General features: G+C 73.6%; 58 protein-coding genes (1 of these 58 running past the window's edge). 30 read left to right on the forward strand and 28 right to left on the reverse strand.

Going from position 1 to position 56161, the window contains the following annotated elements:
* From C8D89_RS20375 to C8D89_RS20385, 3 genes are all read right to left on the reverse strand, one after another.
* On the reverse strand, positions 1–1154 hold the 5' end (the start) of the coding sequence (locus C8D89_RS20375) for an ATP-binding protein (RefSeq protein WP_116710017.1). It extends 2035 nt beyond the left edge of the window; 1154 of the gene's 3189 nt are visible here — the first part of the coding sequence; it begins with the start codon at positions 1152–1154; its stop codon lies beyond the left edge, outside the window.
* A gap of 107 nt (positions 1155–1261) precedes the next feature.
* Positions 1262–1759: a GNAT family N-acetyltransferase gene (locus tag C8D89_RS20380; protein WP_116709950.1), complete on the reverse strand. Its 498-nt coding sequence runs from the start codon at positions 1757–1759 to the stop codon at positions 1262–1264.
* A gap of 8 nt (positions 1760–1767) precedes the next feature.
* Positions 1768–2940: a uroporphyrinogen decarboxylase/cobalamine-independent methonine synthase family protein gene (locus C8D89_RS20385; RefSeq protein ID WP_116709951.1), complete on the reverse strand. Its 1173-nt coding sequence runs from the start codon at positions 2938–2940 to the stop codon at positions 1768–1770.
* A gap of 227 nt (positions 2941–3167) precedes the next feature.
* Between C8D89_RS20385 and C8D89_RS20390 the strand changes: the two genes are divergently transcribed.
* Together C8D89_RS20390 and C8D89_RS20395 are read left to right on the forward strand one after the other, a co-directional pair.
* Positions 3168–3347, forward strand: coding sequence for a hypothetical protein (locus tag C8D89_RS20390; protein ID WP_116709952.1), 180 nt, complete (start codon positions 3168–3170; stop codon positions 3345–3347).
* Between the two features lie 115 nt (positions 3348–3462).
* Complete coding sequence (locus C8D89_RS20395) at positions 3463–4473, forward strand: universal stress protein (protein ID WP_116709953.1); 1011 nt, start codon at positions 3463–3465, stop codon at positions 4471–4473.
* On the opposite strand, the gene C8D89_RS20400 is transcribed toward C8D89_RS20395, so the two are convergent.
* The gene (locus C8D89_RS20400; protein WP_116709954.1) at positions 4409–5401 is read right to left on the reverse strand and encodes an Acg family FMN-binding oxidoreductase; all 993 of its coding nucleotides are present in this window, start codon (positions 5399–5401) and stop codon (positions 4409–4411) included. The genes C8D89_RS20395 and C8D89_RS20400 overlap by 65 nt on opposite strands.
* 570 nt (positions 5402–5971) lie before the next feature.
* Here C8D89_RS20400 and C8D89_RS20405 point away from each other — a divergent pair.
* From C8D89_RS20405 to C8D89_RS20415, 3 genes are all read left to right on the forward strand, one after another.
* Complete coding sequence (locus C8D89_RS20405; RefSeq protein WP_165825830.1) at positions 5972–6844, forward strand: universal stress protein; 873 nt, start codon at positions 5972–5974, stop codon at positions 6842–6844.
* Positions 6841–7449, forward strand: coding sequence for a CBS domain-containing protein (locus C8D89_RS20410; protein ID WP_116709956.1), 609 nt, complete (start codon positions 6841–6843; stop codon positions 7447–7449). The genes C8D89_RS20405 and C8D89_RS20410 overlap by 4 nt, the downstream gene beginning before the upstream one ends.
* Before the next feature lie 76 nt (positions 7450–7525).
* A complete protein-coding gene (locus C8D89_RS20415) occupies positions 7526–8500 on the forward strand; it encodes an NADP-dependent oxidoreductase (RefSeq protein ID WP_116709957.1) in 975 nt (324 codons plus the stop codon).
* A 103-nt stretch (positions 8501–8603) separates the two neighbouring features.
* Here the strand turns inward: C8D89_RS20415 and C8D89_RS20420 are convergent, their stop codons facing one another.
* Positions 8604–9899, reverse strand: a complete 1296-nt coding sequence (locus C8D89_RS20420) for a cytochrome P450 (RefSeq protein ID WP_116709958.1) — start codon at positions 9897–9899, stop codon at positions 8604–8606.
* 134 nt (positions 9900–10033) lie between these two features.
* Here C8D89_RS20420 and C8D89_RS20425 point away from each other — a divergent pair, with 134 nt between their 5' ends.
* The 5 genes from C8D89_RS20425 (at position 10034) to C8D89_RS20445 (ending at position 13569) form a co-directional block, all read left to right on the forward strand.
* A complete protein-coding gene (locus tag C8D89_RS20425) occupies positions 10034–10618 on the forward strand; it encodes a TetR family transcriptional regulator (protein WP_116709959.1) in 585 nt (194 codons plus the stop codon).
* Between the two features lie 100 nt (positions 10619–10718).
* Complete coding sequence (locus C8D89_RS20430) at positions 10719–11540, forward strand: DUF4397 domain-containing protein (protein WP_116709960.1); 822 nt, start codon at positions 10719–10721, stop codon at positions 11538–11540.
* Between the two features lie 41 nt (positions 11541–11581).
* The gene (locus C8D89_RS20435) at positions 11582–12172 is read left to right on the forward strand and encodes a class F sortase (RefSeq protein WP_207787335.1); all 591 of its coding nucleotides are present in this window, start codon (positions 11582–11584) and stop codon (positions 12170–12172) included.
* 70 nt (positions 12173–12242) lie between these two features.
* Positions 12243–12884 carry a sigma-70 family RNA polymerase sigma factor gene (locus C8D89_RS20440; RefSeq protein WP_207787336.1) on the forward strand — a complete coding sequence of 214 codons (642 nt, stop codon included), beginning with the start codon at positions 12243–12245 and terminating at the stop codon, positions 12882–12884.
* Positions 12865–13569 (forward strand): anti-sigma factor, encoded by a 705-nt coding sequence (locus C8D89_RS20445; protein ID WP_165825831.1) that lies wholly within the window; start codon positions 12865–12867, stop codon positions 13567–13569. The genes C8D89_RS20440 and C8D89_RS20445 overlap by 20 nt, the downstream gene beginning before the upstream one ends.
* A 21-nt stretch (positions 13570–13590) precedes the next feature.
* Here C8D89_RS20445 and C8D89_RS20450 read toward each other — a convergent pair whose 3' ends face one another.
* On the reverse strand, positions 13591–14142 hold the full coding sequence (locus tag C8D89_RS20450; protein WP_165825832.1) for a universal stress protein: 552 nt from the start codon (positions 14140–14142) through the stop codon (positions 13591–13593).
* 191 nt (positions 14143–14333) lie between these two features.
* Between C8D89_RS20450 and C8D89_RS20455 the strand changes: the two genes are divergently transcribed.
* Positions 14334–15038, forward strand: coding sequence for a type 1 glutamine amidotransferase (locus C8D89_RS20455; RefSeq protein ID WP_116709964.1), 705 nt, complete (start codon positions 14334–14336; stop codon positions 15036–15038).
* Positions 15035–15697: a helix-turn-helix domain-containing protein gene (locus C8D89_RS20460; RefSeq protein ID WP_243418269.1), complete on the forward strand. Its 663-nt coding sequence runs from the start codon at positions 15035–15037 to the stop codon at positions 15695–15697. Before C8D89_RS20455 ends, C8D89_RS20460 begins: the two co-directional genes overlap by 4 nt.
* 3 nt (positions 15698–15700) lie before the next feature.
* Here C8D89_RS20460 and C8D89_RS20465 read toward each other — a convergent pair whose 3' ends face one another.
* From C8D89_RS20465 to C8D89_RS20500, 8 genes are all read right to left on the reverse strand, one after another.
* Complete coding sequence (locus C8D89_RS20465) at positions 15701–16612, reverse strand: bifunctional 5,10-methylenetetrahydrofolate dehydrogenase/5,10-methenyltetrahydrofolate cyclohydrolase (protein WP_116709965.1); 912 nt, start codon at positions 16610–16612, stop codon at positions 15701–15703.
* A gap of 21 nt (positions 16613–16633) precedes the next feature.
* Complete coding sequence (locus C8D89_RS20470) at positions 16634–17086, reverse strand: hypothetical protein (RefSeq protein ID WP_116709966.1); 453 nt, start codon at positions 17084–17086, stop codon at positions 16634–16636.
* Positions 17079–18494, reverse strand: coding sequence for an FMN-binding glutamate synthase family protein (locus C8D89_RS20475; RefSeq protein ID WP_116709967.1), 1416 nt, complete (start codon positions 18492–18494; stop codon positions 17079–17081). Before C8D89_RS20475 ends, C8D89_RS20470 begins: the two co-directional genes overlap by 8 nt.
* 71 nt (positions 18495–18565) lie before the next feature.
* Entirely contained in the window at positions 18566–19345 is a 780-nt protein-coding gene (locus tag C8D89_RS20480) for a GltB/FmdC/FwdC-like GXGXG domain-containing protein (RefSeq protein WP_116710020.1), read from the reverse strand.
* Positions 19342–20271: a class II glutamine amidotransferase gene (locus C8D89_RS20485; protein ID WP_116709968.1), complete on the reverse strand. Its 930-nt coding sequence runs from the start codon at positions 20269–20271 to the stop codon at positions 19342–19344. Before C8D89_RS20485 ends, C8D89_RS20480 begins: the two co-directional genes overlap by 4 nt.
* A 40-nt stretch (positions 20272–20311) precedes the next feature.
* Positions 20312–21709, reverse strand: a complete 1398-nt coding sequence (locus C8D89_RS20490; protein WP_116709969.1) for a glutamine synthetase family protein — start codon at positions 21707–21709, stop codon at positions 20312–20314.
* A gap of 218 nt (positions 21710–21927) precedes the next feature.
* Complete coding sequence (locus C8D89_RS20495) at positions 21928–22308, reverse strand: hypothetical protein (RefSeq protein WP_116709970.1); 381 nt, start codon at positions 22306–22308, stop codon at positions 21928–21930.
* Between the two features lie 9 nt (positions 22309–22317).
* Positions 22318–23778 carry an ammonium transporter gene (locus tag C8D89_RS20500; RefSeq protein ID WP_116709971.1) on the reverse strand — a complete coding sequence of 487 codons (1461 nt, stop codon included), beginning with the start codon at positions 23776–23778 and terminating at the stop codon, positions 22318–22320.
* 372 nt (positions 23779–24150) lie between these two features.
* Between C8D89_RS20500 and C8D89_RS20505 the strand changes: the two genes are divergently transcribed.
* The 5 genes from C8D89_RS20505 to C8D89_RS20525 all read left to right on the forward strand — a co-directional run bounded on the left by C8D89_RS20505 (position 24151) and on the right by C8D89_RS20525 (position 31276).
* Positions 24151–25674 (forward strand): ammonium transporter, encoded by a 1524-nt coding sequence (locus C8D89_RS20505; protein ID WP_116709972.1) that lies wholly within the window; start codon positions 24151–24153, stop codon positions 25672–25674.
* A gap of 60 nt (positions 25675–25734) precedes the next feature.
* Positions 25735–28119, forward strand: coding sequence for a trimethylamine N-oxide demethylase (locus tag C8D89_RS20510; protein ID WP_116709973.1), 2385 nt, complete (start codon positions 25735–25737; stop codon positions 28117–28119).
* A 37-nt stretch (positions 28120–28156) separates the two neighbouring features.
* Positions 28157–29509: a flavin-containing monooxygenase gene (locus C8D89_RS20515; protein ID WP_116709974.1), complete on the forward strand. Its 1353-nt coding sequence runs from the start codon at positions 28157–28159 to the stop codon at positions 29507–29509.
* Positions 29509–29928 carry a GFA family protein gene (locus C8D89_RS20520; RefSeq protein WP_116709975.1) on the forward strand — a complete coding sequence of 140 codons (420 nt, stop codon included), beginning with the start codon at positions 29509–29511 and terminating at the stop codon, positions 29926–29928. Before C8D89_RS20515 ends, C8D89_RS20520 begins: the two co-directional genes overlap by 1 nt.
* 115 nt (positions 29929–30043) lie before the next feature.
* Complete coding sequence (locus C8D89_RS20525) at positions 30044–31276, forward strand: pyridoxal-phosphate-dependent aminotransferase family protein (RefSeq protein ID WP_116709976.1); 1233 nt, start codon at positions 30044–30046, stop codon at positions 31274–31276.
* A gap of 40 nt (positions 31277–31316) precedes the next feature.
* Here C8D89_RS20525 and C8D89_RS20530 read toward each other — a convergent pair whose 3' ends face one another.
* Positions 31317–32024, reverse strand: coding sequence for an IclR family transcriptional regulator (locus C8D89_RS20530; protein WP_165825833.1), 708 nt, complete (start codon positions 32022–32024; stop codon positions 31317–31319).
* Positions 32025–32188: 164 nt separating this feature from the next.
* Here C8D89_RS20530 and C8D89_RS20535 point away from each other — a divergent pair, with 164 nt between their 5' ends.
* From C8D89_RS20535 to C8D89_RS20545, 3 genes are all read left to right on the forward strand, one after another.
* A complete protein-coding gene (locus C8D89_RS20535; RefSeq protein WP_116709978.1) occupies positions 32189–33523 on the forward strand; it encodes an NAD(P)/FAD-dependent oxidoreductase in 1335 nt (444 codons plus the stop codon).
* A 26-nt stretch (positions 33524–33549) separates the two neighbouring features.
* Entirely contained in the window at positions 33550–34431 is an 882-nt protein-coding gene (gene purU, locus C8D89_RS20540; protein ID WP_116709979.1) for a formyltetrahydrofolate deformylase, read from the forward strand.
* 65 nt (positions 34432–34496) lie between these two features.
* A complete protein-coding gene (locus C8D89_RS20545; protein ID WP_116709980.1) occupies positions 34497–34739 on the forward strand; it encodes a hypothetical protein in 243 nt (80 codons plus the stop codon).
* Positions 34740–34761: 22 nt separating this feature from the next.
* Here the strand turns inward: C8D89_RS20545 and ygiD are convergent, their stop codons facing one another.
* Positions 34762–35628: a 4,5-DOPA-extradiol-dioxygenase gene (gene ygiD / locus C8D89_RS20550; RefSeq protein ID WP_207787337.1), complete on the reverse strand. Its 867-nt coding sequence runs from the start codon at positions 35626–35628 to the stop codon at positions 34762–34764.
* Positions 35629–36014: 386 nt separating this feature from the next.
* Between ygiD and C8D89_RS20555 the strand changes: the two genes are divergently transcribed.
* Complete coding sequence (locus C8D89_RS20555) at positions 36015–36611, forward strand: TMEM165/GDT1 family protein (RefSeq protein WP_116710022.1); 597 nt, start codon at positions 36015–36017, stop codon at positions 36609–36611.
* A gap of 3 nt (positions 36612–36614) precedes the next feature.
* Here the strand turns inward: C8D89_RS20555 and C8D89_RS20560 are convergent, their stop codons facing one another.
* The 4 genes from C8D89_RS20560 to C8D89_RS20575 form a co-directional block, all read right to left on the reverse strand.
* On the reverse strand, positions 36615–37025 hold the full coding sequence (locus C8D89_RS20560) for an ATP-binding protein (RefSeq protein WP_116709981.1): 411 nt from the start codon (positions 37023–37025) through the stop codon (positions 36615–36617).
* Positions 37026–37161: 136 nt separating this feature from the next.
* A complete protein-coding gene (locus C8D89_RS20565) occupies positions 37162–38406 on the reverse strand; it encodes an MFS transporter (RefSeq protein WP_165825834.1) in 1245 nt (414 codons plus the stop codon).
* Positions 38407–38500: 94 nt separating this feature from the next.
* Positions 38501–39421, reverse strand: coding sequence for a slipin family protein (locus C8D89_RS20570; RefSeq protein ID WP_116709983.1), 921 nt, complete (start codon positions 39419–39421; stop codon positions 38501–38503).
* 101 nt (positions 39422–39522) lie between these two features.
* Complete coding sequence (locus C8D89_RS20575) at positions 39523–40410, reverse strand: universal stress protein (RefSeq protein WP_116709984.1); 888 nt, start codon at positions 40408–40410, stop codon at positions 39523–39525.
* Positions 40411–40503: 93 nt separating this feature from the next.
* Here C8D89_RS20575 and C8D89_RS20580 point away from each other — a divergent pair, with 93 nt between their 5' ends.
* A complete protein-coding gene (locus C8D89_RS20580; protein WP_243418270.1) occupies positions 40504–40971 on the forward strand; it encodes a MarR family winged helix-turn-helix transcriptional regulator in 468 nt (155 codons plus the stop codon).
* A 63-nt stretch (positions 40972–41034) separates the two neighbouring features.
* Positions 41035–42957, forward strand: coding sequence for a primary-amine oxidase (locus tag C8D89_RS20585; protein ID WP_116710024.1), 1923 nt, complete (start codon positions 41035–41037; stop codon positions 42955–42957).
* A 1-nt stretch (position 42958) separates the two neighbouring features.
* On the opposite strand, the gene C8D89_RS20590 is transcribed toward C8D89_RS20585, so the two are convergent.
* On the reverse strand, positions 42959–43951 hold the full coding sequence (locus tag C8D89_RS20590) for a hypothetical protein (RefSeq protein ID WP_133251989.1): 993 nt from the start codon (positions 43949–43951) through the stop codon (positions 42959–42961).
* Positions 43952–44081: 130 nt separating this feature from the next.
* Here C8D89_RS20590 and C8D89_RS20595 point away from each other — a divergent pair, with 130 nt between their 5' ends.
* Together C8D89_RS20595 and C8D89_RS20600 are read left to right on the forward strand one after the other, a co-directional pair.
* Positions 44082–45485: a dipeptidase gene (locus C8D89_RS20595; RefSeq protein WP_116709986.1), complete on the forward strand. Its 1404-nt coding sequence runs from the start codon at positions 44082–44084 to the stop codon at positions 45483–45485.
* Positions 45486–45517: 32 nt separating this feature from the next.
* A complete protein-coding gene (locus C8D89_RS20600; RefSeq protein ID WP_243418271.1) occupies positions 45518–46393 on the forward strand; it encodes a formylglycine-generating enzyme family protein in 876 nt (291 codons plus the stop codon).
* Here the strand turns inward: C8D89_RS20600 and C8D89_RS20605 are convergent.
* Complete coding sequence (locus C8D89_RS20605; protein ID WP_116709987.1) at positions 46377–48737, reverse strand: arylsulfatase; 2361 nt, start codon at positions 48735–48737, stop codon at positions 46377–46379. The genes C8D89_RS20600 and C8D89_RS20605 overlap by 17 nt on opposite strands.
* Positions 48738–48846: 109 nt before the next feature.
* Between C8D89_RS20605 and C8D89_RS20610 the strand changes: the two genes are divergently transcribed.
* Genes C8D89_RS20610 through C8D89_RS20620 form a run of 3 tightly spaced genes read left to right on the forward strand, consistent with a single transcriptional unit; the run spans position 48847 to position 51834 of the window.
* Positions 48847–49803, forward strand: coding sequence for a LysR family transcriptional regulator (locus tag C8D89_RS20610; RefSeq protein ID WP_165825835.1), 957 nt, complete (start codon positions 48847–48849; stop codon positions 49801–49803).
* Positions 49800–51176: a TrkH family potassium uptake protein gene (locus tag C8D89_RS20615; RefSeq protein WP_341477329.1), complete on the forward strand. Its 1377-nt coding sequence runs from the start codon at positions 49800–49802 to the stop codon at positions 51174–51176. Before C8D89_RS20610 ends, C8D89_RS20615 begins: the two co-directional genes overlap by 4 nt.
* Positions 51169–51834, forward strand: coding sequence for a potassium channel family protein (locus C8D89_RS20620; RefSeq protein WP_116709990.1), 666 nt, complete (start codon positions 51169–51171; stop codon positions 51832–51834). The genes C8D89_RS20615 and C8D89_RS20620 overlap by 8 nt, the downstream gene beginning before the upstream one ends.
* Before the next feature lie 13 nt (positions 51835–51847).
* Here the strand turns inward: C8D89_RS20620 and C8D89_RS20625 are convergent, their stop codons facing one another.
* From C8D89_RS20625 to cmtR, 6 genes are all read right to left on the reverse strand, one after another.
* Positions 51848–52069, reverse strand: a complete 222-nt coding sequence (locus C8D89_RS20625; RefSeq protein WP_116709991.1) for an ANTAR domain-containing protein — start codon at positions 52067–52069, stop codon at positions 51848–51850.
* A 69-nt stretch (positions 52070–52138) separates the two neighbouring features.
* Complete coding sequence (locus C8D89_RS20630; RefSeq protein ID WP_116709992.1) at positions 52139–52885, reverse strand: GAF and ANTAR domain-containing protein; 747 nt, start codon at positions 52883–52885, stop codon at positions 52139–52141.
* A 282-nt stretch (positions 52886–53167) separates the two neighbouring features.
* A complete protein-coding gene (locus C8D89_RS20635) occupies positions 53168–53404 on the reverse strand; it encodes a hypothetical protein (protein WP_116709993.1) in 237 nt (78 codons plus the stop codon).
* Between the two features lie 59 nt (positions 53405–53463).
* Positions 53464–53838, reverse strand: coding sequence for a cupin domain-containing protein (locus C8D89_RS20640; RefSeq protein ID WP_116709994.1), 375 nt, complete (start codon positions 53836–53838; stop codon positions 53464–53466).
* Between the two features lie 21 nt (positions 53839–53859).
* Complete coding sequence (locus C8D89_RS20645) at positions 53860–54546, reverse strand: cation efflux transmembrane domain-containing protein (protein WP_116709995.1); 687 nt, start codon at positions 54544–54546, stop codon at positions 53860–53862.
* Entirely contained in the window at positions 54543–54869 is a 327-nt protein-coding gene (cmtR, locus tag C8D89_RS20650) for a Cd(II)/Pb(II)-sensing metalloregulatory transcriptional regulator CmtR (protein ID WP_116709996.1), read from the reverse strand. Before cmtR ends, C8D89_RS20645 begins: the two co-directional genes overlap by 4 nt.
* 91 nt (positions 54870–54960) lie before the next feature.
* Between cmtR and C8D89_RS20655 the strand changes: the two genes are divergently transcribed.
* Both C8D89_RS20655 and C8D89_RS20660 read left to right on the forward strand, forming a co-directional pair.
* Positions 54961–55749, forward strand: coding sequence for an SGNH/GDSL hydrolase family protein (locus tag C8D89_RS20655; RefSeq protein WP_116709997.1), 789 nt, complete (start codon positions 54961–54963; stop codon positions 55747–55749).
* Between the two features lie 51 nt (positions 55750–55800).
* Positions 55801–56070 (forward strand): hypothetical protein, encoded by a 270-nt coding sequence (locus C8D89_RS20660; RefSeq protein ID WP_116709998.1) that lies wholly within the window; start codon positions 55801–55803, stop codon positions 56068–56070.
* Positions 56071–56161 lie beyond the last annotated feature (91 nt).

Genomic DNA, 56161 nt, shown 5'->3' on the forward strand with positions numbered 1-56161 from the left:
TCGGAGGGCGACGCGACCGGGGCGCGGCGCGGGGCCACCTCCGGCACGAGGTCGGCCAGCGCGGCGCGGTCCCGCTCCGCCAGCAGCTCGCCGGCCCCGGGCGCCAGCCGCAGCACGACCCCACGTACCAGCTCGGCGAGCGGCTGCAGGTAGAGCGACCGCTCGGCCCCGGAGCACCGGACCACCTCGACCAGGCCGCCGCTACGCCGGGCCTCGATCCGCAGCGCGGTGCTCAGGGCGCTCTTGCCGATGCCCGCCTCGCCGGTGACGAGCACCAGGCCGCCGCGTCCGCGGACCGCGGCCGACCACGCCCGCGACAGCACGGCGAGTTCCACCTCGCGGCCGATGAGCGGACCCGGCTCGGCGGGGCCCGGGGCCACGGCCGCCTCGGAGCGGGCGCTCGCTCCCGGCTCCTGGCGCAGCGCGGAAAGGAAGACCTCGCGGGTGGCGGGGGAGGGGTCACTGCCGAGCTCGTCGGCCAGATGCCGTCGCAGCCGGTCGTAGGCGGCCAGGGCGGCGGCGTGCGCGCCGCGGCGCTGCTGCGCCTGCATGAGTGCCCGGCACGCGGGCTCGTCGAGGGGGTCCTCGGCCAGGGTCCGGGACGCCTCGTCGATCGCCGTGTCGAGGTCCCCGAGCTCGAGTGCGGCGGTGCGGCGGCAGGCCCGGGCTCGGGAGAGACCACCCGCCACCCCCTCGCGGACCTCGTCGACCCAGGTGGCCTCGGGCTGCCCGGCCAGCGGCACATCGGCGGCGAGCAGCCCCTCGGCGACCTCGGCACTCATCGCGGCGAGCGCGTGGGCGCCCTGCGCGAGCTCGCGCTCTGCGGTACCCACGAGGTCGAGCGCCTCGGTCACGTCGACCACGGTGTCCGCGTCGCGCACCAGCCGGTAGGCCCGCGGATCGCCCTCGATCCGCCGACGCCCGAGCGAGCGTCGCAGGCGGCTGACGAGGGCGGCGAGGTTGCGGGCGGGGTCGGCGGGGCGCTGGTGCTCCCACAGCAGCTCGGTGAGTGCGGCCGTCGGGAGGAATCGGCCGTGGTGTGCGGCGAGGATGCACAGGAGACGTTCGGCCTGGCCTCCGGGCACCGGCTCGTCGAGCGCACCCTCCACCGCGAAGCGGCCGACGAGCCGCAGACGGAGGAACGCCGTGGTCACCCCGGTGATCATACGACGACGTGGATGACCTGCGTCATGGTCGCGGAGCACGGCGACGGCCCACTTCGAGGCCGTGTGTGCCACCTCCGTGGTTCGACCTGTGCCCGTCACGGGTCTCCGGTGCCGACCGACGGGGCGGCGTCCCCCGCCAGCTCCTTCTCGCCGAAGAACACGGCGATGTGGTTACCGTTGTAGGGCGGGATCACGCGGTAGCCGGTGTCGGCGAAGAGTGCTCGGCTGTGCCGCTGGGCCGACCCGGCGTCGAGCCGCACACGGGCGTAGCCGAGGTCGCGCGCCGCGGCCTCGAGCGCCGCGAGCAGGGCGCGGCCGACGCCCCGCGACCGGGCGTGCGGGACGACGTACATGCGCTTGATCTCGCAGACGTCGTCGGCCAGCGGGCGCAGCCCGCCGATGGCGACGGCGTGGCCGTCGTCGTAGCCGACGAGGAAGCAGCCCCGTGGTGGGGCCATCTCCCCGGGGGTCGTGACCGACCCCGGCCGGGCGGCCCGCCCGGGGTACTGGGTGTCGAGGAGCGCGTTCAGCTCCGCGAGCAGCTCCCGGCCCGGTGAGGCGTCCGAGCGCCCGGGCCGGAACGCGAGGACCACGCCGGCCCTCAGGAGACCCCGAGCCGTTCGGCGGCCGTCCGCGTGCCGGCGACGCGGTTGGTGATCTTCTCGAACGCCACGTCCCGGGCGAAGTCCGGGGAGCCGTGGTTGGGCTTCTCGTCGATGGAGAACGGCGAGAAGCCGCAGTCGTCGGTGGAGCCCAGCTGCTGGCGGTCGATGAAGTCGGCAGCGCGGACGAGACGGTCGGCGACCTCCGCCGCGCTCTCCACCCGTGGATTCAGCGGGTTGATCACGCCGAGGTACGCCATCTGCACCACGCCGTCGGCGTCAGTGCGCAGGCTCTTGCCGATCGAGGCGTACACCGGGTCCTTCTCCCGCTCGCTGGCGAGCTGGATGAGGAAGTAACCGGCGTTGATCTTGAACATCTCCGGCAGCAGGTTGTTGTACGGGACGTCGGCGGAGTGCACCGAGTCGCGGTCGCCGCCGGGGCACGTGTGGATCCCGATCTTCGTGCGCTCCTCCGCGGAGAAGCGCGCCATCACCCCGTTGAGCAGCTCGATGAAGTGCGGGAGCAGGCCGGCGCCGGTCCACGGGTTGCGCGGGTCCTCCCGGGTGGCGAGACGACCCTCGGTGAAGTCCACCGACACGCGCGCCGCCCCGACGTCGAACGCCATCCGGATGTCCTTCTCGCACTCGTCGATCAGCTTCGCCTCGAAGTCCTCGCGGCTGTAGCCCTCCACCGGGTCCCGCAGCGGGTAGAGCAGCGCGAGCATCGACGGCGAGATGACGGCCTGCTTCATCGGCCTGGTCGTCCTACCGATCGACTTCCTCAGTGAGTCGGCCGCGTAGTTGACGTACTCGAACGGGCCCTTCACCAGCTTGGGCAGCTGGCGGCCGTGGCCGTCGGCGAAGATCGCGAAGAACTGCCCGCCCGGGGCGAGCGTCGGCGCGAGCCCGGTGCCGGCCAGGGTGTCGGTGATCGGGTAGGTCGCGAACGACGACCACCGCTGCTCGCCGTCGGAGATGATCGGGGCGCCGGTGGCCTCGTACCGGTCGATGGTGTCCTGCACCGCGGCGTCCTGCTCGGCCTCGAGGGCCGCCTTGTCGATCCTGCCCTCGTCGTAGGCCGCGTAGGCGTCCTGCAGCTTCTGCGGCCTCGGCATCGAGCCCACCGGCTCGGTCGGGATGCCGGTGGCGGTGCGGGGGTCGTAGTCGGCCATGGCGCGCTCCAGTCCGTCGTCGGTGGGGAGCGGAGCTCGACGCTATGGAGTGATCTGGATCACGTCAACCACGCTCCGTTGCCGTCGCGTGGCGCTGCGCCGTCCGGCCGAGGCGGTATCCACCGGACGCCGAGCCCGCCTCGGGACCTTCGCCCCTGCACAGCGGGGGTCGCGAAGCCTCACCGTGGGCGACACCCCGAACGCGCACGGTGCCGGAGGAGGAGTCCGTGGACGAGGACGTGTCGTCGGGCGACGGCGGCCCCGCCGCGTCGCCCCTGCGTGCCCGGCCCGACCTGCCCGTGTCCCGGCCGTTCCCACGGCCGTCCGAGCGCAGCCGCTACCAGCCCCTGCGCGGGCTGGAGGAGCTCCTCGACGACGTCCTGGGTGCGCCCGCGCCGCCGCGCTGACCGGGCGCACACGTCCCTCCTGGTCGGGACGGACGGCCCTGCCGGATGCGGACCCGCCTCGCGAGGCTCACGGCGGGCACGGCGGCGGCCGTGACCGGTGATCCCGGGAGGTCCCATGTCCGCGACGCACGAGACGCCGGGTCCGAGAGCCGACCGTCGCGTGGTGGTCGGCCTCGCCGACGACGACGCGTCGTGGGCGGCCCTGTGCTGGGCGCTGACCCGCGCGGCCCGCGGGGACGGCGCGGTCCACGCGGTCCGGGCGGTCCGCGGCGGCGATCGCGACGGGATCACGTCGGCGTGCTCGGGCGGGAGCGACCGTGCCGTGGCCGAGGTCGAGGCGACGGCCCTGCGACGGCTCGCCGGGCAGGTCGCAGGAGGCGTCGGGGGTCCCACCCCGCCGGTGTCCCTGTCGTGGTGCCGCGGACGGCCCGCGGACGTGCTGAGCGCGGTGGCCCGTGACGCGGACGCCGTCGTGGTGGGGCGTCCCGGGCGCCGTGACCGGACGGTGCGGGCACTGGTCGACCGTGCACCGTGCCCGGTCGCGATCGTGCCCCCGGGGTTCGGTGCCAGGCCGCGGCCCCGGCACGTGGTGGTGGGCGTCGACGCGACGAGCGACCCGACGGCCGCGGGCGTGGCACCGGCCCTCGAGGAGGCGCTGTGCCACGCCCGGATCGGGGACCGCGTCACGGTGGTGGCGGCCATCGATCCGGCACCCGCCGTGGCCCACTGGCCCCGCGGCCTCGAACCCTCGCCGACGGCCGACGAGCAGGCGCACGCGGCTCGGGAGGCGACGCGGGCGGTGGTGGGCCCCGCCGTCGAGCAGGCCCGCCACACGGGTGCTGCCGACCCCGGCGTGGCGGTCGCGGTCATCGGCCGCCCCGAGGCCGTGGACCGTGCCGTCCTCGGTGCTGCCCGCGACCTCGAGGCCGACGAGGTGGTCGTCCCGCGCACCGCTCACTGGTCGGCGGCCCGGCTGCTGCGCCTCGCCCGCGTGGCTCCCTGCGCGCTGACGGTCGTGCCGGACCGGCGCGCCGACCGTTCCGCGTCGATCCGGGAGACGATCAGTCCACCTCGGACAGCACCTGCTCGAGGGATCGCCGGGGTGTCGCGGGCAGCGGCTCGCTGAACGGCTCGGGCCACCCGAGGCGCAGCGCGACGACCGGGGGACGGTGGGCCCCGACGACGTTGCGGAGGCGCGCGCGGGTCTCGGGCACCTCGAGGACCTGGGTGATCGGCGTGGTGCCGAGGCCCTGGACGGTCGCCTCGAGCAGGACCGCGCTGAGCGCCTCCCCGGCCCGCAGCACGGACACCGGGTGCTCGTCGACCGCGGTGAGGATGGCCAGGGCCGATTCGTCCCGGTGGTCGGCGGTGCCGCGGGGCTGGCGCAGGGTGCCGCTCGGGAACCACCGCAGCACGAGGTCGCGGTAGGAGGGCGGTGGCCCCTCGAGGCGGGCGCCCGCGGGGATCCCGTCGCCCGCCCCCGCGTAGCGGTGGGTCCACCGCTGGAGCTCGGCGGCGTAGCCCACGTTCTCGCGCTGCCGCTCGGCCGCCTCCCGCATCGCCTCGGCCACCATGGCGCGGTCGCCGCCGAACGCCAGGTGCAGCACCCCGTCGAAGGGACGCGCCGCGTCGTCGAGCGCCTCGAGGACGTCGGTGGGTACGGACCGCGCGGAGAACCGGCGGCGGTCGGTGCGGCGGTGCTCGATGGCCGCCGCGTGCCGCCGCGTGCGGGGGTCGACCTCGCGCGTCGACGGGTGGATCCGGACACGCGCGAGGGGTCGTCCTCCGCGCTCGTCGGGCTGGTGGCGGACGTCGGCGTCCCAGCCACGGACGGCGAGCGCGACCCGCAGGTGGTGCAGGGCGCAGCCGCACCCCAGCAGCACCCCGTGCCCGCGCTCGTCGGTGAAGGGCAGGCGGCGGCCGGGATCGACGTGCAGGTCGAGGTGGTCGGGTCCCAGGACCCACCGCCACGGCTGGGCGTTGTGCTCCGAGGGCGCCCGCAACGCCCGGGCCACCGCCTCGCGCAGCGCCCGCCGCTCGGTCACCGTCTCCATCGCGGCTCCTCTCCGTGCTCCAGCACAGCCGTGCCCCGGCGGCGGGTCGAGGGCCGGAGGTCACCGACCGGGAGGGACCCCTGCCCGTGGCGGACCCGCTGTCCGCGGCCCACGCTCCTGCTCACGGGTGTGCGGCGCCGACCGGCACACCGGCCCGCCGAGGGCGCCGGGCCACTCCGGCGCCCAGGGCGTCCTGCCCCCGTGACCCCGGTCCTCGGCGACCTGGCCCTGTCGCTGGCCCTGTCGCTGGCCCTGTCGCTGGCCCTGTCGCTGGCCCTGTCGCTGGCCCTGTCGCTGGCCCTGTCGCTGGCCTGTCGCTGGTCCTGCTCGCGGGGCTGCGCCGCGTCGTGGACCGGCGGCGTCTGCGGGCGTGGGACGCGGCGTGGCGCCGCGCCACCGGCCCCGACCCGGAGACCCGGTCGTGAGTGCACTGCGGGTCCCGACCGTCGTCCCGGGCCATGCAGTCCGTTGGTCCCTGTCCGCGGCGGGGCGAACCGGCGAGCGTGGTGGCGACAGGAGGAGGTGGACCATGTCCGGTGTCCCCGTCGACGTTGCCGTCGAGGGATCGTCGTGAAGGGCGGACCGGTCGTCATCGGGGTCTCGATCGAGGGCCACGACGAGGGCGCGGTGCGCTGGGCCGCCGCCGAGGCACGCGCGCTGGGGGTGCACCTGCGCCTCGTGCACGGGGTCGTCGTGCCCCGCGGGGGCTTCCCGGGGCAGTCGATGATCGGCGTCGACCCGCGCCAGGGACTGCTCGCCCTCGGCCGCCGCGAGCTGCAGGCCATGCGTGAGGAGGCGCTCCGGACCGTCCCCGACCTCCCGGTCGAGGACGAGGTCGTCGAGAGCGAGCCCGTCGCGCTGCTGCGGGCGCACGCGCCCACGTCCTCACTGATCGTCGTCGGCAGCGACGGCTTCGGCTCCTTCGGCGAGCGCGTCCTGCGCGGGATCGCCCGCGGCCTCGCCGGCCACGTCGGCGTCCCCGTGGTCGTCGTGCCCCGGCATTGCGATGCGGAGGTCCGGGACCGTGCCGGCGGGCGGGCCCCGGTGGTGGTCGGCGACGACGGCACCGCCGGCGCCCGCGGGGCGGTGCGCTTCGCGGCCCGGCGCGCCGCCGACCGGCGTGCCCCCCTGGTCATCGTCCGGGCCGGCCCGGATGCGCGCCTGCTGCCCGAGGAGGCGCCCTCGCTCGGCACGGACCGCCCGCCCGCCGTGCACGTCGTCGTCGCCGAGGAGCGGGCCGACCGCGTCCTCGCCGACCAGGCCCGCGACGCCGAGCTCGTGGTGCTCGGGGTGGGGGAGCACGGCGTCCTGCACGCGCGTCACCGCACCCGGCCCGACCTCGTCCGGAAGGCGACGTGCCCCGTGGTGATCGCGCCGCCGGACCTGCCCGTCGAGGCCCCGACCGAGCGCGCCCGCGCCGGCGCGGCGGGGCAGGGCGCATGATGAGGGTCGGGGACCTGACGGCGCCGGCCACCACCGTCGGGCCGGACACCCCGGTCCGCGAGGCGGTCGCGCGGATGACCGCGGAGGGTCTGACCCTCCTGCCGGTGCTCTCCGGGGGCGCCCTGGTCGGCGTGCTCCACGAGGCCGACCTGCTGGGCGGACGGGTCCGGCACGCCCCCGGCGGGCACGGGAACCCGACGCGGCCGCAAACGGTCGGTGAGGTGATGGCCCGCCCGTACGGCACGGTCTCGCCCTGGACCGACCTCGCCGAGGCCGTCGTGCTCATGGCCGACCGGGGCCTGCACAGCCTGCCCGTGGTGCGCGAGGGCGTGTTCGCAGGGGTCGTCACCCGCCGGGAGGTCGCGTCCGTGCTGGGCCGCAGCGACCCGCACCTCCGCGCGGCCGTCGCCCTGCGCCTCGACGGCTACGCCGGACGGCACAAGTGGGAGGTGCACGCCCACCGGGGCGAGGTCGTCCTGTGCGACGAGGAGGACGACCCGCTCGAGCAGCACATCGCCACCGTCCTCGCCGCCGGGATCCCCGGCACCGTGCACGTGGCGACGTACCGCCGCGACGTCTGCCCCGAGCACACCGCGGCCGCCTGACCGCGCGGGGAGCGCCCACCGGCCATGCTGTGCGGGCCCGGCGTCGCCCGGGAGCGGGTCTCGACGACGAGCCGGGGTGGTCGCGGTGCGGGTGGGATGCGTCGCGGAGTTCGGCGACGCGTCGGTGATGCGGGTCGAGCGGCGGGCGGCCCCGGGCCGGCCGCGCGGGACGGACCTGCTCGTCGCGGTCGAGGCGAGCAGCATCAACGGCACCGACCTCGGGCTGCGGCGCGGTGACCTGCCGCCCGTCACGTGGGGGCGGAAGCCGTTCGTGCCGGGCTTCGACCTCGCCGGCCGGGTGCTCGCGGTCGGACCCGCCGTCACCGCGTTCTCGCCCGGCGACCGGGTCGCCGCACTGCTGCCGCACCGCGGCGGGGGCCTGGCCGAGCAGGTCCTCGTCGCGGAGGACCGGGCGGCCCGGGTCCCCGCCGGGGTGGCCGCGACCGACGCCGCGGCGCTGACCCTGGCGGGCCTGACCGCGCTGCAGGCCCTGCACCGCAGTGGCCGGCTCCGCGCCCGGCCCGGCCCGGACGGCAGCCCGCCCCGGGTGCTGGTCTCCGGGGCGGCGGGCGGCATCGGGTCGTTCGCGGTCCAGCTCGCCGCGCTCGCGGGCGCCGAGGTGACGGGCACGACGAGCGCGGGGAAGGTCGCGTGGGTACGGGACCTCGGGGCCCGTCAGGTGGTCGACCGCCGCGCGGGCGACCGGCACGCGCAGCTGGTCGACCGCGGCCCCTTCGAGGTCGTGCTCGACGCCGCGGGCCGCTCACGGCACCGCGAGCTCGCGCCGTACCTGGCGCGCGACGGGATCGTGGTGTCGGTCCGGCCGCTGCACCCCGACGTCCTGCGATCACTGCGTCCCGGGCGCGCCGACTTCGTCGCGGTGCGCACCGCGGCCCGGTCCGCCGACCTGGCGCACCTGCTCCACCTCGTCGCCACCGGCCGGCTGCGGGTGCCCGTCGAGCACGTCGTGGGGCTCGCCGACGTGGCCCGCGCCCATCACCTGGCCGAGACCGAGGGCCGCGGCAAGGTCGTCGTCGACCTCACCACCTGACCGGCCAGCAGCCCGGCCGCGGCGGCGGCCTCCAGACCGAGGTCCAGCAGGTCGGCGAGGGCCCGCACCAGGGCGTGGGGCGGTCGCACCGTGTCGGCGCCGCTCACGCGGAGCAGGACATGCGCTTGACGACGTGGAAGAAGTTGCCCGGCATCAGCTCGGGCTCGCCGGCCGTGATGTGCGGGGCACGGGTCAGCAGTTCGGTGAACAGGGCCCGGAGCTGGAAGCGGGCCAGCTGGTTGCCCAGGCAGTGGTGCACGCCCCCGCCGCCGAAGCTGATGTGCGGGTTCGGGTGGCGGGACAGATCGAGCTCGTGGGGTCGCTCGATGCGCGACGCGTCGCGGTTGGCCGACGAGTAGAACATCACCAGCTTGTCGCCGGCGGTGACCCGCTGACCGCGGAACTCCAGGTCACGCGCGGCGGTGCGGCGGAACGTCATGATGGGCGTCGCCCAGCGCACCAGCTCCTCGACGGCGCTGCCCATGCGCCCCTCGAGGTCCTCCATCAGCCACGCCCGCTGGTCGGGATGCGTGGTCAGCGCGCGCAGGCCGTGACTGGTGGACTGGCGGGTGGTGTCGTTGCCGGCGATGGTGAGCAGCACGAAGAAGGCGCCGATCTCCTCGTCGGTCAACCGCTCCCCGTCCACCTCGGCGCGGGCGAGCGCGGTGATCAGGTCGTCGGTCGGCTCCTCACGGCGCTGCGCGGCGAGCGAGGCGGCCAGGCCGTGGACGTACGTCAGCGCCTGGAACAGCCGGCCCAGGACCTGCTCCCGCCCCTCGCCGACGAGCTCGGGGTCGTTCCAGCCGGTGCCCACCTTGGCCTCATGGGCGGCCCGCTGACGGTCGCCGTCCGGCACGCCCATGATGTCGTTGATGTTGTGCATTGGCAGCAGCTCGGCGCACTCGGCCACGAAGTCGGTGGTGCCGCCGCCCTCGTCGAGCTTCGCGAGCAGGTTGTCCACCACCATCACCGCGTTCGCCCTGATGCGGTCCTCGATCCGGCGCATCTGCTTCGGGGTGAACGCCGCGGCCACCAGCCGGCGCAGCTTGGTGTGCCGCGGCGGGTCCATCCCGATGATCGACTGACCGGCCTCGACCAGCTCCGGGGGCAGGTTCTCCATGAGGATGCCGGGTCCGGACAGGAAGTCCTCGTGGCGCTTGGTGACCTCGACGAGGTCGTCGTAGGTCGTCACCGCCCAGAACCCGTGGTCGTCGGGGACCTCGAGCAGCTGATCGGAGAACGGGGGATGCCACGTGATCGTGCCCCGCTCCCGCAGGACGGCGAACGAGCGCTCCCGCTCGTCCGCCGTCGCCGACCAGAACGCCTTCGACGAGATGTCGACGTCGTCGTGGGGCCGGTCCGGCGTGCCGCTGGCGAAGCTCGTGAGGCTCTCGGTCATCGGTCCTCCCGGTGGTGGCGTCGCTGCCGCCCCCACTCTCGGAACGACCGGGCGCGCTGTCAACACATCAGGGAAAGTGTCAACCGTAATGACGAGAGGCGAGAACTGTCGTGATCTCTCGCTAGGGTGGGGTCGTGAGCAACCCGTACCGGGACGAGGCCCACCAGCGCATGCGCGAGGCCGCCCTCGACGCGGCGGCCGACGAGGTCCTCGCGCGCGGCTGGCGCGGGCTGCAGATGCAGACCGTGGCCACCCGCACGGGGGTGAGCCGCCAGACGCTCTACAAGACCTTCGGCGACAAGCACGGGCTCTCCCAGGCCCTCGTGCTGCGCCACGCCCACCAGCTGCTCGAGCAGGTGGCCGCGGCCATGGCCGACCGCACCACGCTGCGCGGCCGCTGGGCGGCCGCGGTGCAGACCACCCTCGCGGCCGCCGAGGGCGACCCCCTGGTCAAGGCCGTCCTGCTCAGCGACTCCAGCGACGAGTTCCTCCCGCTGATCACCACCCGGGGTGCGCCGGTGCTCGAGCTCGCCCGCCGGGGGCTCACCGCCCTCGTCACGGACCACCACCCCGACCTCGACCCCGACCGCGTCGAGACCGCGGCCGACGCCGCCGCCCGGATGACCCTGAGCCACCTCGTCCTGCCCCAGCAGCCCGTCGAGGAGACCGCCGCGGACATCGCCGAGATCGTCACGCGCTACCTCGAGCGGGGTGCCTGAGGGCCGGCCCGGATTCCGTCCGCGCAGGGTGCATCCACCGGCCGGGCCGGGGCCGTAGTGGGGGTGTCCGCTCATGGCCCCACCCGCCAGAGGAGATTCGATGCGCCGCATCGCCCGCGCCACCGCCGGTGCCCTGTTCGCGTCCGCGATCGTCCTGGGAACCGCCGGCACCGCCGCCGCCCAGGAGCAGGAGACCGGCACCGTGTACGTCGTGCACGGCATCCCCGACACCCCGGTCGACGTCTACGTCGACGGGGAACGCGCCCTCGACGACTTCCAGCCCGGCACCACCGAGGGCCCGCTCGACCTGCCCGCCGGCCCGAAGCAGGTCGCGATCTACCCGGCCGACGCCGCCGACGACTCCGGGGAGGCCCTGCTCTCCGGCGAGGCCGACGTCCCGGCCGGCGGCAACGTCACCCTCGCCGCCCACCTCACCGCCGAGGGCCAGCCGACACTGTCGCCGCTGGTCAACGAGGTCGGCGAGGTCCCCGCGGGTGAGGCCCGCGTCGTCGTCCGCCACCTCGCGGCGGCCCCGGCCGTCGACGTCCTCGCCGGCGGCGAGCCCGTCGTGCAGGGCCTGACCAACCCGAACCAGGAGGCCCTCGAGGTGCCCGCCGGCACCGTCTCGGCCTCCGTCGCCGCGGCCGGCACCACCGAGCCGGTGATCGGTCCGGCGGAGCTGTCGCTGACCGAGGGCACGACCACCTTCGTGCACGCCATCGGTTCCCTGGAGCAGGACAGCCTCGAGCTGGTGACCTTCACCGTCAACGGCGGTGACTCCGCGCCGCACGGCGTGCCCGCCGGCGCCCCGTCGGGCGCCCCGGCGGAGAGCTTCCCGGCCGGCTGGGCCGCGCTCTCCGTGGCCGGTGTCGCGCTCGTCGGGTTCTCGCTCGCCCGCCTTCGCACCCTGGGCCGGCGCTGAGCGGTCGTGCCCCTGCCCTGGCCGGGCTGGTCGTCGGCCTCGTGCTGGCGGCCGGCCCGGCCTGGGGCGGACTCGTCGACGTCCTCCACGACGTCCCGCCCGCCGCGCCGGCCACGGCTCCCGCCGTGGTCGGCGCGCCGGCCGTCGGGGACCCCGCGTCCCCGGCGGTCCCCGCGCGCGCGGCGTCGACCGGCGAGCCCGTCCGCGTCCGCGCGGCATCCGTGGGCCTCGACGCGCCCGTGGTCGGGGTGGGCGTCACCGACGACGGGCTGATGGAGGTGCCCGAACGCGTCGCCGAGGTCGGCTGGTACCGCTTCGGCCCGCGCCCCGGCGCCCCCGACGGCTCGGCCGTGCTGGCCGGCCACGTGGACGACCGCGTCCAGGGCGAAGGTGCCTTCGCCGACCTGTCCCGGATGCGTCCCGGCGACGAGGTGGCCGTGGACGGGTCCGCCGGCCCCGTCGTGCTCCGGGTCACCGAGGTCCGCACCTACACCAAGGACACGCTGCCGCTCGCGGACCTGTTCCGGGAGACCGGTCCGCCGCGCCTCGTGCTGGTGACCTGTGACGGACCCTTCGACACCGACGCGCGGAGCTACCGTGACAACCTCGTGGTGTACGCCGAGCCCGTCTGAGGGCGAGTTGGCCGGTGGGGGGTTTCGACCGTTTCGTCCGCGGACACCTCGATCGGGTGAGGAGTGTGCGGTGAGCGACGGGATAGCGCCGTCCGGGCGCTCCTCCGTCACGGCCCTCACCAGTCCCGTGTCCGACGACGACCGCATCGGCCACGCCCTCGCCCGCGGCGAGGCGACGGCCCTGCGGGAGGCCTACGACCGGCACGGCGGCTGGGTCCTCGCCAGCGCCCGCCGCAGCCTCGGCTCCCTCCACGACGCCGAGGACGTCACCCAGCAGGTCTTCGCCGACGCCTGGCGCGGGCGGGCGGGGTTCGATCCCGCCCGCGGCGTCCTCGGCGCGTGGCTGGCCGGTATCCTGCGCCGGCGGGTCGCCGACCGTCTGGGCGCCCGCGGACGGGAGGCGGGGCTCGGCATGCGCGTCGACGTCGCCGAGACCGAGGGCACCGAGGGATGTGCTCCTCGCGACCTCGCCGCCGCGGAGCCGCCCCTGGCGGACCAGGTGGTGGAGACCCTCCTCGTCGCCGACGAGCTCGCCCGGTTGCCCGCCGACCAGGCACGGGTCCTGCGCTTGGCGGTGCTCGACGAGCTCACCCATCAGCAGGTCGCGGCCGCGACCGGGCTCCCGCTCGGCACGGTCAAGAGCCACGTGCGCCGGGGGCTCGCCAGGCTGCGACGACGGTGGGAGGCCGACGGTGTCGCACCCGACGGCTGACCAGCTCACCGACGCCGCGCTGCCCGGAACGCCGACCGACCCCGACGTGGCCGCCCACCTCGGCGACTGCGCGAGCTGCGCCGCCGAGGTCGCCGCGCTGCGCCGGACGGTGGGTCACGCCCGGGACGGTGTGGGCCTCGACGTGGCGCCCCCGCCGCGACCCGAGGTCTGGGACGGCATCCTCGCCCGCCTCGGGGACGACGCGCCGGGCACACCCGCGCCACCCCCCGCCGCCCGGCCGGGGGCCGCCACCGGGACGCGGGTCCCGCGCCGATCCGGGCGCCGCCTGCTCGCCGCGGGCCTCGCCGGGCTCGTCGCCGTGGCGGCGGTCCTCGCTGCCGTCGTCCTCGCGGGCACCCCCGACAGCTCGCCCGCCACCACCCGCGTCACGCTCGTCGCGGCGCGCCCCGGCGTCGCGGGTGAGGTCGTCGGCGGCGGGCAGACGATGCACGTCGAGGTCACGCTCCCGGAACCCGTGCCCGCCGGGGCCGACCTCGAGGTGTGGGACATGGGAGGGGGGACACCGCGGTCCCTCGGCGCGCTGCAGCCGGTCGACGGCCGGGCGCACTGGGTCGGCGACCTCACGCTGCCCGGGGAGGGCCCGATGCCCCCGCTCGACGTCTCCCTGGAGCCGCCCGGGTCGGGTCCCGGTCACTCCGGGCTCAGCCTCGCCCACACGCCCTGACGCCCTGACGCCGCCCCGGGGTCAGACGGGGTGGAGACGGTCCCGGCCGTCGCCGCTCCCGGCGCCGGCGTCGTGGTCCTCGGAAGCCCCCACCGCGCGCCGCGGGATGACGAGGACCGGGACCGCGGACTCGTGCACGCACCGGGCGCTGACCGACCCCAGGACGGCGGACGCCGCGCGGCCGCGACCGCGGGAGCCCACCACCAGCAGGTCCGCGTCGCGGGCGGCGTGGAGCAGGATGCCGGCCGCGTCGGGCCCCTGGCGCAGGTGGAGGTCGACGGCCGGGCCGTCCTCGTCCACCAGGCGTCCGACCGCCTCGGTGAGCCGGCGATGCGCGACGCCCTCCATCTCGGCCATGTGCACGCCGGTCGCCTCGTCGTCGGCCGCCACCGCCGCGTCCCAGACGTCCCGCAGTTTCCACGCCCACACCACCCGCAGCCGGCTGCCGATCCGCCGGGCCAGCGAGGCGGCCCACCGCACGGCCTCCTCGGCCTCCGGGGACCCGTCGTAGCCGGCGACGATCAGGGCGACCCCGTCGGCGCGTGCAGGATGCGCGGTCGGTTCCTCGTCCACACCGTCGAGGATCGCGGTCGGGGCCGACCGGGACCAGGGTCGTCCGGCCCGGCCTCCCCGGCCCGAGGGCCCGTCGGGGCCGAGCGGGCAGCGGCGCTCGCGGTGCCCTGCGCGTTGACCTAGCGTGGACGGGGGCTCTCCCGGGTGGACAGGAGGAGCCCCCGGGACGGCGCCACGCCGGAGAGGACGCGATGCACGACCAGCGACGCGTGCTGTTCCTGCAGCACCAGGACGACTGCGGACCCGGATACCTCGGTGATCGCGCCCGGGAGCTCGGGTTCTCGGTGGAGGTCGCCGACCTCGTCCGCGAGGCGTGCCCCACCGGGGCGGGCCGGTTCGCCCTCGTCGTGTGTCTCGGCTCCGACGACTCCGTGCTCGACGAGTCCGTGCCCTCCCTCGCCCCCGAGCGCGCGTTGCTCGAGGACGCCGTGGCCCGGGGCGTGCCGGTCCTGGGGGTGTGCTTCGGCGCGCAGCTGCTCGCCACGGTGCTGGGCGGCCGGGTCCGTCCGCTCGACCGCCCCGAGATCGGCTGGCTCGACGTCGAGACCCGCGTCCCCGAGGTCCTCGCGCCCGGACCGTGGCTCGTCTGGCACCTCGACGCCTTCGAGTGCCCGCCCGGCGCCGAACTGCTCGCCTCGACCGACGTCGCGGTGCAGGCGTTCCGCCGGGGGCCGCACCTCGGGGTGCAGTTCCACCCCGAGGCCACCCCGGAGAGCGCGAGTGCGTGGGCGGCGAAGTACGGCGAGGCGCTGGCGTCGGCCGGGGTCGACGGCGCGGCCCTGCTCGCCGAGACCGACCGACGCCGCGACGAGGCCCGCGAGCGCGCCGCGGCGTTGCTCGACCGCGTCGTCAACGGCGTTTCTCCTGGGCAGACGAGGTCTATCCTCGCGTCGTGACGTCTGCGACCGACGATGCGGGGGACCCGGCGACCGGGGTGGACCCGGAGGGACCGCTCGCCGCGCTCGCGCCGGGCCCCGGCGAGCTCGAGCAGATGATCGCGGCGCGCACCCGGGAGTACCGGATCGCCAAGGGCCTGACGATGACCTCGCTCGCGCAGCGGGTGGGCATGTCGAAGGCGATGCTCTCCAAGATCGAGAACGCGCAGACGTCGTGCAGCCTCTCGGTCCTGTCCCGCCTGGCCGCCGCGCTCGAGATCCCGGTGACGGCCCTCTTCCGCGGCATCGACTCCGATCGGGAGGCCGTCTTCACCCCGGCCGGGCACGGCGCGGAGATCGTGCGGCGGGGGAGCAACGTCGGGCACCTGTACCGGATGCTCGGCCAGCTCCGCGGGCAGGGCAAGCGCCTCGAGCCCCTGCTCTGCACGCTGACGGAGGCCAGCGAGGTCTTCCCGCTCTTCCAGCACCCGGGCACCGAGTTCATCTACATGCTCGACGGCGTCATGCGGTACGTCCACGGCGAGGCGCGGTACGAGCTGCACGCGGGCGACTCGCTGATCTTCGACGGCGAGGGCCCGCACGGGCCCGAGGAGCTCGTCGAGCTGCCGATCACCTTCCTCACGGTGACCGGGTACGGCCACATGCCCGACGGCGTCTGATCCTCACCGGCGCTTCGCCGCCTCCTCCGCGGCGAGGACCGTGTTCTGCACCAGCCACACGTCGGTGACCGGTCCGACCCCGCCCGGCACGGGCGTCGCGGCCCACGCCGCCGCCACCGCACCCGGGTCGACGTCCCCGACCAGCCGCGTCCGGCCGGTTGCCGGTTCCGGCACGGGGTTGATGCCGACGTCGAGCACGACCGCGCCCGGCGCGACGTGCTCGGCGCGGATGAGCCCGGGTACCCCGGCGGCCACGACGAGGACGTCGCCGAGGGACGTGTAGCGCGCGAGACGGCCCGTGCGGCTGGTGTTCTCGTCACACGAGACCACGGTCGCGCCGCGGGCGGAGGCGAGGGAGATCAGGGGCTTGCCGACGTTGTTGCTGCGCCCCACCACGCAGACCGTGGAGCCCCGGTACCAGGCGTCGCGGTCCGTCCCGGCCTCGTCGAGCCACGAGTCCAGCAGGTGGAAGACCGAGGCGGGGGTGGACGGGACGAACCGCGGCGTGCCGAGGGCGAGCAGCCCGGCGTTCTCGGGGTGGACGGCCTCGATGTCCTTGGCCGGGTCCAGAGCGGTGAACAGCTCGCCCTCGTCCAGGTGGGCCGGCAGGGGCCGCAGGACGAGGATCCCGCTCACCAAGGGATCGTCGCCGAGCCGGGCGAGGAGCTCCAGGACCTCCCCCCGCGACGCGTGGGCGGGCAGGTGGTGGTGCCGGTGCTCGATGCCGACGGCCGCCGCCGCCCGCTCCAGGCGCCGGGCGTAGGCGCCGGCCGCGTAGTCCGTGCCCACCAGCACCGTGGCCAGCCCGCAGCGCACGCCCAGCTCCGCGAGCCGCACCACGTCGCACGCCACCCGCCGCTGCAGGGCGCGCGCCCGCGCCCGCCCGTCGATCAGCGCCGGCCCGCCGCGGGACATCGCCCTCGTCAGCTCCCTCGGTCAGTGCCCGTCCGGTGGCTCCCAGCCCTCGAGCTGGGGGGGCGTCCAGTTCTCGCCGACGGTGGGGGAGTTCCGCAGCCACGAGCCGAGCTCGGGCTGGGGGAACTTGGCGTGCCGGTACTTCAGCCATACCCCGTACGAGTTGCCCTCCTGCAGGTGCTTGATCAGGACCTTGCGGGCGTACTCGTCCTCCCGCCCGGGGGGGATCTCAAAATGGATCTTGAGGAACGCGTTGGTGTACCGGTCGAAGACCGCCGGGATGCCGTCCTCGCTCATGAGGTGGATGTCCTCGAGCCAGTTCAGGTCCTCTCCGGGCGTCGCGGCCATGAGGTCCACGTCGTCCACCAGCGTGCGGTCGAACTGGTAGGGGAACGTGCGCCCGGTCAGTTCCTCGGTGTCGATGCCGGCGCGGGTCGTCAGGTGCCGGGCCGACAGGTCGAACAGGTCAGACATCGCGCGAGCCACCTCCGTCGTTGGCGACGTGCTTCTCGAGCAGGGTCTTGATCTCGTGGAGCGTGCGCTCCTCGGTGACGCCGGGGACGTAGTTCGTCCCGGCGAGGGGCACGCGCGCCATCGCCGCGGCCTCGGTGGTGAGCGCGCACAGGTCCTCGGGCTCGAGGCTGTGGACGTCGGTCTTGCCGCACGCCCGGGCGAGCATCTGCACCTCGAGCGTCAGGGTGTGCAGGAAGTTGTAGACGCGCTCGGCGCCCTGTTCGACGTCGAGGCGCTTGCGCAGCTCGGGGTCCTGGGTGGTGATGCCGACCGGGCAGCGACCGGTGTGGCAGTGGTAGCAGGAGCCGGCCTTCACCCCCAGCGTCCCCTCGTAGTCGGTGATCCCCGGGAGCTCCTTGTTGCAGTTGAGGGCCATCAACGAGGAGTGACCGATGGCGACCGCCTTCGCGCCGAGCGCGATGCACTTGGCGATGTCCCCGCCGTTGCGGATGCCGCCGGCCACCACGAGGTCGATCTCGTCGGCCAGCCCGACGTCCTCGAGGGCGCGGCGCGCCTCGGGGATCGCGGCCATCAGCGGGATGCCGGTCTCCTCGGTGGCGAGATGCGGCCCCGCGCCCGTGCCGCCCTCGGCGCCGTCGAGGTAGATGATGTCCGGCCCGCACTTCGCGGCCATGCGCACGTCGTCGTACACCCGGGCCGCGCCGAGCTTGAGCTGGATGGGGACCTGGTAGTCGGTCGCCTCGCGGACCTCCTGGATCTTCAGGGAGAGGTCGTCGGGCCCGAGCCAGTCGGGGTGCCGTGCCGGGCTGCGCTGGTCGATGCCGGCCGGCAGCGAGCGCATCTCCGCGACCTGCTCGGTGACCTTCTGGCCCATGAGGTGGCCGCCCAGCCCGACCTTGCAGCCCTGGCCGATGAAGAACTCGATGGCGTCGGCGAGCATCAGGTGGTGCGGGTTGAACCCGTACCGGCTCTGGATCACCTGGTAGTACCACTTGGTGGACAGATCGCGCTCCGGCGGGATCATCCCGCCCTCGCCGGAGCACGTCGCGGTACCCGCCATGGAGGCGCCCTTGGCGAGCGCCATCTTCGCCTCCAGCGACAGCGCGCCGAAGCTCATCCCGGTGATGTAGACGGGGATGTCGAGCTCCAGCGGCTTCTGCGCGAAGCGCGCGCCCAGCACGGTCTTCGTGTCGCACTTCTCGCGGTATCCCTCGATCACGAAACGGGTGAGGGTGCCCGGCATGAACATGAGCTGGTCCCAGTGCGGGATCGGCTTGAACATCGAGAAGCCGCGCATCCGGTACCGGCCGAGCTCGGCCTTCGTGTGGATGTCGTTGATGACCTGGGGGTTGAAGATGCTGCTCTGGCCCAGGACATGGGGGTTCGGGCTGGCGTTCGGCGACGTCATCGAGGTACTCCTGAATACCCGTCCGGGCCGGACGGTTGCGTGAGTGGTGGCGCGGGCGAGCGGTGCGGCCGTCAGAGCACGAGCTTGCGCTCGCTGGGCTCGAGGTTGTCGTAGTTCCACAGCTTCTTCCCGCACACGAACTTCCGGAACGACGCGGGGCGGTCCATGCCGTAGATGCGGAACTTGCGGTCGATGAGCTCGTCGTCCTCGGGCGTCATCTCCGCCTCGACGCAGTCCACCCCCAGCGAGGCGACCGCGCCCCCGACGTAGATGGCGCCGTCGTACATCGAGTCGCCCATGCCGGGGCCGGCGTCGCCGCAGATGATCTGCCGGCCCCGCTGCATCATGAATCCCGTGAGCGCGCCGGCGTTGCCGCCGACGATGATCGTGCCGCCCTTCTGGTCGATACCGGTCCGGGCACCGACGTGGCCGCGGATCACGAGATCGCCGCCGCGCATCGCGGCCCCGGTCAGCGACCCGGCGTTCTTGTCGATGACGGTGACGCCCGACATCATGTTCTCCGCGACCGACCACCCGACCCGGCCCGTGATGTGGATTTCCGGGCCGTCGCCGAGGGTGGCACCGAAGTAGCCGACGCTGCCGTCGATGGTGATCCGGCAGCGCGTCAGGATGCCGACCGCGACCGAGTGCTTGGCGCCGGGGTTCTCGATGGTCACCTCGGGGATCTGCTCGCCGTAGACCAGGCGACGCAGTTCGAGGTTGATCTGGCGGGGACTGAGATCGGCGGCGTCGAAGACGGCGGTGTCGCCCTCGATGCGGGCCGTCTTCGGCGCCTCGACGTCGGGCTCGGCCAGCCCGCGGATGTCGTTGCGCGACCGACGCGTGCTCATCGCGACCACACCAGCACCTCGGACTCGTAGGGGTCGTAGGAGTCGATCTCCTGGGGGAGGACGGCGCGGATGGCGCTCTCCTCGGACGCGAGCGCGACCATGCCGTCGCCCTCGTGCAGGACCAGGGGCTTCGCGGCCATCTCGTCCTTGGCCATCCCGAGGCTGTCCTCGGTCACGACGAGGTAGGTGAAGACGCCGTCGAGGTCGGAGAGGCTCGTCTTCATGGCCGTCTCGAGGCTCATCCCGTCGGCCAGACGTTCCGCGAGGTACACCGCGATGATCTCCGAGTCGCACTCGGACTGGAACCGGTGACCGTGGCGCTCGAGGCGCCGGCGCCACTGGTGGTAGTTGGTCAGCTGGCCGTTGTGCACCACGGCGACGTCGGAGAACGGGTAGGCCCAGTACGGGTGCGCGCCGGCGATGTCGACGTCGGACTCGGTGGCCATCCGGACGTGGCCGATGGCGTGGGTGCCGCGGAACTCCCCGAGCCGGTAGGAGTCCGACACGGTCCGGGCGTCGCCCAGGTCCTTGACGATCTCCAGGGAATGGCCCAGCGAGAGCACCTCGCAGCCGGGGATGTTCTCGATGTAGTCGGCCAGCGGCTTCAGTTCGCCCTCGTACCGGAAGCTCGCGCGGTAGGCGTAGGCGGACTCGCCCTGCACCCGGTCGACCGTCGCGCCCACCTTCGACAGCCGTGACTCCACCTCCCGCCGGCTGCGCTCGAGCCGCTCGCTGAAGTCGAAGTCGCTCGTCTCGTTCGGGTCCGCCAGCTTGAACCGCATCACGAGCAGTTCGCTCGGCTCGCCGTAGAGCGCGTAGCCCGCCGAGTCCGGGCCGCGGTGCTTCATCGACTGCAGCATCCTGGTCATCTCGGCGCCCACGTCGCCCGGCCCGTCGGTGTGGATGATCCCGGCGATCCCGCACATGGTCGTCCTCCTCGTCGTGCTCGTCAGCAGTTCTGCGGGGTCAGGGCAGGATGTCGAGGTATTCCTTGACGTCCCAGTCGGTGACCGTCGCGCAGAAGCGCTCCCATTCGTCGCGCTTGTAGTGCTCGAACACGCGGTACATGTCCCCGGGCATGGCGCTGCGCACGACCTGGTCGGCGTCGAGCGCCCGCAGCGCGTCGCCGAGGTTCATGGGGATGTTCTTGACCTCCTTGCCCTCGGCCATCGCGTTGTAGATGTTGCGCTCCTCGGGCGGCCCGGGGTCCAGGTTGCGCTGGATGCCGTCGGCCATCGCCTTGATGAGCGCGGCGAACGAGAGATACGGGTTCACCGCCGAGTCGACCGAGCGGTACTCGAAGCGGTCCGGAGCGCTCACCCGCAGCGCGGTCGTGCGGTTCTGGAAACCCCAGTCCGCGTAGAGCGGCGCCCAGAACCCGGCGTCCCAGAGCCGGCGGTAGGAGTTGACCGTCGGGGAGGTGACGCACGTGAGCGCGGACAGGTGCTCGAGGACGCCGCCGATGGCGGCGAGCCCGATCTTGCTCGGCATGCGCTGGTCGTCGCCCTCGGGGAGGAAGACGTTGGTGTCGCCGTCCCACAGGGAGAGGTTGTGGTGGCACCCGTTCGCCGACACGCCCATGAACGGCTTGGGCATGAAGCAGGGGAAGGCGCCGAACTCGCGGCCCACCTGCCGGCAGATCTGCCGGTAGGTCGTGAGGCGGTCGGCGGTCTGCTCGGCGCGGTCGAACTGCCAGTTGAGCTCGAGCTGACCGGGGGCGTCCTCGTGGTCGCCCTGGATCATGTCGAGGCCCATCGCCTGGCCGTACTCGATGACCCGGTGGATGAGCGGCTGCAGCTCGCTGAACTGGTCGATGTGGTAGCAGTACGGCTTGGTCATCCCGTCGACCGACGGCGTGCCGTCGGGGTTGAGCTTGAGCCACATCATCTCGGGCTCCGCGCCGACCCGGAGGTGGAACCCGGTCTGCGACTCGAACTCCGTGTGGATGCGCTTGAGGTTCCCGCGACAGTCCGACGTCAGGTAGGCGCCCGGCTCCTCCGCCTCCTCGCGCCCGCGGAACAGGGTGCAGAACACGCGAGCGGTCTTCGGGTCCCACGGCAGGACCTGGAACGTCTCGACGTCGGGCAGGCCGACCAGCTCACAGGCCTCCGCGCCGTAACCGATGTACTCGCCGTGGCGGTCGGTGAACAGGTTGGCCGTCGACCCGTAGACGAGCTGGAAGCCCTTCGACGCGAAGCGCTCCCAGTGGGTCGCCGGGGCACCCTTGCCCATGATCCGGCCGGTGACGCTGACGAACTGGTAGTAGATGTACTTGACGTCCTGATCGTCGATCGACCGTCGGATCGCGCGGACGGCGTCGTCACGCCCGTCCTGGGCGAGGAACGTCTCGAGATCGGTGGTCATGGGCGGGCCCTCCCTGGGTCGCGGACGCCAGAACTGTGAACGCGGCCACGCCGAGTAGACTCTGTTCACCCTGAAGAGACAACCCCGTGGCGGCATCTCGTGCCGATCGGTCGGGGCGTGTCCCTCCGACGGCCGCCGCCGGAGGGGCGACGGCCGTCGGCGCGCGGCCGCAGGGGAGCAGGGGAGTGCCCCGACCTGCCGGGGCGCTCGGCACGACGTCAGTGCGCCGCGCTCTCCGGACGGCCCGGGCCGCCCGCGTCACTCGTCGCGCTGTGCCGGCTGCCCGTCGGGGACGCCGTCGCGCCGGTCGCCGACTCGGAGCCCGCGGACGGACCGGTGTCGCTCGACCCGGAGGTGGCGAGCGCCTGCTCGTCCGCGAGCGATTCGGTGCCGCCCTGCTGCAGGACGCGGGACATCCCCACCCGCTGGTAGAGCTCCAGAGCCCGTCGGTACTCCTGGTTCTCGATCACGATCTGCCGGACGTGCCAGGCCAGCCACAGGACGATCCCCACCACGACGAGGAGGACCTCGGAGCCCACGAAGGGGTAGAGCGCCCCGATGTCCTGGGGGTTCGAGAACGAATCGAGTCCGGTACCCATCTCTCTCTCCTACCTCCTCGTGTCCTCGCGAGCGACGGACCCGGCGGGGCCCGTCCCGTTCGACGAGGAGCCGTCCATGGCCTCGGCGAGCGCACGCTCGTCCGCGGCGACGCCGTCGACGACGTCGGCGCCCCGGAAGTACGGGTACGACGGGCTGTGCTCGTGGGCGTCGAGACCGGCCAGCTCGACGGCGCGGGGCACCCGGAGCAACCCGAACGCGTCCAGCAGCTTGGCGACGGCGAACGCGGGCAGGAAGCCGAGGACGCCGAACATGATGAGCGCGCCGATCAGGTTGCCGAGCGGGTTGACGGCCGGCCAGCCCTCCGGGGTCGTGAACCAGGCGGTCACGCCCTCGACCGGGGCGGCAGCGGGATAGCCCCAGAGCATGAAACCGGCCACGACGACCCCGAAGGTGCCCGCGTAACCGTGCACCGCCACCGCGCCCACCACGTCGTCGAGCTTGAAGCGGCGCTCCACCCAGAAGTGGAGCTTGTAGATGATCACGACGCCGATCGCCGCCAGGATCATCGACTGGAGCGGGTGGTAGAGATCGTTGCCCGCGGACGTGGCGATGATGCCGGCCAGGCCGCCGGAGAACGTCCAGAACGGGTCCCCCCGGCTCACGAGGTACGCGGCCAGGATCCCGCCCGAGAGCGACATCAGGAAGTTGAACGTGATGCCCGAGAGCGTCGTCGGCATCCCGTAGATGTTGGTGGCGGAGAGGTACACGCCTTCGGTGGAGATGTTGGCGATCGGGATGTTGCAGGCGACGTAGAAGCCCCAGAAGCCCGTGTAGATGATGAACAGGCCGACGCAGCACATCCACACGTTGTGGGGCTTGATGTCGCGGACCTCGCCCCGGGGTCCGAACTTGCCGATCCGGGGACCGATCACGAGGATCACACCGAGGACCGCTCCGCCGGCGATGCCGTGGATCACGCCCGAGGCGTAGGCGTCGTGATAGCCCATGACCTGGACCATCCACCCCTCGGGGTGCCATCCCCAGGCCGCGTCGATCACCCAGGTGACCGAGCCGACCATGGTCCCGAGGATGAGGAACGCGCCGGTGCGGCCCCTCTCGAGCACGGCCCCGGAGACGATGGCGGCGGCCGTCCAGGAGAACAGCAGGAACGCGGCCCAGAAGACGCCGTTGAGGCGGTCCTGCAACTCGGGCGCCATCAGGGGCGACCAGGGCGCCGCCGTCTCGCCGGCGCCGTCCAGGATGCCGCCGGTGATCCCGGGCCCGCTCGGGATGGCGTTGTAGAGCCACCACCCGAAGAAGAAGAAGGTGATGGTCACGAGCGGGATCACCATGAAGTGCTTCATCAGGGTGCGCTGCATGTTCTTGGGGCGCACCGCGGCGATCTCGTAGGTCGAGAAGCCGACGTGGATGAGGAACATCAGGGCGACGGTCACCCAGTAGTAGAACTCGGTGAAGATGATGGTCAGGGCTTCGATCGGGTCCTGCATCCGTGCTCGCTCCCTGAGTTCGTCGACGAGGAACGTCCTCCTCGGTCCGGAGACCGACGGTCCGGGTCCGGTCCGGTAGCCACGACACGACACGACAGCTTGGAATGCACGGCTCTCGCGGCGGGTGGCCGCGTGCGCGGGAGCCAGGGGCCAAGGTCTGCATCTAGGACCAAAGGTCATCTGACCAGCGCTTCTGACCTGTGTCAAGGGTCACACAACCCTGTTGATGCACAGTCAACCCCGTGCCGTCCTGCGGGAGCGTCCTCGATGTGTTGAACCGGAGGGGACGCCGTTCACTGCACTGTTTACAGGAGGCGTCCCGCCGAGCATGATCTGCGTCACACACGGACGCGATCCCTCCAGGAGCTTGTCGTGGCTTCAACCCTCGCGGCCCTCTGGCCGGCCACCACTGCGGGCCAGGTCCTCCCGGCGCAGCCCGTCGTCCCCGACCCCGTCTTCCCCGACCAGGTGACCACGAGCTCCCTGCTCCAGAACGTCGTCTACGCGTCGGGGACGGTGGGGGCGATCTTCATCCTCGCCGGGATCCTGCTGATCGACCTCGGGGGCGTGCGGCGCGTCAACGTCTTCGACGGCGTGATCCAGAAGCTCATCGGCTTCTTCATCGGCTTCGCCACGTACTTCCTCATCGGCTTCGCGATCTGGAACTGGCAGTACTACGTGGCGTTCGAGGTGCCCAACCCGTACTGGCAGTCGATCTCGGACTGGTGGCTGGGTGGGTCGTTCGCCAACGAGCTCGCCCAGTACGCCGACCCGGAAGCGGGCATGGGAACCGGTGCGGCGCGGAACAACCAGCAGATCTTCATCTTCTTCCTGGCCTGCTTCGCCGGCATCATCAACGTCCTGATCCACCTCGGTGTCACCGAACGCATCAAGCCCGCCGCCTACTTCGTCGTCTCCTTCGTGGCCGCCATCGTCTCCTCGGTGCTGAGCTGGCTGACCTGGGGATCCACGGGCCCGCTGACCAACCTCGGCTTCCACGACTTCTTCGGTTCGGCCTTCGTCTACGTGTTCGCCGGCGTGGTGGGGATCGTGCTCGCCCGTCGCCTCGGGCAGCGCCCCGGCATGTACCGGCCCCATCCGCGGGTGCCCGAGTACCGGAACTACAACCTGGGCCTCACCGTCGTGGGACTGGTCGTCGTCTTCGCCGGCCTCCCGATGGTCATCCTGTCCTGCGGCTTCTTCGTGGACCCCGAGGCGTTGTTCATCGGCATCAACATGTCCGACACCAGCGTCGGCATCGCGTTCAACAACTTCGCGCTCTCCTGGGCCGGCGGCGCCCTGACCGGGGCCCTGATCGCCTATCGGACGAGGAAGTACATCTACACACTCCTCGGACCACTGGCCGGTTACCTGTCGGGTGCCCCCGCCTTCGACATCTACCGTCCGTGGCAGATGTTCCTGGTCGCGCTGATCGCGCCGTTCGTGGCGTACGCGGTCTACGAGTGGACGCAGCGCCGGGAGTTCGACGAGCACAAGCTGGCACCGGTGCTGGTCGGGACGGGGGCCTACGGGATCCTCATGGTGGGCCTCGTCGCCTGGGGCACGCCGCAGGGCGGGTACATCGGGATCGACTCGGGGCCGTACGCGTTCCAGAACGCGCAGGTCAACGTCCTCTGGCAGCTCATCGGCCTCGCGGTGGCCGTGGCCATCGGCCTCGCGACCGCGACGGTCCTGGCCTGGGTCCTCGAGCGGACCATCGGGCTGGGCGTGTCCGAGGAGGTCCAGGTCGAGGGCTACGACCGCCACTACTGGGACCTGACCCACGACGACGCGACGCCCGCCGCCGACACCACCCCCACGCCGGACACGGTCGCGGACGTCGTCGCGACACCCTCCTCCCCGTCGGGTGGCGGCAGCGCGCGCCAGCCCAGCTGACCCGCCGCCGAGCTCCCGAGCGGTCTCGCCGAGGTCCGGGGCCGCTCTCCCCGAGAGGAGATGAACGCCGTGGTGGCACCGACCGCAGCCGAGCCCGTCGTGGCGTCCCGTCGCCTCCTGCTGCCCGGTCTGCTCGACCCCGTCCCGGGCCTCGAGACGTACTGGGTCCGCCCCGGAGGCATCACCGCCGTGCGGGTGCACGGGGGCGACGCGGTCACCGTCGTCGACCGGCAGGGTCGCCAGCGGGCCGAGGTGACCGCCCTCAGACCGGACGGGACGGATGCGCGCGACCTCCTCGGCCTCACCGCCGACGCGCCGGCGACGGCCCTGCGGGCGCTGGCCGCCGCGGCCGCGCCCGGGGCGGTGGAGGACCCAGTGCTCGCCGCCCTGCTGGCCCACGGCCTCGACCCGGGGGAGCTGCGCGCCGCGGTGCTGTTCGGGGAGTGGTCGCCGGCCGGGTCCCGCGAGACGTTCCGCGTCGCGGGGCCGGGCTTCGTCGTCGTCGCGGCCCCCGGCGGCCGGATGGCGACGGACGAGACGACGGGCAACCCGCCCTCGGATCTCGTCCTCGAGATCCGGCGGGCGGACCCGCGCGTGCGCGAGGTCCCGCCGCTGCCCCCGCCGCTCGCCGAGCCGATCCTCGACGTGCGTGTCGACGCGGCCACGGCGATGAGCTACGAGGTGAAGGCCGGCCAGTACATCCAGATCCTCGACGTCGAGGGCCGGCAGTGCTCCGACTTCCTCGCCTTCTCGGCGCACCGGCTCCAGGAGGGCCGCGAGCGCGGGCTCGACGCGACCGCCACCCGCTACTTCATGGGGCAGGCGTACCCCCAGCCCGGGCTGCACGGGAAGTTCTACGACCAGGACATGGAGCCCCTCATCGAGGTCGTCCGCGACACGGTCGGCCGGCACGACACGTTCGGCCTGGCCTGCAACACGAAGTACTACGAGGACCTCGGCTACTTCGGGCACGTCAACTGCACCGACAACTTCAACGAGCAGCTGCGCGGGTACGGCATCGAGGAGCGCGCCGGCTGGCCCGCGCTCAACCTCTTCTACAACACCGCGTTCGACGCGGCCAACCAACTGATCTTCGACGAGCCGTGGTCGCGGCCCGGGGACTACGTGCTGATGCGCGCGGGCGTCGACCTCGTGTGCGCGTCCTCGGCCTGCCCCGACGACATCGACCCCGCCAACGCCTGGGTGCCGACCGACGTCCACCTCCGCGTCTACTCCGCCGAACGGAAGTTCTCGATGGCCATGGCGCACCGCACCACGCCCGAGCAGCCGGCCACGCTGACCCGCGAGACGGCGTTCGCCCCGCGGACGAGGGCGCTGACCCGCCAGTTCACCGAGTACCGCGGCTACTGGCTGCCCACCAGCTTCGACGGCCACGGGGCGGTCGACGAGTACTGGGCGTGCCGGGAGCTGGCCGCGGTGATGGACCTGTCCCCGCTGCGCAAGTTCGAGGTCCTCGGGCCCGACGCGGAGGCGCTGCTGCAGGCGAGCGTCACCCGCAACATCCGCCGGCTCTCGGTCAATCAGGTCGTGTACTCCGCGGTGTGCAACGAGACCGGCGGGATGATCGACGACTGCACGGTGTTCCGGCTCGCGGACACCAACTTCCGCTTCGTCGGCGGCGACGAGTACACGGGCACCTGGCTGCGCGAGCAGGCCGAGCGCCTCGGGCTCGACCGGGTGTGGGTCAAGCACTCCACCGACCAGATGCACAACCTCGCCGTGCAGGGGCCGGCGAGCCGGGACGTCCTGCGCGAGCTCGTCTGGACCCCGGGCACGCAGCCCGCGTTCGCCGACCTGACCTGGTTCCGCTTCACCATCGGCCGGCTCGGTGACCACCACGGCATCCCGGTCGTCGTGTCGCGCACCGGCTACTCGGGCGAGCTCGGCTACGAGATCTGGTGCCACCCCTCGGACGGTCCGGCCGTGTGGGACGCCGTCTGGGAGGCCGGCCGGCCGCACGGGATGCTCCCGCTGGGTCTCGACGCCCTCGACGTGCTGCGGATCGAGTCGGGCCTCGTCTTCGCGGGCTACGACTTCGACGACACCGTCGACCCGTTCGAGGCCGGCGTCGGGTTCACCGTGCCGCTGAAGACGAAGGAGGACGACTTCGTCGGCCGCGACGCGCTGCTGACCCGCAAGGCGCACCCGCAGCGCCGCCTGGTCGGCCTCGAGCTGGCGGGCAACGAGCCGGCCGCGCACGGCGACTGCGTGCACGTCGGACGCCACCAGGTCGGCGTGGTCACCAGCGCGACGCGCTCGCCGATCCTGCGCAAGAACATCGCCCTGTGCCGGATCGCCGTCGAGCACGCCGAGATCGGCACCGAGGTCGACGTCGGGAAGCTCGACGGCCACCGCAAGCGCATCCCCGCCCGGGTCGTCCGGTTCCCGTTCTACGACCCCGACAAGGAACGTCCGCGCTCCTGACCGACAGCGGATCGACCACCCAGCGAACAGGAGGATCATGGTGACACGGGTCGCGATCGTCGGGGCCGGACCGAGCGGGCTGGCCCAGCTGCACGCGTTCGAGCAGGCCCGCGCCGGAGGCGCGGAGATTCCGGAGCTCGTCTGCTTCGAGAAGCAGGACGACTGGGGCGGGCTGTGGAACTACACGTGGCGCAGCGGCCTCGACCAGTACGGCAACCCGTGCCACGGCAGCATGTACCGCTACCTGTGGTCGAACGGCCCGAAGGAGTGCCTCGAGTTCTCCGACTACACCTTCGAACAGCACTTCGGCACCGCGATCCCGTCGTTCCCGCCGCGCGAGGTGCTCTACGACTACATCAAGGGCCGCGCCGAGGCGAGCGACGTCCGCCGCCACATCCGGTTCGACACCGCGGTGCGGTGGATCGAGTACGACCCCGCGCGCGAGACCTTCGACGTCACGGTCGAGGCGCTCGCCGAGGGCGCGTCGCGGGTCGAGCAGTTCGACCACGTCATCGTCGCGACCGGGCACTTCTCGGTGCCGAACGTGCCCGACTTCCCAGGTTTCGACCGCTTCCCCGGCCGCATCCTGCACTCCCACGACTTCCGCGACGCCCAGGAGTTCGCCGGCAGGGACCTGCTGGTGGTGGGCGGGAGCTACTCCGCCGAGGACATCGCGCTGCAGGCGAAGAAGTACGGCGCGAACTCGGTGACGATCAGCTACCGGACCGCGCCGATGGGCTTCCCGTGGCCCGACGGGATCGCCGAGGTGCCGCTGCTGTCCCGCCTCGAGGGCCGCACGGCACACTTCGCCGACGGGAGCGCGCGTGACGTCGACGCGATCATCCTGTGCACCGGCTACCAGCACCACTTCCCGTTCGTCGCGTCCGACCTGCGGCTGCGGACGGCGAACGTGCTCTACCCGCCGGACCTCTACAAGGGCGTCTTCTGGACCGACAACCCGAAGATGATGTACCTGGGTATGCAGGACCAGTTCTACACGTTCACGCTGTTCGACGCGGAGGCCTGGGTCGCGCGGGACTTCGTGCTGGGCCGCCTCGAGCTGCCCTCGCGCGAGGAGATGGAGAAGGACGTCGCGGAGTGGCGGGCCCGCGAGGAGGCCCTGCCCGACGCGTTCGCGCAGATCGACTTCCAGGCCGACCACATCGCGGACCTGATGGCGCTGACCGACTACCCCGCGTTCGACCTCGACCTCACGCGGGCCCACTTCAAGAAGTGGGAGCACGACAAGGAGGAGAGCATCATCGGCTATCGCGACCGCGGGTTCTCCTCCCCGTGCACCGGGACGCCGGCGCCGATCCACCACACGCTCTGGTGGGAGGCGCACGACGACTCGCTGACGACGTTCCTGCGGACCGGCCACCCGGCCTGATGAGCGCGGGGCGCTGCCTCTGCGGGGCCGTGGCGTACCGGGTGGACGGCCCGCTGCGGCCGGTCATCGTCTGCCACTGCGTCGACTGCCGGCGCTGGCACGGACGGGCGGCGGCGATGACGTGCGCGCCGCGGCAGAGCCTCGCGATCACGGGGGAGGAGGCCCTGCGGTGGTTCCGCCTCCCCGACGGGCCGGAGCGGGGGTGGTGCGGGCGCTGCGGGTCGAGCCTGTTCTGGACCGCACCCGGCCGGGACACGGTCAGCATCGCCGCCGGGACCCTGGACGACCCGCGGGAGCTGCGGGTCGTGGCCCACATCTGGTGGGAGCACGCGGAGCCGTGGGAGGCCGAGCAGCCCGGTGACGTCCCGCACCACCCTCGCGGCGCGCCACCGGCGCTCGCGGCCCCGCCGCAGCGCTGACGACCGGGTCGTGGGGCCCGTGCCCCCCGGCGTCTCCCCGGCTCGGGGGAGTCGGGGTGGGCCCGCCCGGCCCTACCGTCGATCCGCCCCGCACCGACCGTCGGGAGGACCGGACGTGAAGATCGGAACGACCCACCTGTTCGTCCCGGGACCCACCCCCGTGCCCGAGGTGGTCCGGCGCGCCATGAACGTCCCGATGGAGGATCACCGGGCCCCCGACCTGCCGGACTTCGTCCTCGATCTCCTCGCCGACCTCGCGCGGGTGTTCCGGCTCCGGGAGGGCCGCGTGCTCGTCTACCCGGGCTCGGGCACCGGGGCGTGGGAGGCGGCGATCACCAACTGCCTCTCCCGCGGCGATCGGGTCCTCATGTCGCGGTACGGCCAGTTCTCCCACCTCTGGGTCGACATGGCCCGGCGGCTCGGGCTCGACGTCGTCTGCCACGACGTCGAGTGGGGTGAGGGCGTCCCGGTCGAGGCCTACGCGCAGGAGCTGCGGGCCGATCCGAGCATCAGGGCGGTCTTCGTGACGCACAACGAGACCGCCACCGGCGTGACGTCCGACGTCCGCGCGGTCCGGCAGGCGATGGACGAGGCCGGCTCCGACGCGCTGCTGTTCGTCGACGGCGTCTCGTCGATCGCGTCCCTCGACTTCCGACAGGACGAGTGGGGCGTCGACGTCGCCGTCGCCGGGAGCCAAAAGGGCTTCATGCTCCCGGCCGGCCTCGCCATCCTAGGCCTGAGCGAGAAGGCGCTGGCCGCTGCGGAGCGGTCCACGACGGAGCGGTGCTACCTCGCGTTCCGCGACATGATCACGGCGAACGACGTCGGCTCCTTCCCGTACACCCCTCCGATGCCGCTCCTGCACGGCCTGCGGGCGTCGCTGGACCGCCTCCTCGACGAGGGGATGGACGACGTGGTCGCGCGCCACCACCGACTGGCCGAGGGTGTCCGGCACGGCGTCAAGGCGTGGGGTCTGGACCTGTGCGCCCTGGCGCCGCGGTGGTACTCCGACACGGTGAGCGCGGTGCGGCTGCCGGACGGCGTCGACGGCGCCGCGGTGTGCCGGATCGCGTACCACCGCTACCGGACGTCCTTCGGCGGCGGCCTCGGGAAGGTGGCCGGCCGGGTGTTCCGCATCGGCCACCTCGGCGACGTCAACGAGGTCTCCTGTCTCAGCGCGCTCGCCGCGGCCGAGATGGCGTTGCTGGACGCGGGCGTCGACCTCGAGCCGGGCTCGGGCGTCGCCGCCGCGCAGGCGTACTTCCGGCAGGCGCTCGCCGCCGAGGGGAGCCGGCCCGGGCCCTGGTGGTCCGCGACGGCGGGGCCGCGGCTGACCGCGGTGACCTGACTCGGTGACCTGACTCGGTGACCTGGCTCGGTGACCTGATTCAGAAGGCGCCGGCGACGGTGCGGGCGTGCTCCCGCAGCGTCCCGACGAGGGTCTCGACCTTCCGGTCGTCGAGGCGACCGGAAGGGCCCTGCACCCCGAGGATCGCGACGAGCCCGTCGTCGCGGTCGAGCACCGGCACCGCCACGCCGGTGAGGTCGGGCTCGCGCTCGCCGCGTGACGCCGCGTAGCCCTGCTCGGCCACCCGGCGGATCTCGTCGGCCAGCGCGCCGTGATCGGTGATGGTGCACTCGGTGAAGCGGGTGAGCTCGTCCGGGACGCGCCCGCCGTGCGCGAGGAACACCTTCCCGACGGCCGTCGCGTGCCGCACGCTGTTGCGCCCGATCTCGGCGACGCTGCGGACCGACTGCGGACTCTGGACGAAGTCGAGCGTCATCACGTCGTGCTCGCCGGCCACCGACAGGGTCGCGGTCTCCCCGCTGACGGCCGCGAGGTCCTCGAGCGACGGGCGGGCGACGCGCCGGACGTCGAGCGTCTGCCGGGCCGCGCCGGCCAGCTGCAGGATCCGGATGCCCAGCCCGTAGCGGCCGTTCGCCGGGTGGTGCGCCACGAGCCCCGGCCCGGCCAGGGTCGCGAGCAGCCGCGAGACGGTGCTCGCGTTGATCCCCGTCCGGCGGGCGATCTCGTTGGTGCCGAGCTCTTCGCCCGCCGCCGCCAGGGCGTCCAGCACGGCGATGGCCTTCTGCACCGACTCGACCTGCCGATCTGCTGGTCTCCCGGTTCGCACCATGTTAACTTCGTCTCCCAAGGTGAAACGCCATTGCCTTCAGGGCAATGCAACACGACGACGGTAGCCGCTCGGCGGTCGTCCTGCTCGGCCTCTTCCGTTCGTCGTCGAAACGGGTGAGAAGCATGGTCCCCACCAGGGCTCGGTACGTGATCATCGGTGCCGGCATCCACGGACTCTCGACGGCCTGGCACCTCGCGACGGAGCTGCGCGAACGCGGGCTCGGCGACGGCAGCGAGGTCCTCGTCCTCGACAAGACCGACATCGGCGCCGGCGCCTCGGGTGTCGCGTGCGGCGTCATCCGCAACAACTACTTCCAGCCCGCGATGCGCCGGCTCATGGCGCACTCGGTGGACGTGTGGGAGTCCGACCCGGAGGCGTTCTCCTACCACGGGGTCGGTTACGTCCAGGCGGCCCCGGCCGCGATGCACGACGACGTCGTGCAGATCCACGCCGAGCAGCAGGCCATCGGGTACGAGTCCGTGCTCGTCGAGGGCGCCGAGGCCTGTCAGGCCTACATGACCGAGATGTTCGCCGACTGGCAGGCGCCGGGCGTGACGGTGGTGCTCCACGAGAAGCGCGGGGGCTACGCCAACAACGTCGCGTCCCTGCAGGGCCTCGCCGGGAAGGTGCGCCGGGCCGGCGCGACGATCCGCACCGGCGTGACGGTGACCGGCCTGCAGCGGTCGGGCGATCGCGTGACCGCGGTCGAGACCGACGCGGGGACGATCGGGTGCGACCACCTCGTCGCCGCCGTCGGGCCGTGGATCCGCGACCTGTGGTCGATGCTCGGCATGCCGTCGACGATCACGGTGCGGACCCAGGACGGACGCGTCGTCCCCGACGCCCCGATGTGGACCTACTGGGCCCTGCAGGAGGGCATCCTCGGCATCGACCCGCAGGAGTTCATGGACAACCGCGGCGAGCTCCCGCCGGTGATCCACGTCGACTCCGACGCCCCGCTCCGCGACGACGTCGACGGCACGCTCATCACCGACCGGATCTGGGGCATCTACTACAAGCCGGACTTCCATTTCGGCGGCGTCCAGGGCGGCGCGTCACCGCAACCCGTCGGCCGGCCCGCCGACACGGTGGCGGTGGACCCCTACGGCACCGCGAGCCCGGAGTTCGTCGTGGGCGAGGACTTCGTGCGGATGTGGACCTCGGCACTGGCCGCGTGCCACAAGCGCTTCGAGGGGCGCCGGGACGTCTACCGCAAGGAGCCCTCCGGGGGGATCGGGGCGTTCACCCCGGACAGCTTCCCGGTGTTCGACACCGTCCGCGGCAACGCCTACGTCATCGCGGACTCCAACCACGGGTACAAGATGATCGGGGTCGGTGCGCTGGTCGCCCGCGAGCTGCTCGGCGAACCCCAGGAGCTGCTCGAGCCCTTCCGCTTCGCGCGCTACGAGCGGGGCGACCTGCACCCGACCAGCCACTCCCCCTTCCCCTGGAGCTGAGGCGCAGCGAGCCCGAGAGGAGCCCCATGCAGGCATCGCCCCGCACCGCACCGGACGCCGACGTCGGGCGCCTCCTCGTGTCCTGCGAGGACGGCCCGGGCATCGTGGCCGCGGTCAGCGCCTTCCTCCACGCGCGGGGAGCCAACATCCTGCAGTCCGACCAGGACACCACCGACCCCGTCGGCGGCCGCTTCTTCCTGCGCGTGGTGTTCCGGATGCCGGACCTCATGACCTGGTTGCCCGCGCTGGACGAGGAGTTCGCCGGCGAGGTCGCCGAGCCGTTCGGGATGTGGTTCCGCCTGCGCGCGGCCGCGGTCCCGACACGGGTGGCGGTGTTCGTGTCGCGCTACGACCACTGCCTGCTGGACCTGCTGTGGAGGCAGCGCCGCGGCGACCTGCCGGCCGACATCGTCCAGGTCGTGTCGAACCACCCCGACCTGCAGAAGGAGGTCGCCGGCTTCGACGTCCCGTACGCGCACATCCCGGTCACCAAGGACACCAAGGCGGAGGCCGAGCGCCAGCAGGCCGAGCTGATCGCCGGTCGGGTCGACCTCGTCGTCCTCGCGCGGTACATGCAGGTGCTCAGCGGCGACTTCCTCGAGCGGATCGGGGTGCCGGCGATCAACATCCACCACTCGTTCCTGCCGGCCTTCGCCGGCGCCGGGCCGTACGAGCAGGCCCGGACACGCGGGGTGAAGCTCGTCGGCGCGACGGCGCACTACGTCACCGAGGTCCTGGACGAGGGCCCGATCATCGAGCAGGACGTCGCGCGCATCTCGCACCGCGAGAGCCTCGTCGACATCACCCGCCGCGGCGCCGACGTCGAGCGCACGGTGCTCGCGCGGGCGGTGTCCTGGCACTGCCAGGACCGGGTGCTGCTCGACGGCCAGACCACCATCGTCTTCTGACACCCCGGCGACCCCCGTAGGGTGCTCCTCGCCACGCTGCCGGCGGACCGACGAGGAGGACGGCCGTGCTCTGTGTCCTGGCGACCCCGGGTCGGTACAACGGCGGGGTCGACCGCCCGCCGGGGCCGGACGGCGGCCCGCCGCCCGAGGTCGAGGTCGTGGCGGCGCGACGCCACAAGAGGACCGATCCCGAGGTCGGTGACGTCTACGACGTCGACGTCGTGGTCTACCGCCGCGACGGGTCGACCGCCGACGGGGAACCCCGCTACGTCCGCGACCGCGCCTACACCGAGGAACGCACCGGCTGACCACACCACCGGCCGCGCGGGGTCAGATGTTCGAGCCCTCCGGCGGGATGCCGTCCGGGCGCGCGGGGGAGCCGACGTCGCTCGCGGTCGGTTCGGGGCGCGCCATCCCGAGGACGTAGGCCGTCATCGAGAGCGAGCCGTAGGCGTAGCCGTCGACGAGGACGTCGGTGCCGTCGCCGTCGGCGGCGGCGAGCCCCGCAAGGTAGAGCGCGGGGATGAAGTGGTCGGGCGTCGGCACGGCGAGGCCGAAGTCGCGGTGGGCGTCGAGGGCGGGGAAGTCGGCCGGAGCGGTGAGCATCCGGTCCCGGGCGTCGTCGTCGAACCGCTGCGCCCAGTCGAAACCCTGGTCGGGGCGCTCCCAGTCCAGCCCGGCCAGGTTGTGCACGACGTTGCCGCTGGCGACGACGAGCACCCCGCGCCGCCGGAGCGCGGCGAGCTTCGCCCCGAGCTCGAGGTGGTAGGAGAACGGCTTGTAGGCGTTGATCGACAGCTGCACGACGGGGATCGAGGCGTCGGGGAACGCGTGCACGAGGACCGACCACGTGCCGTGGTCGATGCCCCAGCTGTCGACGTCCGCGCCCACCCAGGTCGGCTCGGCGATGTCGGCGACCTCGTCGTACAGCTCGGGCAGGCCGGGAGCGGGGTACTGCACGTCGAACAGCTCGCCGGGGAAGCCGTAGAAGTCGTGGATGGTGCGCGGGCGGGTCATCGTGGTGACGGCCGTGGCGTTGATGTACCAGTGCGCGGAGACCACGAGGATCGCGCGCGGGCGCGGGACGGCGGCGCCGAAGGCCTGCCACGCCGAGGTGTAGCGGTTGGTGGCCAGCGCGTTCATCGGGTTGCCGTGACCGATGAACGCCGCCGGCATCGTGGTCTGCTCTCCGGCCATGACCGTGCTCCTCGTCTCGGGGACCGTCACATCCTCCACCCGGCGTCCGGGACCCGGCGGAGCACACCGGGGCGCAGCACCACGGACTCGGGTGGCCGCATCGGCGAGTTCGGCGCGGCGAAATCGCATTTCCGGGCCGGCGCACATTCGAGAACGGTGAGTGGGGTCATAGCCGGATGAATGCGCTCCGGTCGATCCGTTAACATTTCCGTCAGCGAAGGGGAGTAGCTCCCAACATCGTGGTCGACACACTGACGCCCCGGCGTCCGGCCACGGGGGCCGTCGGGTGTCCGGCGGCGGGCGAGACCTTCGGTGCCGACCCGATCATCGGGGTCGGACCGGAGCGCGCGCCCTCGGTCCGGCCGACCGAGAGGAGCGACCGCCCCGTGACCGGCTTCCTCGCCGCCACCGCCCTGAGCTTCGCCGTCATCTTCGTCGCCGAGCTGGGCGACAAGTCCCAGCTCATGGCGATGACGTTCGCCACCCGGTTCCGGGCGCTGCCCGTGCTCCTCGGGATCACCGCGGCGACGGCGGTGACCCACGCGGTGTCCGTGGGCGTGGGCCACCTCCTCGGCGCGGCGATCCCCACCTTCTGGATCTCCGTGGCGGCCGCCGTGGCGTTCGTCGGGTTCGGTCTCTGGACGCTGCGTGGCGATGCCCTCAGCGAGGACGAGGAGAACAGGAGCAGCGCCACCACCAGGTCGGCGTTCATCGCCGTCGCGGTCGCGTTCTTCCTCGCCGAGCTCGGCGACAAGACCATGCTCGCGACCATCACGCTCGCCACGCAGCACCCGGGCAGCGGTGGCGTGACCGGGGTCTGGCTCGGTTCGACCGTCGGCATGGTCGCCGCCGACGGGCTCGCGATCCTCCTGGGCCGGTGGCTGGGCCGGAAGCTGCCGGAGAAGGCCATCCGGATCGGCGCCGCGGTGCTGTTCTTCGCCTTCGGCGCCTGGCTCGGCCTCGAGGCGCTCCTGGCGGGCTGACGCCTACGCCGACGAGGGGTCCGCACCCACCTCGAACCACACACGCTTGCCGCCGTCCTGGTCGTGGCTGCCCCAGCGGTCGGCGAGGGCGGCGATCAGCTGCATGCCCCGTCCGCGAGGGGCGCGGGGGTCGAGCTGGCGGACGATCGGCCGCACGGTCGAGCCGTCGGCCAGCCCGACGCGCAGCCACGTGTCGGACGCCGTGACGTCGACCGCCAGGACCACGTCGCCCCCGTCGTCGGCGCCCGCGTGGTCGACGGCGTTCGACACCACCTCGGTGACCAGCACCATCACGTCGGCGCGCCGTTCGGCGTCGAAGCGCCACGCCGTCAGCAGGTCGCCGAGGATCCGCCGGGCGTGGGACGGTGCGCCCGGTTCGGGCGTCAACTCGAAGGTCGCGCTCAGTGTGGCCATGTGGGTCCTCGCCGGGTCGCGGTGACGCACGGTCTCGACGCCACCTCGGGCCGGGCGTGCGTCCCCCCGCAGCGCCCGGACGAAGGGTACGACGCCGGCCGGACCGCCCCGGGGACGGTGCCGACACGCGCGCCCGTCACTCCTGCCGCGCGCCCGTGGACGTGTCGGCGGCGGGCACCGGGGCGGCCCGCATACGGCGCAGGGAGCCGGTCGCCCCGGCCGCGACCATGACGATGACCAGCCCGCACAGCACCGCCGCCACCGGCGCCAGGCCCCAGACCTCGACCGCCGCCCCGGCGAGGAGGCTCGCGACCGCGGCCGCGAGGTAGCAGAAGAGGTAGACCGCGGCGAGGGTGCCGGCGTGCGCGCCGGCGGGGCTGCGGTCGAGCAGGACCCGCATCGCGCCGGCGAACGCCGCGCCGAACCCCGCGCCGGCGACGACCGCGGCGGCGAGGTACACGGCGAAGCCCTCGACGACGATGCCCGCGACGAAGCCCGCGACGCCGACCACGAGCCCGGCCGCCCCGCCCGCGAGCGTCCGGCGGACGCCCAGCCTGCTCGCCGCGAGTCCCGCCACCGGCCCGGCGAGGTGGTAGACCGCGACGGCCAGTGCCCCGCTGAAGAGGTCGTCGCGGCCCAGGACGGTCACCGCCAGCGACGGGGCCAGCGCCTGGGTGAAGCCACCGAGGACGTAGGTCGCCGCGACGAGGAGGCACACGGCGGGGAACACCGCGCGGGCCGTCGGCGGGACCCGCACCACCGGCCGCAGCGAGCGCAGCGCCCCGCGGCGTGGAGCGGTCGTCTCCGGCAGGAGCGCCACGGCGGCGGCCGCCACGGTCAGGAGGGCGGCGGTGACCACGAAGGACACGACGGGGGCGCGCTCGGGTGCGAGCTGGACCGCGGCGCCGGAGGCGAGCGCGCCGATCGCGATGCCCCCGGGCGGCGCCCCGCTGGTCACGGCCCCGGCGAGCCCGGGGCGGGAGGCCGGCGCCAGGTCCACGACGAACGCCCCGAGCGCGCTGAGCGCGAGACCCACGGAGAGGCCCTGCGCCGCCCGCCCGGCGATCAGCGGCGCCGCGGAGTCCACGGTCGCGAGGACCAGGCACGCCACCGCCCCCACCAGCAGGGCCGGCACGCCGACCCGTCGCCGACCGAGGTGGTCGGAGAGGCTGCCGCAGCACAGCAGCGCGGCGAGCAGGGGGAGGATGTAGATCGCGAACGCGCCGGTGAGCGCGACGGTCGAGACGCCGTGGGCCTGCTGGTAGACGACGTAGAGCGGCGCCGGGACCCCGGCCGCCGCGCAGACCGCGACGAGCGAGACCGACGCCGTCGTGAAGGCCGTGGCGGTCGGGGCGGACCGGCTCGCGTCGCGGCGCAGCACCAGGGGTCAGGCCGTCGCGACGTGTGCGGCGGGCGAGGCGTCGATCGTCACCGCCTCAGGGTAGGCCGCCACGCGGCCCGGTGCGGGTCGTCGATCAGCGGGTGGCGCCCACCGGCATCGCCGCGACGTCGGGTACCCGGGTGTCGGCGCCGGAGGTCACCTCGACCGCTGCGTGCTCGACCGGTGCGTCCTCGGCCGGTGGGTCCTCGCCCGGACTCGGGCCGGTGGTGCCGGCGTCCTGCGTCGACGCACCGTCCTGGGAGGCGGCCCGCTCCAGGAAGCGCAGCAGTTCGACGGGGAACGGGAGGACCAGCGTCGAGTTCTTCTCGGCGGCGACCTCCACGACCGTCTCGAGCAGCCGGAGCTGCAGCGACGCCGGGTTGTCGGACATCGTCCGGGCGGCCTCGGACAGGGTCCGCGCGGCCTGCCGTTCGCCGTCGGCCGTGATGATGCGGGCACGGCGCTCCCGCTCGGCCTCGGCCTGCCGCGACATCGAGCGCTTCATCGACTCGGGGAGCGAGACGTCCTTGATCTCGACCCGATCGATGTGCAGGCCCCAGTCCATCACCGGGGTGTCGATCATCAGCTCGAGCCCCTGGTTGAGACGCTCGCGGTTGCTCAGCAGGTCGTCGAGGTCACTCTTGCCGATGATCGACCGCAACGACGTCTGGGCGAGCTGGCCGACGGCGAACACGTAGTCCTGCACGTCGACGGCGACCCGCACGGGGTCCATCACCCGGAAGTAGATGACCGCGTCGACGCGGACCGTGACGTTGTCCCGCGTGATGCCGTCCTGCGCGGGCACCGGCAGCGTCACGATCTGCATGTTGACCTTCTGCATCCGGTCGGCGATCGGCCGGAGCAGGACGACCCCCGGGCCCCGCGTCGTCCCCGGCTCGACCCGGCCGAGCCGGAACACGACCCCGCGCTCGTACTGCCGGACGATGCGCACGCTCGTCCCCACCAGCACCGCGGCCACGAGGACGACGGCGGCGAGCGTCAGCACGATGACCATGCGATCACTTCCCCTCACCGGCTCCCGACGGGGCGTCGGGAGAGGCGGAGGAGCAAATGTATCGCTCCACGATATGAGAAGGAAGGACTCGACGGTCCCCCTCACGCGGCCCGGGCGCGCCGGCGCACCGTGGCCGCGGGGCCGACGACGCTCGTCGGGCACCGGGCGTGGCGCAGGACCCCGTGGCTCACCGCGCCGAGCAGGGCGCCGGTCACGCAGCCGTGGCCCCGCGAGCCGATGACCAGCAGCGCGGCGCCGGCGGACTCCCCGGTCAGGGCGTGGGCGGGGTCGTCCGGGACGAGCCGGAGCCGGACGTCGACGTCCGGGAAGCGGCGGCGCCACGGCGTCACGGCGTCCGCGAGACGGTGCCGGGCCGCGGCCTCGGTCGCGGCGGGGTCGTCGCCGATGCCGCCGAGGTCGGCAGGTGGCCGCGGACACCAGGCGTGCAGCGCGGTGACCCCGACGCCGCGCTGGGCCGCCGCGCCGAAGGCGACGCCGAGGGCGGGGGAGGACCGGACCGGGCCCTCGACCCCGACGACGACGCGCGACCGCGACGGGCCGGGGTCCACCTCGCCCCACGGCGGGACCACGACGACGGGGCAGGTGGCGCGCGAGGACACCGCGACCCCGACGGAGCCGACGATCGCGCTGCGGATCCGACCGAGCGCGCGCGTGCCCACCACGACCAGCTGGGCGTGCTGTGAGGCCAGCCCGGGCGCCGGGCCCCCCACGATCGTCCGGCTGGTCACCTCGACCTCGGGAGCGACCCGCCGCGCCCGCTCGCGCGCCTCGCGCAGCAGCGCCTCGACGACGACGCCCGCGTCCTCGGGCCCGGGAGCGAACGGGCCCGGGGCCACCGGCGGCGAGCAGGCGTGCACGATCGCGAGGGGGCATTCCCGGGCGGCGGCCTCCGCGGATGCCCACTCCACGGCGTCCCACGCCGAGCCCACCTCGTCGACGCCGACCACCACCGGGTCCGGCTCGCCCATCGCGACCCACCTCCGGGAGACGTGCCGACGGAGTCGTATCGTACCACGATACAAAGGGCCGGGTAGGTTCTCGCGTGGGACGAGCAGACGCTGGTGGAGGTGCTGGTGGAGGAGGCGGTGGAGGTCGTGGCGCAGCCCGACGGCGAGGCCCCGATGTCGAAGGAGGACTTCGAGGCGCTGGCCCGCTTCCGGTTCGCCGTCCGGTCATACCTGCGCTTCAGCGAGGAGACCGTGCGCGAGCACGGGTTGACTCCGCAGCACTATCAGCTGCTCCTCGCCATCAAGGGGGTCCCGGGGCGCGAGTGGGCGACGGTGGGCGAGCTCGCCGACCAGCTCCAGCTCCGCCACCACAGCACCGTCGAGCTCGTCGACCGCGCCCAGGGCAACGGCCTCGTCCAGCGCGTCGCCGATCCCGACGACGGCCGGGCGGTGCGGGTCGTGCTCACCGACCGTGGCCAGCGGATGCTGTCGGTGCTGAGCCCGCTGCACCGCGACCAGATGCGGCGAATGGCCCAGGCGCTGACGCCGCCGCGCTGGGGTCCGGACGCCGCCGGGACCTGAATCCCGGTCCGCCCGGGCGCGACCATTGTCCGGTCCGCCGTGCCGGTGGCAGGGTCGCGGACCATGACGGCCACCGCCCCGCGTCCCACGACCGCGCTCGACCACCCGCTGGAGCCCCTGAGCGGCGAGGAGATCACCGCGGCCGCCGGGCTGCTGCGCGACGCGGGGCACATCGGCGAGCGCTGCCGGTTCGTGTCGATCGTCCTGCGGGAGCCGGCGAAGGCCGACGTGCTCGCGTTCGAGGCGGACGGGACGCCCGTGCCGCGCGAGGCCGCGGCCGTGGTGCTGGACAAGGCCGACGGGCGGACCTACGAGGCCGTCGTCTCGCTCACCGACCGGGCGGTGACCCGCTTCGAGCAGGTGCCCGGCGTCCAGCCGCAGGTGATGCTCGAGGAGTTCTTCGAGACCGAGGAGGTCGTCAAGGCCGACCCGGAGGTGCAGGAGGCGCTCCGGCGCCGCGGCATCACGGCGTTCGACGGGGTCATGGTCGACCCGTGGTCGGCCGGGCACTACGGCGACGAGGAGGAGGGCCGGCTGCTGCGCGCGCTGGTCTGGGTGAAGATCCTCGGCCCGGACGACAACGGCTACGCGCACCCGGTCGAGAACCTCGTGGTCTACGTCGACACCAACGCGATGAAGGTCGCGCGCGTCGAGGACCACGGCGTCGTCCCGATCCCGCAGGAGCCGGGCAACTACACCCCGGACGTCGTGCCCCCGCGCACCGACCTGAAGCCCGTGTCGATCACCCAGCCCGAGGGCACGTCGTTCACCGTCGACGGGCACGAGGTGCGCTGGCAGAAGTGGCGCTTCCGCATCGGGTTCACCCCGCGCGAGGGCGTGGTGCTCCACACCGTGCGCTACACCGACGGCGGGCGCGAGCGGTCGGTGCTGCACCGGGCCTCGCTGTCGGAGATGGTCGTGCCCTACGGCGACCCGGCGCCCACCCACCGGCGCAAGAACGCCTTCGACGCCGGCGAGTACAACATCGGCACCCTCGCCAACCCCCTCGAGCTGGGCTGCGACTGTCTCGGCGAGATCCACTACTTCGACGGCGTGGTGGCCGACGGCAACGGCGAGCCGGTGGTCATCCCCAACGCAATCTGCATGCACGAGGAGGACTTCGGGCTGCTCTGGAAGCACACCGACTTCCGGACCGAGAAGACCGAGGTGCGGCGGTCGCGGCGGCTCGTGGTCTCGTTCGTCGCGACCGTCGGCAACTACGAGTACGGCTTCTTCTGGTACCTCTACCAGGACGGCACGATCGACTTCGAGGTCAAGCTCACCGGCATCATGTCGACGGGCGCGGTGCCGCCGGGCACGCGGCCGACGCACGGCCAGCTGATCAACGCCGACGGCCTCTACGCCCCGATCCACCAGCACGTGTTCAACATGCGGCTCGACTTCGACGTCGACGGCGTCGCCAACTCCGTCTACGAGGTCGACACCGAGACCGACCCCGAGGGCCCGGACAACCCGATCGGCAACGGCTTCCGCACCCACGCCACCCTGCTGGAGAGCGAGCAGGAGGCCCGGCGGAACGTGAGCCTGGACCGGGCGCGCTACTGGAAGGTCGTCAACCCGCACGTGCGCAACGCGGTCGACGAGCCGACCGGCTACACGATCAAGCCGCACGGCACCGTGGTGCCGTTCGTCCGTCCCGAGGCGAGCGTGCTGCACCGCGCGGGCTTCATGCGCCACCACCTGTGGGTCACCCCGCACGACGAGCGCGAGATGCACGCCGCGGGCGACTACCCCAACCAGCACCAGGGCGGCGAGGGGCTGCCGCGCTGGACGGAGGCCGACCGCCGGGTCGCCGACACCGACGTCGTCGTCTGGTACACGTTCGGCTCGCACCACGCGGCGCGGCTCGAGGACTGGCCGGTGATGCCGGTGCAGTACGTGGGCTTCTCGCTCCAGCCGAACGGCTTCTTCGACCGCAACCCGTCCCTCGACGTGCCGCGCCCCGAGGGCGGCCACTGCGGCTGACTCACCCGTCTCGCGGAGCCCGTGGTCGCGACACCACGATCTGCGCGATGCCGACGACGAGCACGGCGATGGTCAGCAGCCGTTCGGCGTTGGGCAGGGGGCGGAACCACCCGTAGACCTGGGTGGCCAGGGCGAACAGCTGGGCGCCGAGAGGCAGGGCGACGGCGGGCCAGCCGGTGATCTCCCGCGAGGGATGGGCCCCCGCGGGCAGCCGGGTCGAACCCACCGCGAACGCCAGCGCGCCCGCGCTCCAGAGGAAGTCGTAGGGCCCCTCGTGGGACACGACGTCGGTCGCGGCGAGGCTGTAGGCCGAGTCGGCCGCGGTCAGGCAGAGCAGGCCGGCGCCCACCCACGGCCAGCTGCCCGCCAGCCGCCAGGACATCAGCGGCAGGCTGCCCAGAAGCGCGCCGATCAGCAGCACGTCGCCCAGGGGGTAGGCGACGGTGACGAGCCGGCCCAGCTGGTCGAGCGGGGCACTCTCGAGCACCGGCAGGATCACCAGGGCGACGCCGGGGGTGGCGACGACGAGCACGAGGACGAAGCCGTCGAGCCACCGGTGCCACGGGACGTCGAGCACCCGGGCGCGGACCATGAGCACGAGACCGGCCATGAACAGCGGGTACGTGGCGATGTAGAACACGTCGGTGGGGTTGGGGGTGGGCACAACGCCCCCGTCGGCGTAGAGCGTGCCCCAAGTGATCTCCCCGAGGGCGAACAGCAGCAGCGCGACGGCGAAGCACCACCACGCCGCACGTCCCGGGCCGGGCTCCCGGCGCCGCGCGCCCAGCGCGCAGATCGCGCTCGCGGCGAGGATGAGCCCGGAGTGCAGCCAGTCGTCGATGATCGGGAGGTCCGGCGCCCCCTCGCCGGCGAGGAGCTGGTGGACGGCCTCCACCGCGAGGCCCAGCAGGAGCACCGCGGCGACGATCCGCCGCGGGTGCGCCCCGCCCGTCCGCTCCCACACCGCTGCGCCCCCCGGCCCGAGGTCGGCCACGCCGGCCCCCGACGCGCACGGGGGAGCGGCCGGTCGCGAGCGGGCGGGGGACGGTTGGCGACGGTACCGCAGCGCCGACCGGCTCCCGCCGCTCTCCGCCGTCCGCCCGGTGCGCACCTAGGCTGGTGGGGTGGCCGCCTCCCCGACACCCTCGTCCGCCCCGGAGCCCCCCGCCGAGCTGCGCGCGGCGGTCGAGGCCGTGCTGCCCGACGCCCGCAGCGACCTCGAGGCGCTGGTGCGCATCCCGAGCATCTGGGCCGACCCCGCGCACGCCGAGGACACCCGCCGCAGCGCCGACGCCGTCGCCGCCCTGGCGCGCGACGCCGGCGCGCAGCGCGTCGACGTCCTCGCGGCCGGGGGCGGTGCCCCGGCCGTGGTCGCGCACTGGCCCGCCCCCGAGTCCGACCCCTCCCGCCCGGTACCGACCGTGATGCTCTACGCCCACCACGACGTCCAGCCCACCGGCGGCGACGAGTTGTGGACGACGCCGCCGTTCGAGCCCCACGAGCGCGACGGCCGCCTGTACGGGCGCGGCGCGGCCGACGACAAGGCGGGCGTGATGACCCACCTGGCCACCCTGCGGGCCTTCGGCGGCCGGCCCCCGGTCGGCGTCGTCCTCTTCGTCGAGGGTGAGGAGGAGTCCGGGTCGCCGACGCTGTCGGCCCTGCTCGCCGAGCACCGCGACGCGCTCGCCGCCGACGTCATCGTCATCGCCGACGCCGCCAACGCCGCGGTCGACGTCCCCGCCCTCACGACCAGCCTGCGCGGCCTGGCGAACATCGTCGTCGAGGTGTCGATGCTCGACCGCGCGGTGCACTCGGGGATGTGGGGCGGTCCCGCGGGCGACGCGCTGACCGCCCTGTGCCGGCTGCTCGGCACGCTGCACGACGACAAGGGCGAGGTGGCCGTCGCGGGCCTGACCGTCGGCTCCTCGGCCATCTCCGATCCGATTGGGCCCGACGTCGACGAGGAGACCTTCCGCGGCGACACCGGCCTCCTCGAGGGCGTCGAGCTGCTCGGCACCGGCACGATCCCCGACCGGCTCGCCCACAAGCCCGCCATCGCGGTGCTGGGCATCGACGCACCGGCGGTCGACGGCTCGGCGAACGTGCTGCTCCCGCGCGCCCGTGCGATGGTCAGCGTCCGGCTCGCGCCGGGCGACGAGACCGGTCGCGCCGTCGAGGCGGTGGCCGAGCACCTGCGTCGCCACGTCCCGTGGGGCGCCCACCTCGACGTCTCGCCCCGGGCGGCCGGCGAGCCGTTCGCGCTCGAGGCCACCGGCGCGGTCTACGACCTCGCTCGCGAGGCCCTCGCCTCCGCGTTCGGCCACGACGCGGTCGAGATGGGCATGGGCGGCACGATCCCGTTCATCGCGGAGTTCGCGCGCACGTTCCCGGGAGCGACCGTGCTGGTCACCGGCGTCGGGGACCCGGCGAGCCGCTGGCACGGCGTGGACGAGAGCCTGCATCTCGCGATGTTCGGCCGCTGCGTGCTCGCCGAGGCGATGCTGCTGCGGTCCCTCGCCGACCGGTGAGACCCGGCGGCCGGGGGGACACCCGCGGGCAGGTGGCCATCCCCGGCGGCCGGTTCGCGATGGGCGACCACTTCGGGGAGGGCTACGCCGCGGACGGGGAGCACCCCGTCCACCCGGTGACGCTCTCGCCGTTCGGACTCGACGCCACGACGGTGACCAACGCGGCGTTCGCGACGTTCGTCAAGGACACCGGCTACGTCACCGACGCCGAGCGCTGGGGTTCCTCGGCCGTGTTCCACCTCGCCTTCGCCGGCGACCGCGCGGACGTGCTCACCAGCGTCGACGGCGCGGGCTGGTGGCTCGGCGTGCGCGGCGCCTGCTGGCGCCGGCCGGAGGGCCCGGGCACCTCGGTGGGCGACCGCGCCAACCATCCGGTGGTCCACGTGTCCTGGAACGACGCCCAGGCCTACGCCGCGTGGGCGGGCAAGCGCCTGCCCACCGAGGCCGAGTGGGAGTACGCCGCGCGCGGGGGGCTCGAGGGCGCCCGCTTCCCCTGGGGCGACGAGCTCCGGCGGGGCGGCCGGTGGCCGCTGAACATCTGGCAGGGGCGCTTCCCCACCCACAACACCGTCGAGGACGGCTACCTCACGACCGCGCCGGTGAAGTCCTACCGCCCCAACGGCTACGGGCTCTGGCAGATGGTCGGCAACGTGTGGGAGTGGTGCTCCGACTGGTTCTCACCCCGGACCTACCGGCGCGAGACCTACCCGCACGCCCCGCCGGCCGACCCGGCCGGTCCCGAGGAGGGCGAGAGCCGGGTCATGCGCGGCGGGTCGTACCTCTGCCACGAGTCCTACTGCTACCGCTACCGGGTGGCGGCGCGGTCGTCGAACACCCCCGACTCGAGCTCGGGCAACCTCGGGTTCCGCTGCGCCACCACGGTCACGGCACCTACTGGGACGTCATGACCCGCCGGTAGCGGCCCCCGTCGGCAATGGTCTCGGCCTCGTCGTTGAGGTCGATCCGCACCGTGTGGACGCGGCCGCCGAACTCGTTGCCCACGGCCGGATAGTCGTCGCTCACCGGGGTCCCGAGGTCGACGCCGACGTCGAGCGTCTCGTCGAACGAGAAGTAGTACGGGATGGTGGCCTCGACCGTGCCGTGCGCGACCTTGACCCCGTCCACGGACAGGACGGCCGTCCCGCCGCGGCCCAGGCCACCGCCGTCGTAGCAGAAGTCCATCCGGACCTCGTGGCGGCCGGGGGCCATCGGCTGCGCGGCGCGCAACGTGTGGAGCCGCATCCCGAAGTAGTTGTAGACGTAGCAGGCGCGGCCGCCGAGGCAGTAAAGCGCCCAGCCGCCGAAGCGCCCGCCCTGCGCGACGATCACCCCTTCGGCGTCGGAGCCGTCCGCGGTGTCGGGGACGTCGATGTCGGCGACCACGGTGTGGGAGGTGTTCTTGACGTTCGGGGTGGTCTCCTCGATCAGCCGCCGCGTCCGGCCGTGGTAGGTGACCGACCGGCGCCCGGCGAGCAGGTCGAGCCTGCCGGCGAGCCCCGGGTTCTCGCGCTCGGTCACCCGGTCGTCCAGCGGGAAGACCTGGTACTTCGCCGCCTCGATCAGGAACAGCTCGCGCAGGGCCGCGAGCTTCTCGGGGTGGCGGCCGGCGAGGTCGTGGGCCTGGCTCCAGTCGGTGCGGGTGTCGTAGAGCTCCCACACGTCGTCACGGAAGGACCGCGGGCCCGTCGGCACCATCTGCCAGGGCGTGCCGTGACGGGTCACGGCGGTCCAGCCCTCGTGGTAGATGCCGCGGTTGCCGCACACCTCGAAGTACTGGGTGCGGCGGCGGTCGGGGGCGTCAGGGGCGTCGAAGGTGTAGCGCATGCTGACCCCCTCGATCGGCTGCTGGGTGACCCCGTCGACCGAGGTCGGGTGGGGGAGCCCGGCGCAGTCGAGGACGGTGGGGAGCAGGTCGATGACGTGGTGGAACTGGTCGCGCACCCCGCCGTGGTCGGCGATGCCACGGGGCCAGTGCACGACCAGCCCGTCCCGGGTGCCCCCGAAGTGGGAGGCCACCTGCTTGGTCCACTGGTACGGGGTGTTCATCGCCAGCGCCCAGCCCACCGGCGCGATGGGGTAGCTCTCGGGCCCGCCCATCGTGTCGATCCGGCCGATCATCTCGGCGGGGTCGTCGACGATGCCGTGCCCGAGGCGGTGCTCGACGAGGGTGCCCTCCAGGCCCCCCTCACCCGAGGCACCGTTGTCGCCGAGCAGGTAGACGAACAGCGTGTCGTCGAGCTCGCCGAGCTCCTCCAGGGCCGCCACGAAGCGCCCGAGCTGGGTGTCGGCGTGCTCGGTGAAACCGGCGAAGGTCTCCATGAACCGTGCCGCCAGCGCCCGCTGGTCGTCACCGAGCTCGTCCCAGTGCGGCACGCCCTCGGCCCACGGCGCGAGCTCGGCCGCCTCCGGGACGACGCCGAGCTCCTTCTGGCGGGCCAGCGTGCGCTCGCGCTCGCGGTCCCAGCCGTCGTCGAACCGTCCCCGGTAGCGCTCCGGCCATTCGGGGGCGACGTGCAGCGGGGCGTGCGAGGCGCCGAAGGCGAGGTAGGTGAAGAACGGGCGCTCGGGCGTCATCGTCCGTTGGGTCCGCACCCAGTCGAGCGCGTGGTCGACGAGGTCCTCGGAGAGGTGGTACCCCGGTCGGCGGGCGGGCTCGACGGGCGTCGTGCCCTCGTAGAGCAGCGGGTACCAGTGGTTCATCTCGCAGGCCATGAACCCGTAGAAGTGGTCGAAGCCCTCGCCGGTGGGCCAGCGGTCGAACGGTCCGACCGGACTGATCTCCGACGGCGGGGTCTGGTGCCACTTGCCGAACGCGGCGGTCGAGTACCCGTTGGCCTGCAGCAGCCGGGCCATCGTCGCCGCGCTGCGCGGCCGGAAGCCGGTGTAGCCGGGCGCCGAGGTGGCCATCTCGGTGGTGCCGCCCATCCCCACCGAGTGATGGTTGCGGCCGGTCATCAGAGCCTGGCGGGTGGGCGAGCACAGGGCCGTGACGTGGAAGCGGGAGTAGCGCAGCCCGTCGGCGGCCAGCCGCTCGGCCGTCGGCATCCGGCACGGGCCGCCGAACGCGCTGGAGCTGCCGAACCCCAGGTCGTCGAGGACGACGACCACGACATGGGGGGCTCCGTCGGGCGGTGCGGTGGGGCGCACCGGCGTGAACACCTCGCTCTGCTCGTCGATGCCGAGGGCGGTGACCACGCCCCCGGGCACCTCCGGCTCCGGCAGGACGTGACGACCTCCGTTGAACCCACTCATCCCGTTTCCACGACCCCTTCCGCCCGTCCGTGATCTCGAACGCGTGGCACCACCTTGATCGATGAGGAGCGTTCAGGTCCAGCGGACGTTCCTGTACACGGGTGTTTGGATGAGCTGCATGGAGCTGTCGTTGCGCCGCCTGCGGACGTTGCGGGAGGTGGCCCGTCAGGGCGGGGTCAACGCGGCGGCGGCCACCCTGCACTTCTCGCCGTCGGCCGTCTCCCAGCAGCTCGAGGCCCTGAGCACCGAGGTCGGCGCGCCCGTGCTCGAGCGGGTGGGGCGGGGCGTGCGGCTCACCGAGGTGGGGCGCGTGCTCACCGAGCACGCCGAGATCCTGCTCGCCGCCGAGCAGCGGGCCTGCGCCGCGGTCGAGGGCGCGCGTCGGAGCCTGACGGCGCACCTCACGGTCGGCGTGTTCCCGGCCGCGGGTGCCGGGCTGGTGCCGGCCGTGATCGACGACCTGCGCACGCGCCGCCCGGGGATCACCCTGAGCAGCGCCGAGGCCGACGTCGAGGACGTCGTCGCCGACGTCCGTCACGGGCACCTCGACCTGGCGCTCCTGCTCGACTACCCGGACGCCCCCGAGCCCTGGAAGGACGACCTCGCCGTCGTCCCGCTCGGCCAGGACTCGATCGACCTCGCCGCCCCGACCGGCACGGCGTACGGCCCCGGCACCGACCTCGAGGAACTCGCCGACGAGGACTGGATCCTCTCCGGGGCGGACACCTACTGGGGCCGCGCGGTGCGTACCGCGTGCCGGCGCGCCGGGTTCGAGCCGCGCGTGCGGCACCGCGTCGACAGCTCGGCCACCGCCCTGGCCATGGTCGCGGCCGGCCTCGGCATCACCCTCGTCAGCGAGCTCGGCCGCATCTTCTGCCCGCCGACCGGTGTGGTCGTCGTCCCGCTCGCGCGCCCGCTGTCGCGACGGATCCTGATCACCCACCTCCCGCACACCGGGGAGAGGCCGAGCGTCCGGGCCGTCCTCGACGCGTTCGCGCGCGCCGCCGCGGCGCAGGGGCTGACCGACGTCCGCACTCCCGGTGGCTCCCAGGACGAGCGCCCGTGACGCCGCGACGTCCCCGCCGACATCCCCGCCGACATCCCCGCCGGCGGCCCCCCCGCGCGGGCGATCCGGGGCTGGTGATCGCGGCGGCGTTCGCCGTCGCCATCGCGCTCGGCACCGGTCTCCTGCTGCTGCCGGTGTCGTCCGCCGGCGAGGCGGGCGCCTCCGTCCTCGACAGCGCCTTCACCGCGACGTCCGCGATCTGCGTGACCGGCCTCGTCACGGTCGAGACGGGCACGCACTGGTCGATGGCCGGTCAGCTGGTGATCCTCGGCCTGATGCAGGTCGGCGGGCTCGGCTTCGTCACCGGGGCCACGCTGCTCGTGGTGCTGGTGTCCCGCCGCCTGGGGCTGCGGGCCCGCCTGGCGGCGCAGGCGCAGTCCGGCAACCTCGACCTCAGCGACGTGCGCCGGGTCCTGCGCAACGTGGTGCTGTTCACCGCCGTCGGGGAGGCCGTGACCGCGGTGGTGCTGGGCATGCGGCTCGCGACGGCGTACGACCTCGCCCCGGGCGCCGCCGCGTGGGAGGGGCTGTTCCACGCGGTGTCGGCGTTCAACAACGCGGGGTTCGTGCTGTGGCCCGAGAACGCGGCCACGTTCGCCGGCGACCCGTGGATCCTGCTGCCCGTGGCGCTCGCGGTCGTCGTCGGCGGCCTCGGCTTCCCGGTGATGTTCGAGCTGGTCCGGGGGTGGCGGCCGCGGACGTGGTCGGTGACCACCCGCATCACCGTCGTCACCTCGGGCGCGCTGCTGGTCGCCGGGACCGTCCTGCTGACCGCGCTGGAGTACCGCAACCCGGCGACGTTGGGCCCGATGGGCGTCGGCGAGAAGCTCCTCGCCGGCTTCTTCTCGGCGGTGATGCCGCGCAGCGGCGGGTTCAACGTCGTCGAGGTCGGGGCGATGACGCCCGAGAGCTGGCTGGCCACCGACGTGCTGATGTTCATCGGCGGGGGCAGCGCGAGCACCGCGGGCGGGATCAAGGTGACGACGTTCGGGCTCCTGGCCGCGGTGCTGTGGGCGGAGGTGCGCGGCGAGGCGGACGTCGACGTGGGGCGGCGGCGCATCCCCCTGGCCAACCAGCGCCAGGCGCTGGCCGTCGCCCTGCTCGGCGTCGGGCTGACGATGGTGTCGACGTTCGTCCTGCTCGGCGTGAGCGGCCAGGACCTGGACCGCGTGCTCTTCGAGGCCCTGTCCGCCCTCGGTACGGTCGGCCTCTCGACCGGCATCACCGCGGAGCTGCCGGGTGCCGGCCAGGTGGTGCTGATCGTGCTGATGTTCGTGGGGCGTCTCGGTCCGCTGGCGCTGGCCTCGGCGCTGGCCCTGCGCGAGCGCCCACGGCACTACCAGCGCCCGGAGGAGAGGACGATCATTGGGTGACACGAGCCACGCGCCGGTCGTGGTGATCGGCCTGGGCCGGTTCGGCAGCGCCATCGCGCTCGAGCTCGAGCGCCAGGGCACCGAGGTGCTCGCGATCGACAACGTCGATCGCCGGGTGCAGGACCTGTCGTCCCGGCTCAGCCACACGGTGACGGCGGACTGCACCGACCTCGAGGCGATGGCGCAGCTTGGCGTCGGCGACTTCCACCGGGCCGTGGTCGCGATCGGCGACCACCTCGAGGACAGCATCCTCGTCACCTCGCTGCTGGTCGACCTCGAGGTCCCCGACATCTGGGCCAAGGCCACGAGCCCTCATCACGGCCGGATCCTCGAGCGGATCGGTGCCCACCACGTCGTGTTCCCCGAGCAGGACATGGGCGAGCGCGTGGCCCACCTCGTCGCCGGCAACATGCTCGACTACCTCAAGGTCGATGCCGACTTCGTGCTCGCGAAGCTCCGGCCGCCCCGCGAGATCCTCGACGTGCCGCTCGGCCGGTCGGCGATCCGCAGCAAGCACGGCGTCACCGTGGTCGCGGTCAAGAAGGGGGAGAAGGGGTCGTTCACCTACGCGACGAACGAGACCGTCGTCTCCCGCGGGGACGTCATCCTCGCCGTCGGCCACGAGGACGACGTCGAGCACCTCACCCACGTCCCCTGACGCCCGCGGACGGTCACGGGTCGTCGTCGTCCCGGCCCGGTTCGACGTCCCGACGGCGTTGGGACTCGCGGATCACCTGGTCGACGACGCCGGCGATGGTCCGGTCGGTGGCCCACGCCGTGTCCATGAGCAGGGCGTAGGCATCCTGGGCGCCGAGGTCGTGGCGCGCCATGAGCACGCCGGCGGCCACGTCGAGCAGGTGGCGTGTCGGCGGGTCGGCCGCGTCGGCAGGCATTGCAGGTCCTCACAGGCGTGGTGCCGGTGCCCGCGCGGAGGTCGACGGGGTTCGTGCGGTGGCGGTGGTCTAGGCGCTGTGCCGGCGATGCGGGCTCTCGGCCTCCTCGACCGCGGGTTCGTGGCGGGTACCGCACTGGCGGTCGAGCCAGCGCGCGACCTCGACCAGCTTGAGGTTGGTGTGCTGGGACGCCTCGACCAGGCGCCGGAACGCCGCCTCCTGGTCGATGCCGAACCGTTCCATGAGCATGCCCTTGGCGCGGCCGATGACGTCGCGGCTGTCGAGGGCCCGCTGCAGGCCCGCGACGTGCTCGGCGGCCAGCAGCAGCATCTGCGCGTCGATCGCGAAGAGTCCGGCCGCGCGGAGGTCCTCGGCGTCGAAGCCGTGAGGGTCGGCGCCGTACAGGTTGAGGGCGGCCCGCGGGCTGCTCTCGACCTCGAGCAGCACCGAGACCATCGAGCGGTACCCGGCGTCGACGGCGCAGGGCGCGAAGCGCGGCCACCGCTCGCCGTCCGGGCCGGCCAGGTCCGCGGCCGCCACGGTGCCGTCGGCGGGGGAGCCGGACAGGACCGACGACGCCGGACCCTCACCGAGGCGGCACTGCAGGACGTCGAGGGGGCCCGCCGCCCCGGCCAGGACCTCCGGCGCGAGGTGGTCGTCGGCCGGTGTGATCCCGGCGCGCTGGGCGCCGGGGACGGCGGCCACCGCGCCCTCCACGATGCGCTCGACGGCCTCGTGGTGGTCGCGCGCGCCCTCGCGGCTGTTGAGCTGTCGGGTGGTGCGGCGCAGGTGCGCGACGAGGGCGTCCTCGGCCATGGCGACCGTCTCCGTCCGCTGGGCGGCGGTTGGGCCGCGCGGTCGTGGCCGCGGGGCCCGGGCAGAGCCGAAGCGACATGCGCTGCGTTCCGCCCCGATGGTCGGGGACGCACATGAAGAACGTTCTGTCGAAGCCCCCGGCCCCAGTAGCCCGTGCGCCTCACCGTGTCGGCGATCAGACAGCCGGCGAACGGTGTGTTCGTTCGACGACCGGCCCCACCGTCCTCGGTCCGCGCGGCCGGGTCAAGGGCGACGCGCACAGTACGGACGATCGTCAGGCGGTCACGCCTGGTCCGGGGCGTCGCGGAGGGTCAGCACCACCCGCATGACCCGTTCGACGGCCGCCTCGAACATCGCGCCGCGCAGCTCGCCGCGGTCGGCGAGGTTCTGCGTCGCGAGGTCGAGCACGCCCTCCGGCCCCGTGCGCCGCACCAGCAGCGCCGCGATCTCCTCCAGGTCGAGGCCGGGGTGGTCGAGCCGCGTGAGCGCGAACTCGACGATCAGCTCCTCGTCCCGCACGGCGACCTCCCTCGCCCACCAGGGTAGTGCGGCGCGGTGCGCGATCCCCGTGAACGCCGTCAGGGGAGGGGTCGGCCCTGGTCACGGACGAGGGCGTCGAAGCGGGCGGGGCCGACGATGGTCAGCGCCCGTGCCGGCCGATCGCCGACGACCTCGAAGCCGTGCTCCACGTCCCGGGGCAGGAGGAGGAAGGCGCCCGCCGAGGCGGACCAGCGCTCGTCACCGCAGAACCCCCGCAGCTCGCCCTCGAGGACGTAGAACATCTCGTCCTCGCCGTCGTGGGTGTGCGGGGCGACCGTGAGCCCGGGCGGTCCGGACTGCTCCATCACGGCGACCCGGCCCTCGGTGTCGGGGCCCGCGGCCTTGACGGTGAACGTCGCGCCGTCGAACACGTAGCGGTCGCCCTCGCCGGCGGGGCGCACGAAGAAGCTCAACGGGTCCTCCTGGTGGTCCGATCAGCAGCAGTGCTCGCCGCGCCAGGCCGTGATGCCCTCCTTGAGGGCCACGGCCGCGATGACGAGCGCGACGAGGGGATCGGCCCAGCTCCAGCCGAGGGCCGCGTTGAGCACGAGGCCGAGCAGGAGCACGCCGGAGAGGTAGGTGCACAGCAGCGTCTGGTGGGAGTCGGCGACCGCCGAACTCGACCCCAGCTCGCGGCCGGCGCGGCGCTGGGCCAGCGAGAGGAACGGCATGACGACCAGGCTCACGGCCGCGAGGACGATGCCGACCGTCGAGGGCGCGGCCTCGGCGCCGCCCAGCAGCGTGCGCACCGACTCGATCGTCACGTACGCCGCGAGCGCGAAGAACGAGACGGCGATGACCCGCAGGGCCGCCCGCTCGCGGGCCTCGGGGTCGCGTCCGGAGAACTGCCAGGCCACGGCGGCGGCGGACGCCACCTCGATCGTCGAGTCGAGGCCGAAGCCGATCAGTGCGGCGGACGACGCCACCGTGCCCACGGTGATGGCGACGACGGCCTCGACCACGTTGTAGGTGATGGTCGCGGCCACGAGCAGGCGCACCCGGCGCGTCAGGAGCGCGCGGCGCGACGGCTCGCCGGTCTCGACGGCGGGCGCCGTGCAGCACGCGTCGGCGCACCCGGTGGCGGGCGACGGCGCGGCCGGGCGGGGCTCCGGGACCGTCATGCCACCTCCCCGTCGAGGCACGCCTCCGACGGCGACACGGCCAGCACCACGCGGGCCAGCTCGCGCAGCGCCGCGGTCAGGTGCGGGTCGGCGAGCTCGTAGCGCGTCCGGCGGCCTTCGAGGGAGGCGAGCACCAGACCGCAGCCCCGCAGGCAGGCGAGGTGGTTGGACACGTTGGACCTCGACAGCCCGAGGTCCGCCGCCAGCTCGGCGGGATAGCTCGGTCCGTCGAGCAGCGCCACCAGCAGCCGGCAGCGGGTGGGATCGGCCAGGGCACGCCCCACCCGGGCGAGCGCCGCCTCCCGGGTGGCACTGGTCAGCACGCGCTGAACAGTACAGCACCGCGTGAACCGTGAACCGTGCACGCGGCCCCGGTTCGGCGGACGGCGGGCACGCGACGGTAGGAACACCCACGTGCACTTCGCGGCGATCGGCGACAGCTTCACCGAGGGCGTGGGCGACGAGCGCTCCGACGGCACCACCCGCGGGTGGGCCGACCTCGTCGCCGCGGGGCTGGCCGCGGCGCGAGGTGAGCCGGTCGGCTACGCGAACCTCGCCGTCCGGGGCCGGCTGCTCGCCCCGATCGTCACCGAGCAGCTCGACGCCGCCCTGACCCTCGAGCCGCGCCCGAGCCTGCTGACCCTGAACGGCGGCGGTAACGACATGCTGCGCCGGCACATCGACACCGCCAACCTGGTCGCGCTGACCGAGCGCGCCGTGCGGCGCTGCGCCGAGGCCGGGGTGCGGACCGTGCTCATCTCCGGCGCCGACCCGTCGCAGCAGCTCCCGTTCGGCCATCTGGTCCGGCGGCGCGGCGAGGTCCTCACCGCCGGGGTCGCCGACCTCGCGACCCGCTACGGCACGGACTTCGTCGACGTCTTCCACGACACCGAGATTCGGCGGCCGGAGTACTGGTCGCCCGACCGGCTGCACCTCGGACCGACCGGTCACCGGCGGGTGGCCGGGCTGGTGCTCGCCGCGCTGGGGGAGGGGGCCGCGGCCGACGCGCTGCCGGCCGGCCCCGCCGCGGCCCGTGGCCCGCTCGTCGAGCTGCGGTACTACTGCGAGCACGTGCTGCCGTGGGTCGGACGGCGGCTGCGGGGGCGCTCGTCGGGGGACCACCGCACCGGCAAGCACGTCGACTGGGTCTCGGTCCGCCCGGGCGAGCGCACGCCGACCGACGCGTGGTCGCCCGGGAATTAATGGGGCCGAACGGGTGCCGGTGCTGCGCCGTCGCCGGGACACTGGGACGGCATGGGCGACGACACCCGGCCCGATCGCCGGGACCACGACGAGGGAGCTCCGCCGGTCGGCGAGCACCTCGTCTGGCACCAGGAGCTGATCTGCCCCGGCACGCCGTGCCGTGGCCGCGTCCGGCGGTTCCCTCCCGGCGAGCTGGTCGACGGCGGGCGGCGCGAGCGGCGACGGTGCCCGGCGTGCGGGGCCTCCACGACGGCCCCCGCGTTCTACCGCTGCGGCAGCGCCCGTGACGCCCGCCTGACCGCCATCCCGGACGAGGACTGACTGTGAGGGTCAGTTCTCGCTGGCTCTCGTGGTCGTGGTGGGCTGGTGATCAGCAGCAGCGGGTGTGACTCCTGGTCTGACTGGCGTGATG

This window comes from Actinomycetospora cinnamomea (assembly GCF_003096675.1).
In the GTDB taxonomy this organism is placed as follows: domain Bacteria; phylum Actinomycetota; class Actinomycetes; order Mycobacteriales; family Pseudonocardiaceae; genus Actinomycetospora; species Actinomycetospora cinnamomea.

Coding starts and splice junctions, on each gene's coding strand:
- C8D89_RS20385 (WP_116709951.1), bottom strand. CDS start 2,940: ATGGCCGACTACGACCCCCGCACCGCCACCGGCATCCCGACCGAGCCG.
- C8D89_RS20395 (WP_116709953.1), top strand. CDS start 3,463: ATGTCCGCGACGCACGAGACGCCGGGTCCGAGAGCCGACCGTCGCGTG.
- C8D89_RS20400 (WP_116709954.1), bottom strand. CDS start 5,401: ATGGAGACGGTGACCGAGCGGCGGGCGCTGCGCGAGGCGGTGGCCCGG.
- C8D89_RS20410 (WP_116709956.1), top strand. CDS start 6,841: ATGATGAGGGTCGGGGACCTGACGGCGCCGGCCACCACCGTCGGGCCG.
- C8D89_RS20420 (WP_116709958.1), bottom strand. CDS start 9,899: ATGACCGAGAGCCTCACGAGCTTCGCCAGCGGCACGCCGGACCGGCCC.
- C8D89_RS20430 (WP_116709960.1), top strand. CDS start 10,719: ATGCGCCGCATCGCCCGCGCCACCGCCGGTGCCCTGTTCGCGTCCGCG.
- C8D89_RS20455 (WP_116709964.1), top strand. CDS start 14,334: ATGCACGACCAGCGACGCGTGCTGTTCCTGCAGCACCAGGACGACTGC.
- C8D89_RS20465 (WP_116709965.1), bottom strand. CDS start 16,612: ATGTCCCGCGGCGGGCCGGCGCTGATCGACGGGCGGGCGCGGGCGCGC.
- C8D89_RS20470 (WP_116709966.1), bottom strand. CDS start 17,086: ATGTCTGACCTGTTCGACCTGTCGGCCCGGCACCTGACGACCCGCGCC.
- C8D89_RS20475 (WP_116709967.1), bottom strand. CDS start 18,494: ATGACGTCGCCGAACGCCAGCCCGAACCCCCATGTCCTGGGCCAGAGC.
- C8D89_RS20480 (WP_116710020.1), bottom strand. CDS start 19,345: ATGAGCACGCGTCGGTCGCGCAACGACATCCGCGGGCTGGCCGAGCCC.
- C8D89_RS20485 (WP_116709968.1), bottom strand. CDS start 20,271: ATGTGCGGGATCGCCGGGATCATCCACACCGACGGGCCGGGCGACGTG.
- C8D89_RS20490 (WP_116709969.1), bottom strand. CDS start 21,709: ATGACCACCGATCTCGAGACGTTCCTCGCCCAGGACGGGCGTGACGAC.
- C8D89_RS20495 (WP_116709970.1), bottom strand. CDS start 22,308: ATGGGTACCGGACTCGATTCGTTCTCGAACCCCCAGGACATCGGGGCG.
- C8D89_RS20500 (WP_116709971.1), bottom strand. CDS start 23,778: ATGCAGGACCCGATCGAAGCCCTGACCATCATCTTCACCGAGTTCTAC.
- C8D89_RS20510 (WP_116709973.1), top strand. CDS start 25,735: ATGAACGCCGTGGTGGCACCGACCGCAGCCGAGCCCGTCGTGGCGTCC.
- C8D89_RS20515 (WP_116709974.1), top strand. CDS start 28,157: ATGGTGACACGGGTCGCGATCGTCGGGGCCGGACCGAGCGGGCTGGCC.
- C8D89_RS20520 (WP_116709975.1), top strand. CDS start 29,509: ATGAGCGCGGGGCGCTGCCTCTGCGGGGCCGTGGCGTACCGGGTGGAC.
- C8D89_RS20535 (WP_116709978.1), top strand. CDS start 32,189: ATGGTCCCCACCAGGGCTCGGTACGTGATCATCGGTGCCGGCATCCAC.
- purU (WP_116709979.1), top strand. CDS start 33,550: ATGCAGGCATCGCCCCGCACCGCACCGGACGCCGACGTCGGGCGCCTC.
- ygiD (WP_207787337.1), bottom strand. CDS start 35,628: ATGGCCGGAGAGCAGACCACGATGCCGGCGGCGTTCATCGGTCACGGC.
- C8D89_RS20560 (WP_116709981.1), bottom strand. CDS start 37,025: ATGGCCACACTGAGCGCGACCTTCGAGTTGACGCCCGAACCGGGCGCA.
- C8D89_RS20570 (WP_116709983.1), bottom strand. CDS start 39,421: ATGGTCATCGTGCTGACGCTCGCCGCCGTCGTCCTCGTGGCCGCGGTG.
- C8D89_RS20575 (WP_116709984.1), bottom strand. CDS start 40,410: ATGGGCGAGCCGGACCCGGTGGTGGTCGGCGTCGACGAGGTGGGCTCG.
- C8D89_RS20585 (WP_116710024.1), top strand. CDS start 41,035: ATGACGGCCACCGCCCCGCGTCCCACGACCGCGCTCGACCACCCGCTG.
- C8D89_RS20605 (WP_116709987.1), bottom strand. CDS start 48,737: ATGAGTGGGTTCAACGGAGGTCGTCACGTCCTGCCGGAGCCGGAGGTG.
- C8D89_RS20610 (WP_165825835.1), top strand. CDS start 48,847: ATGAGCTGCATGGAGCTGTCGTTGCGCCGCCTGCGGACGTTGCGGGAG.
- C8D89_RS20625 (WP_116709991.1), bottom strand. CDS start 52,069: ATGCCTGCCGACGCGGCCGACCCGCCGACACGCCACCTGCTCGACGTG.
- C8D89_RS20630 (WP_116709992.1), bottom strand. CDS start 52,885: ATGGCCGAGGACGCCCTCGTCGCGCACCTGCGCCGCACCACCCGACAG.
- C8D89_RS20645 (WP_116709995.1), bottom strand. CDS start 54,546: ATGACGGTCCCGGAGCCCCGCCCGGCCGCGCCGTCGCCCGCCACCGGG.
- C8D89_RS20660 (WP_116709998.1), top strand. CDS start 55,801: ATGGGCGACGACACCCGGCCCGATCGCCGGGACCACGACGAGGGAGCT.